The organism is Neobacillus sp. NRS-1170 (assembly GCF_050468025.1).
Map to the genome: position 1 here is coordinate 1 of NZ_JBITPF010000088.1, position 57,671 is coordinate 57,671.

51 protein-coding genes, 4 tRNA genes and 1 pseudogene (1 of these 56 running past the window's edge) are annotated in these 57,671 nt (G+C 39.6%); 39 read left to right on the forward strand and 17 right to left on the reverse strand.

Annotated elements, in window-relative coordinates; genetic code table 11:
* Nucleotides 1–57 precede the first annotated feature (57 nt).
* The 4 genes from ACIFOT_RS29160 (at nucleotide 58) to ACIFOT_RS29175 (ending at nucleotide 390) form a co-directional block, all read left to right on the forward strand.
* Nucleotides 58–133 (forward strand) — tRNA-His (locus ACIFOT_RS29160).
* 15 nt (nucleotides 134–148) lie between these two features.
* Nucleotides 149–223, forward strand: a tRNA-Gln gene (locus ACIFOT_RS29165).
* A 16-nt stretch (nucleotides 224–239) separates the two neighbouring features.
* Nucleotides 240–313: transfer RNA gene (locus ACIFOT_RS29170), tRNA-Gly, on the forward strand.
* A 3-nt stretch (nucleotides 314–316) separates the two neighbouring features.
* Nucleotides 317–390: transfer RNA gene (locus ACIFOT_RS29175), tRNA-Ile, on the forward strand.
* Between the two features lie 206 nt (nucleotides 391–596).
* On the opposite strand, the gene ACIFOT_RS29180 is transcribed toward ACIFOT_RS29175, so the two are convergent.
* The gene (locus tag ACIFOT_RS29180; RefSeq protein ID WP_430071514.1) at nucleotides 597–1,226 is read right to left on the reverse strand and encodes a histidine phosphatase family protein; all 630 of its coding nucleotides are present in this window, start codon (nucleotides 1,224–1,226) and stop codon (nucleotides 597–599) included.
* Between the two features lie 208 nt (nucleotides 1,227–1,434).
* Here ACIFOT_RS29180 and ACIFOT_RS29185 point away from each other — a divergent pair, with 208 nt between their 5' ends.
* Nucleotides 1,435–1,902, forward strand: a complete 468-nt coding sequence (locus ACIFOT_RS29185; RefSeq protein WP_430071697.1) for a DinB family protein — start codon at nucleotides 1,435–1,437, stop codon at nucleotides 1,900–1,902.
* A gap of 46 nt (nucleotides 1,903–1,948) precedes the next feature.
* On the opposite strand, the gene ACIFOT_RS29190 is transcribed toward ACIFOT_RS29185, so the two are convergent.
* From ACIFOT_RS29190 to ACIFOT_RS29200, 3 genes are all read right to left on the reverse strand, one after another.
* Nucleotides 1,949–3,556, reverse strand: a complete 1,608-nt coding sequence (locus ACIFOT_RS29190) for an ATP-binding protein (protein WP_430071517.1) — start codon at nucleotides 3,554–3,556, stop codon at nucleotides 1,949–1,951.
* 98 nt (nucleotides 3,557–3,654) lie between these two features.
* Entirely contained in the window at nucleotides 3,655–4,509 is an 855-nt protein-coding gene (locus ACIFOT_RS29195; RefSeq protein ID WP_430071520.1) for a hypothetical protein, read from the reverse strand.
* Nucleotides 4,510–4,654: 145 nt separating this feature from the next.
* Complete coding sequence (locus ACIFOT_RS29200) at nucleotides 4,655–5,494, reverse strand: RMD1 family protein (protein WP_430071522.1); 840 nt, start codon at nucleotides 5,492–5,494, stop codon at nucleotides 4,655–4,657.
* 246 nt (nucleotides 5,495–5,740) lie between these two features.
* On the opposite strand from ACIFOT_RS29200, the gene ACIFOT_RS29205 reads away from it, so the two are divergent.
* The 4 genes from ACIFOT_RS29205 (at nucleotide 5,741) to ACIFOT_RS29220 (ending at nucleotide 9,333) form a co-directional block, all read left to right on the forward strand.
* On the forward strand, nucleotides 5,741–6,772 hold the full coding sequence (locus ACIFOT_RS29205) for a fatty acid desaturase (RefSeq protein ID WP_430071524.1): 1,032 nt from the start codon (nucleotides 5,741–5,743) through the stop codon (nucleotides 6,770–6,772).
* 79 nt (nucleotides 6,773–6,851) lie between these two features.
* On the forward strand, nucleotides 6,852–7,388 hold the full coding sequence (locus ACIFOT_RS29210) for a response regulator (protein WP_430071527.1): 537 nt from the start codon (nucleotides 6,852–6,854) through the stop codon (nucleotides 7,386–7,388).
* A gap of 345 nt (nucleotides 7,389–7,733) precedes the next feature.
* Nucleotides 7,734–8,711 carry an efflux RND transporter periplasmic adaptor subunit gene (locus ACIFOT_RS29215; RefSeq protein WP_430071530.1) on the forward strand — a complete coding sequence of 326 codons (978 nt, stop codon included), beginning with the start codon at nucleotides 7,734–7,736 and terminating at the stop codon, nucleotides 8,709–8,711.
* A gap of 61 nt (nucleotides 8,712–8,772) precedes the next feature.
* Nucleotides 8,773–9,333 (forward strand): PepSY-associated TM helix domain-containing protein, encoded by a 561-nt coding sequence (locus ACIFOT_RS29220; RefSeq protein ID WP_430071533.1) that lies wholly within the window; start codon nucleotides 8,773–8,775, stop codon nucleotides 9,331–9,333.
* 89 nt (nucleotides 9,334–9,422) lie between these two features.
* On the opposite strand, the gene ACIFOT_RS29225 is transcribed toward ACIFOT_RS29220, so the two are convergent.
* A complete protein-coding gene (locus ACIFOT_RS29225) occupies nucleotides 9,423–10,514 on the reverse strand; it encodes a branched-chain amino acid aminotransferase (RefSeq protein ID WP_430071536.1) in 1,092 nt (363 codons plus the stop codon).
* Nucleotides 10,515–10,671: 157 nt separating this feature from the next.
* On the opposite strand from ACIFOT_RS29225, the gene ACIFOT_RS29230 reads away from it, so the two are divergent.
* On the forward strand, nucleotides 10,672–11,895 hold the full coding sequence (locus ACIFOT_RS29230; RefSeq protein WP_430071539.1) for an MFS transporter: 1,224 nt from the start codon (nucleotides 10,672–10,674) through the stop codon (nucleotides 11,893–11,895).
* 15 nt (nucleotides 11,896–11,910) lie between these two features.
* Here ACIFOT_RS29230 and ACIFOT_RS29235 read toward each other — a convergent pair whose 3' ends face one another.
* The 3 genes from ACIFOT_RS29235 to ACIFOT_RS29245 form a co-directional block, all read right to left on the reverse strand.
* A complete protein-coding gene (locus ACIFOT_RS29235) occupies nucleotides 11,911–12,837 on the reverse strand; it encodes an AraC family transcriptional regulator (RefSeq protein ID WP_430071541.1) in 927 nt (308 codons plus the stop codon).
* Between the two features lie 379 nt (nucleotides 12,838–13,216).
* Entirely contained in the window at nucleotides 13,217–14,209 is a 993-nt protein-coding gene (locus ACIFOT_RS29240) for a metal-dependent hydrolase (RefSeq protein WP_430071544.1), read from the reverse strand.
* 52 nt (nucleotides 14,210–14,261) lie between these two features.
* Nucleotides 14,262–15,404: a glycosyltransferase family 4 protein gene (locus ACIFOT_RS29245; protein ID WP_430071546.1), complete on the reverse strand. Its 1,143-nt coding sequence runs from the start codon at nucleotides 15,402–15,404 to the stop codon at nucleotides 14,262–14,264.
* A gap of 253 nt (nucleotides 15,405–15,657) precedes the next feature.
* Here ACIFOT_RS29245 and ACIFOT_RS29250 point away from each other — a divergent pair, with 253 nt between their 5' ends.
* Nucleotides 15,658–16,965 (forward strand): alkaline phosphatase, encoded by a 1,308-nt coding sequence (locus ACIFOT_RS29250; protein WP_430071549.1) that lies wholly within the window; start codon nucleotides 15,658–15,660, stop codon nucleotides 16,963–16,965.
* Between the two features lie 285 nt (nucleotides 16,966–17,250).
* Here the strand turns inward: ACIFOT_RS29250 and ACIFOT_RS29255 are convergent, their stop codons facing one another.
* From ACIFOT_RS29255 to ACIFOT_RS29285, 7 genes are all read right to left on the reverse strand, one after another.
* Complete coding sequence (locus ACIFOT_RS29255) at nucleotides 17,251–19,083, reverse strand: hypothetical protein (protein ID WP_430071552.1); 1,833 nt, start codon at nucleotides 19,081–19,083, stop codon at nucleotides 17,251–17,253.
* A 374-nt stretch (nucleotides 19,084–19,457) separates the two neighbouring features.
* The gene (locus ACIFOT_RS29260) at nucleotides 19,458–20,636 is read right to left on the reverse strand and encodes an acetylornithine transaminase (protein WP_430071555.1); all 1,179 of its coding nucleotides are present in this window, start codon (nucleotides 20,634–20,636) and stop codon (nucleotides 19,458–19,460) included.
* The gene (gene argB, locus ACIFOT_RS29265) at nucleotides 20,633–21,406 is read right to left on the reverse strand and encodes an acetylglutamate kinase (RefSeq protein WP_430071557.1); all 774 of its coding nucleotides are present in this window, start codon (nucleotides 21,404–21,406) and stop codon (nucleotides 20,633–20,635) included. Before argB ends, ACIFOT_RS29260 begins: the two co-directional genes overlap by 4 nt.
* A 17-nt stretch (nucleotides 21,407–21,423) precedes the next feature.
* Nucleotides 21,424–22,653 carry a bifunctional ornithine acetyltransferase/N-acetylglutamate synthase gene (gene argJ / locus ACIFOT_RS29270; protein ID WP_430071560.1) on the reverse strand — a complete coding sequence of 410 codons (1,230 nt, stop codon included), beginning with the start codon at nucleotides 22,651–22,653 and terminating at the stop codon, nucleotides 21,424–21,426.
* Between the two features lie 68 nt (nucleotides 22,654–22,721).
* Nucleotides 22,722–23,756 carry an N-acetyl-gamma-glutamyl-phosphate reductase gene (argC, locus tag ACIFOT_RS29275; protein WP_430071563.1) on the reverse strand — a complete coding sequence of 345 codons (1,035 nt, stop codon included), beginning with the start codon at nucleotides 23,754–23,756 and terminating at the stop codon, nucleotides 22,722–22,724.
* Between the two features lie 270 nt (nucleotides 23,757–24,026).
* A complete protein-coding gene (locus tag ACIFOT_RS29280) occupies nucleotides 24,027–26,018 on the reverse strand; it encodes a hypothetical protein (protein ID WP_430071565.1) in 1,992 nt (663 codons plus the stop codon).
* 18 nt (nucleotides 26,019–26,036) lie between these two features.
* On the reverse strand, nucleotides 26,037–27,257 hold the full coding sequence (locus ACIFOT_RS29285) for an ATP-grasp domain-containing protein (RefSeq protein WP_430071568.1): 1,221 nt from the start codon (nucleotides 27,255–27,257) through the stop codon (nucleotides 26,037–26,039).
* 208 nt (nucleotides 27,258–27,465) lie between these two features.
* Here ACIFOT_RS29285 and ACIFOT_RS29290 point away from each other — a divergent pair, with 208 nt between their 5' ends.
* The 19 genes from ACIFOT_RS29290 to ACIFOT_RS29380 all read left to right on the forward strand — a co-directional run bounded on the left by ACIFOT_RS29290 (nucleotide 27,466) and on the right by ACIFOT_RS29380 (nucleotide 46,044).
* Nucleotides 27,466–28,032, forward strand: a complete 567-nt coding sequence (locus ACIFOT_RS29290) for a GNAT family N-acetyltransferase (RefSeq protein ID WP_430071570.1) — start codon at nucleotides 27,466–27,468, stop codon at nucleotides 28,030–28,032.
* 93 nt (nucleotides 28,033–28,125) lie between these two features.
* Nucleotides 28,126–28,497 carry a hypothetical protein gene (locus ACIFOT_RS29295; protein ID WP_430071572.1) on the forward strand — a complete coding sequence of 124 codons (372 nt, stop codon included), beginning with the start codon at nucleotides 28,126–28,128 and terminating at the stop codon, nucleotides 28,495–28,497.
* A 143-nt stretch (nucleotides 28,498–28,640) separates the two neighbouring features.
* A complete protein-coding gene (locus tag ACIFOT_RS29300) occupies nucleotides 28,641–29,729 on the forward strand; it encodes an endospore germination permease (RefSeq protein WP_430071575.1) in 1,089 nt (362 codons plus the stop codon).
* Complete coding sequence (locus tag ACIFOT_RS29305) at nucleotides 29,726–31,138, forward strand: spore germination protein (RefSeq protein ID WP_430071578.1); 1,413 nt, start codon at nucleotides 29,726–29,728, stop codon at nucleotides 31,136–31,138. Before ACIFOT_RS29300 ends, ACIFOT_RS29305 begins: the two co-directional genes overlap by 4 nt.
* Nucleotides 31,139–32,293 carry a Ger(x)C family spore germination protein gene (locus ACIFOT_RS29310; protein WP_430071581.1) on the forward strand — a complete coding sequence of 385 codons (1,155 nt, stop codon included), beginning with the start codon at nucleotides 31,139–31,141 and terminating at the stop codon, nucleotides 32,291–32,293.
* A 204-nt stretch (nucleotides 32,294–32,497) separates the two neighbouring features.
* A complete protein-coding gene (locus tag ACIFOT_RS29315; protein ID WP_430071584.1) occupies nucleotides 32,498–33,322 on the forward strand; it encodes a M55 family metallopeptidase in 825 nt (274 codons plus the stop codon).
* Between the two features lie 13 nt (nucleotides 33,323–33,335).
* Nucleotides 33,336–34,268, forward strand: a complete 933-nt coding sequence (locus ACIFOT_RS29320; protein WP_430071587.1) for an ABC transporter permease — start codon at nucleotides 33,336–33,338, stop codon at nucleotides 34,266–34,268.
* Entirely contained in the window at nucleotides 34,268–35,221 is a 954-nt protein-coding gene (locus tag ACIFOT_RS29325) for an ABC transporter permease (RefSeq protein ID WP_430071590.1), read from the forward strand. The genes ACIFOT_RS29320 and ACIFOT_RS29325 overlap by 1 nt, the downstream gene beginning before the upstream one ends.
* 4 nt (nucleotides 35,222–35,225) lie before the next feature.
* Nucleotides 35,226–36,224, forward strand: a complete 999-nt coding sequence (locus ACIFOT_RS29330; RefSeq protein WP_430071593.1) for an ABC transporter ATP-binding protein — start codon at nucleotides 35,226–35,228, stop codon at nucleotides 36,222–36,224.
* A 26-nt stretch (nucleotides 36,225–36,250) separates the two neighbouring features.
* Nucleotides 36,251–37,885, forward strand: a complete 1,635-nt coding sequence (locus tag ACIFOT_RS29335; protein WP_430071596.1) for a peptide ABC transporter substrate-binding protein — start codon at nucleotides 36,251–36,253, stop codon at nucleotides 37,883–37,885.
* Between the two features lie 99 nt (nucleotides 37,886–37,984).
* The gene (locus ACIFOT_RS29340) at nucleotides 37,985–38,908 is read left to right on the forward strand and encodes a S66 peptidase family protein (RefSeq protein WP_430071599.1); all 924 of its coding nucleotides are present in this window, start codon (nucleotides 37,985–37,987) and stop codon (nucleotides 38,906–38,908) included.
* A 14-nt stretch (nucleotides 38,909–38,922) separates the two neighbouring features.
* Nucleotides 38,923–40,023, forward strand: a complete 1,101-nt coding sequence (locus ACIFOT_RS29345) for a mandelate racemase/muconate lactonizing enzyme family protein (protein ID WP_430071601.1) — start codon at nucleotides 38,923–38,925, stop codon at nucleotides 40,021–40,023.
* A complete protein-coding gene (locus ACIFOT_RS29350) occupies nucleotides 40,016–40,930 on the forward strand; it encodes an NlpC/P60 family protein (protein ID WP_430071604.1) in 915 nt (304 codons plus the stop codon). The genes ACIFOT_RS29345 and ACIFOT_RS29350 overlap by 8 nt, the downstream gene beginning before the upstream one ends.
* Before the next feature lie 2 nt (nucleotides 40,931–40,932).
* Nucleotides 40,933–41,937, forward strand: a complete 1,005-nt coding sequence (locus tag ACIFOT_RS29355) for an ABC transporter ATP-binding protein (RefSeq protein WP_430071607.1) — start codon at nucleotides 40,933–40,935, stop codon at nucleotides 41,935–41,937.
* A 3-nt stretch (nucleotides 41,938–41,940) separates the two neighbouring features.
* On the forward strand, nucleotides 41,941–42,717 hold the full coding sequence (locus ACIFOT_RS29360; protein WP_430071610.1) for a serine hydrolase: 777 nt from the start codon (nucleotides 41,941–41,943) through the stop codon (nucleotides 42,715–42,717).
* A gap of 162 nt (nucleotides 42,718–42,879) precedes the next feature.
* Nucleotides 42,880–44,166: a kynureninase gene (gene kynU / locus ACIFOT_RS29365; protein WP_430071613.1), complete on the forward strand. Its 1,287-nt coding sequence runs from the start codon at nucleotides 42,880–42,882 to the stop codon at nucleotides 44,164–44,166.
* A gap of 166 nt (nucleotides 44,167–44,332) precedes the next feature.
* Nucleotides 44,333–45,097, forward strand: coding sequence for an SDR family NAD(P)-dependent oxidoreductase (locus ACIFOT_RS29370; protein WP_430071616.1), 765 nt, complete (start codon nucleotides 44,333–44,335; stop codon nucleotides 45,095–45,097).
* Between the two features lie 24 nt (nucleotides 45,098–45,121).
* On the forward strand, nucleotides 45,122–45,427 hold the full coding sequence (locus ACIFOT_RS29375) for an ArsR/SmtB family transcription factor (protein WP_430071619.1): 306 nt from the start codon (nucleotides 45,122–45,124) through the stop codon (nucleotides 45,425–45,427).
* 50 nt (nucleotides 45,428–45,477) lie between these two features.
* Nucleotides 45,478–46,044, forward strand: a complete 567-nt coding sequence (locus tag ACIFOT_RS29380) for an MOSC domain-containing protein (RefSeq protein ID WP_430071623.1) — start codon at nucleotides 45,478–45,480, stop codon at nucleotides 46,042–46,044.
* A 96-nt stretch (nucleotides 46,045–46,140) separates the two neighbouring features.
* Here the strand turns inward: ACIFOT_RS29380 and ACIFOT_RS29385 are convergent, their stop codons facing one another.
* A complete protein-coding gene (locus ACIFOT_RS29385) occupies nucleotides 46,141–47,637 on the reverse strand; it encodes a response regulator (RefSeq protein WP_430071626.1) in 1,497 nt (498 codons plus the stop codon).
* Nucleotides 47,630–49,429 (reverse strand): cache domain-containing sensor histidine kinase, encoded by a 1,800-nt coding sequence (locus tag ACIFOT_RS29390; protein WP_430071629.1) that lies wholly within the window; start codon nucleotides 49,427–49,429, stop codon nucleotides 47,630–47,632. Before ACIFOT_RS29390 ends, ACIFOT_RS29385 begins: the two co-directional genes overlap by 8 nt.
* 205 nt (nucleotides 49,430–49,634) lie before the next feature.
* On the opposite strand from ACIFOT_RS29390, the gene ACIFOT_RS29395 reads away from it, so the two are divergent.
* From ACIFOT_RS29395 to ACIFOT_RS29435, 9 genes and pseudogenes are all read left to right on the forward strand, one after another.
* Nucleotides 49,635–50,942 carry an ABC transporter substrate-binding protein gene (locus ACIFOT_RS29395; RefSeq protein ID WP_430071633.1) on the forward strand — a complete coding sequence of 436 codons (1,308 nt, stop codon included), beginning with the start codon at nucleotides 49,635–49,637 and terminating at the stop codon, nucleotides 50,940–50,942.
* 60 nt (nucleotides 50,943–51,002) lie between these two features.
* Complete coding sequence (locus ACIFOT_RS29400) at nucleotides 51,003–51,893, forward strand: carbohydrate ABC transporter permease (protein WP_430071637.1); 891 nt, start codon at nucleotides 51,003–51,005, stop codon at nucleotides 51,891–51,893.
* Nucleotides 51,894–51,920: 27 nt separating this feature from the next.
* A complete protein-coding gene (locus ACIFOT_RS29405) occupies nucleotides 51,921–52,742 on the forward strand; it encodes a carbohydrate ABC transporter permease (RefSeq protein WP_430071641.1) in 822 nt (273 codons plus the stop codon).
* 67 nt (nucleotides 52,743–52,809) lie between these two features.
* Nucleotides 52,810–53,643 (forward strand): amidohydrolase family protein, encoded by an 834-nt coding sequence (locus tag ACIFOT_RS29410; RefSeq protein WP_430071643.1) that lies wholly within the window; start codon nucleotides 52,810–52,812, stop codon nucleotides 53,641–53,643.
* Between the two features lie 69 nt (nucleotides 53,644–53,712).
* On the forward strand, nucleotides 53,713–54,036 hold the full coding sequence (locus tag ACIFOT_RS29415) for a UxaA family hydrolase (RefSeq protein ID WP_430071646.1): 324 nt from the start codon (nucleotides 53,713–53,715) through the stop codon (nucleotides 54,034–54,036).
* Complete coding sequence (locus ACIFOT_RS29420; protein ID WP_430071649.1) at nucleotides 54,023–55,183, forward strand: UxaA family hydrolase; 1,161 nt, start codon at nucleotides 54,023–54,025, stop codon at nucleotides 55,181–55,183. The genes ACIFOT_RS29415 and ACIFOT_RS29420 overlap by 14 nt, the downstream gene beginning before the upstream one ends.
* A 40-nt stretch (nucleotides 55,184–55,223) precedes the next feature.
* Nucleotides 55,224–56,036 carry an SDR family NAD(P)-dependent oxidoreductase gene (locus ACIFOT_RS29425; protein WP_430071652.1) on the forward strand — a complete coding sequence of 271 codons (813 nt, stop codon included), beginning with the start codon at nucleotides 55,224–55,226 and terminating at the stop codon, nucleotides 56,034–56,036.
* Nucleotides 56,033–56,806 (forward strand): SDR family NAD(P)-dependent oxidoreductase, encoded by a 774-nt coding sequence (locus ACIFOT_RS29430; RefSeq protein WP_430071655.1) that lies wholly within the window; start codon nucleotides 56,033–56,035, stop codon nucleotides 56,804–56,806. Before ACIFOT_RS29425 ends, ACIFOT_RS29430 begins: the two co-directional genes overlap by 4 nt.
* Before the next feature lie 24 nt (nucleotides 56,807–56,830).
* Nucleotides 56,831–57,671, forward strand: a pseudogene (locus tag ACIFOT_RS29435) (fumarylacetoacetate hydrolase family protein) (it continues 46 nt past the right edge of the window).

Genomic DNA, 57,671 nt, shown 5'->3' on the forward strand with positions numbered 1-57,671 from the left:
CGTCCAGACCGCCATTTTTTTCCTAGCAGGTTTGCTGCTATTGATATATAGATTTTGGCGATTGTGGCGAAGTGGTTAACGCATCGGATTGTGGTTCCGACATTCGTGGGTTCGATTCCCATCAGTCGCCCCATTACATTCATAATATTGGGCTATAGCCAAGCGGTAAGGCATCGCACTTTGACTGCGACATGCGTTGGTTCGAATCCAGCTAGCCCAGCCATTCTTTAATACCACATGCGGGTGTAGTTTAGTGGTAAAACCTCAGCCTTCCAAGCTGATGTTGTGAGTTCGATTCTCATCACCCGCTCCATATGGGCCTATAGCTCAGCTGGTTAGAGCGCACGCCTGATAAGCGTGAGGTCGATGGTTCGAGTCCATTTAGGCCCACTATAAATACATAAAATAACCTATTAAGTAAGAGCGATTGCTAATAAAGTAATCGCTCTTTTTGTTTTACGAAGTTAAAAGCATTGTCCCGTTCGAAAAAAACCTATGACGGTCGATAAGAGCGGTTCATAAAGCCCGTCAGATCGGATTAATTGCGATGATGGTCGATAAGAGCCCTTCCTGTTTAGCCATCCCAATGGTATTTTTCAATTTGCCCCTCGCTCTCTAAAAGACGTGTCCGCAATCCGTTCCACTTGAAATTCCCCGTCCAGGTAGCTGACAACAGATACGCTGCAATTATCATGGTGAAGATATTTTTCGCTTGTGGTTAATTGCATTAAATAATTTCCAATGGTTACGCCGTGAGAAAATACAAGAATATTTCCGCCTTCAAGCTCATGATTTTTAAGAATTTCATCAATCGCTAAACAAGTCCGTGAATAGAGTTGGGAATAGGACTCCCCCTCAGGAGCCGCCAGATTAAAATCAGTAAGACTAAATAAAGTCTCAAGTATATTCCCATATCGAGCGGTAATTTCCGATCTCAATAATGATTCAAGGACACCAAAGTTCATTTCTTTAAGGCGTGCATCGGTCGATAGCGGTATTTTTCGGTCTCCTATTGCATGATTGGCTGTATCAATCACACGCTGACTCTCACTGCAATAGGCTGCTTTGAATTCAACATCCGCTAATCCTCTTCCTACTGCCTGGGCCTGGGCGATTCCTTTTTCAGTAAGCGGGGAATCAGCAAATCCCTGCAATCGCCGTTCCACATTAAATTGCGTTTCTCCATGACGGACAAAATATAGGGTTACTTTTTGGGATTTAGTCACACAGGTCACCTGCTTTTTTAGATTTAATAGAATTCTACCACGAAATATGGTGGTGTCAGGTACCTTTTTGAAGGATATTCCAGTTTTAAGCGGAATTAAAGTAACTATCTGAAATATTGAGGTGAAATTCGTGAAGGTAGATGCAGCAACATTATATATAATCGACCAAAAAGATGGCTTAGGCCTGGAGTTTAGCAAATTAGTTTCGATGATGAATTATACGAGAGAAACAACGATTCAAGCCGTAAAGGATTTAACAATAGAGGAACTGGACTTTCTTTATGATGAGGAAGCTAATTCTATCGGGATGCTGTTGGCTCATTTGGCCGCTGTAGAAAAAACTTATCAGATAGTGACCTTTGAAAATCGGGATCTAACCGAGGAGGAGTTTAGCCGCTTACAAGCCGGGCTGGATTTAGGGAGCCTTGGGCAGGAATGCTTTAAAGGGAAAACAATCGACGATTATCTTCAGGAACTGTCCGATGTTAGAAATACAACCATTGAAAAATTTAAAACACTTCCTGATGAATGGCTATATAAGCAAACTCCTTTTTGGTATGACTGCCCAGCCAACAATTTTTTCAAATGGTTTCATGTTTTCGAGGACGAATTAAGTCACAGAGGCCAAATTCGCATTATCAAAAAAATGTTCAATAAACGTAAAAATAATATTTAATAAAGGGGGCCATCTTTGAATAGATGGTCCCCTAAAAAATTTCAGGTTAGTAATGGATTGGTAGTTCAATAACAAATTCTGTGCCCAGATCATCACTGCTGGCTTGCATCGTTCCTTTATGGTTTTCCACAATCTTTTGTGACACGGGTAAGCCCAAACCGGTTCCAAAATCTTTAGTAGAAAAGAACGGTTCGAAAATATGGGTCAAGATGGAAGGAGGAATTCCTTTCCCGTTATCACTAAAAATAAATTGGACATGTTCAGGAACTACTCTGGTGGAGAGTTTAATTTTTAAAGGAGTATCACTTTTGGCCTGTACGGAGTTTTGAATTAAATTAATGAAAACCTGCAATAATTCCTCACGATTACATAGGATGGTAAGATTTTTAGCATCCGGAGGAATCTCAATATCCAATTCAACACTGTATAATAACGATTCACTTTTGAGAAATTTCAAAAGGTAATCACCTAAAAAATGCTGAACTTGAATGAGTTCCAGCTCTTTAATCGAAGGCTTCGTGATACTCAAGAAATCTGTAATAATTTTATTTGCCCGATCAATTTCTGGGATTAGCAAATTAGAAAATAACTGAGAGGTACTTTCGTCAACCTCTTTTTCAAGGAATTGCAGGTAGCCTCTGACGGTGGTTAGCGGATTCCGTATTTCATGGGCGATACCAGCGGCAATTCGTCCAGCAAGTGCTAGCTTTTCAGCTTCCTTCATTTTTTCTTCAAATAAATACCTGTCCGTGATGTCTCGAAATTGACCAAATCCCCCAATTAATCTTTCTTCCTCATAGATTGGATGCGCGTCAAATAAACAAACGATGTCATCACCATTTTCGTTTGTAAATGTAAGGACTTCGTTTTCATATTTTTCACCATACACAATAACCCGTCGAAAATATTCTCCAATCAAAACAGAATCATATATACTTTTTCCAATCACTGCACTGCTTCTTTTGTTAAAAATTTGCAGAGCAAAATCATTAAACTCTGTTGTAGTTCCTTTTTCATTTGTTATGATGATGCCATTTCTAGTTCTGCTTAACATAATTTGGTTTAAGATATTAAGCTTTCTATTTTGTTTTCTGAGCAGCAATTCTCTTTCAATAGAATCAACTACCTGAGATAACATCGTTAGTAATAAAGGATTCTGATAAGCAATCGGCATCATGATGCTTACACTGCCTAATAAATGATCTTCATCGGTGTAATGAAACGGTGCACCATAACAAGCTATTTCATATAGAAACTTATGATAATGGTCTTCACCTATTAAGGATATAGGGTGCCTTTGTTGTAATACTAAGCTAATGACATTTGTCCCCGTATCTTCCTGTGTAAAAAGGCTTCCTATCTTAATACCAAATTCTTCGACAGTAGATTTGATGGTTTCGTCACCAGCCATATGTAACAAGTAGCCGTTTGAATCAGACACACTGATTAAAATAGGAGTTCCTATTAATGAATCTAAAAGTTTAGTTGAAAAATAACTTACAACTTCCAAAATCTCACTATAGGCTTTCGTTTTCATAAAAAGCTCTTCTTTTGTCAAAAATCTTTTTGGACTTGCTAGTTCGTTAGGGTCCATTCCGAGTTCTTTACAGAATCTCTTAGATTGAGTTATATAGTATGGTTCTGTTTCGCACATCTTCTGTCACTCCAAAGTAGTCAAGAATACTATATTCCTATTTTAAATACTAATCTTATAATGTTCTATAGGTTTTAACAAAAAACTTCCAATAATAATTAATTGGAATCAGGATTCGTGTTCAAAGCAAGGTACTTTCTCCCTCTTTGCGGATAGATTCCCTCTGTTTGGAACCAGCTCCAAACCAATTCCCCGGATTTTTTGCCTATCATACCACTCATAATAATACCTGTTTCAATTAATTTGCTTGGCAGGCCTTTTATGTAATAAGTACGATTAGTTTCTAATTCAGTTAAGACAACGGTCTCCTCGATCCTGCTGGTCACTTCAAATAGACTATCAAGTTGATCAGTACATTGGTTAAATTTCTGATGCACCTGCTCAATATCTTGATCGCGATTCCAATCAGTTTGATGAATTAGAGGGAAGTCGTTTAAAAAGAGGGAATTTAACAGCTTCTCGCAGATTTTAAGTTCAGAGCTGGCCGCTTGGGCAAATTTTTCGACTAATGAATACCAAGAAGTACCTGTTCGACGGTCAAGCCACCTGACAAATTTCTTTAATTGGAATAGGAAGGTTTCAACTTCTTTTTCGTTTGGGGTAATTTTCATGGAATGTGGAAAAAAGGTGAAGATCAATTCTTCCCAAAACGCGGACTGACATTGCTGCCATGAGGGCGGGCAGTTGTCTTCTAAGCAATTGGCCATAAATTTCGAAATGACACGGAGGAATTCGTTGCGGTTTTGGTCGGAGGGTTTTTCACATTTGTAGGCAATTAAATCCTTTCCGTAATATAGCAGAAGACCTCGGTGCCGCATGTCAAATTCAGAACTTATTGCTAAATTCATTAAAAATTCCTGTCGTTCCTTTGGATTTGCAAATTCATGTTTAAATGCTTTTACCTGCAAAATATTGCTACTAAAAAAATCTTTGGTTGTGCCGCTTTTTTTCATAAAATCAATCAACCTGCTTTCTAAATTTTTTTTAAAAAAACAAGAGAGGCTTAAGTGGGGAACTCATGAAGTGACACTCGTATTATATCGTTAATTAGAAATAGTAAGTGTTAGATTAATTGAATTTTTTGTGAATTAAATAAATTCATTTTGGAAGCCATCCCGCAATTTCAAAAATAGTTAGGAGAATCTCAATGACAATGAGAATTACGACAATCCATTCAACAAAAAGGCCGCGGATGGAATGGGAGATGGTAGAAAAACCATCCATGATGTTATACAGAATTTCAGTTTTGCTTTTTAAGATTTTATAGCGGTCGTTCAATTCAAAGAAATCACCCATTCTGTCATAAAATTCGCTGGCACTGTTGCTGGTCCAGGTAATATCGGGTTTATCGAGAATCATGATATAGGCAAGGGTATTATACTCATGACGGACGATTTTTGCTGTTGTTCTTGCCAATTCCTTGTTCCCGATTCGCAGCCTGCCTTTTTCCAATCTATCAATCATTGTCTCAAGCTTATCATGAATTTTTCCGAGCTGTTCTTCGGTTTTCTCAAGAGCCACCGATTTTGCAAGCACAGTGGAAATCACTTCAGGGTAAAACTCTTCATATTCAGGTACCACCACATATTCATCGGTTAATTCGATGTTTTCGGTTTCTTGGATGTGAAGACTGTAATCGTCTGTATATTTATCAGCATGTACGATTTCAAAATCTGACTCGAAGGAATGGATGTAAGTAAATAAATCTTTCATTTCACTTGCGTCAGTGTGATTAATGAAGACAATGCTGCCAAAAGAAAAAACGAGCACCATTTGCGATTCATCCACATTTTTTGTGAGTATGGATTTTAGAATATCGCCTTTTAAAATTAGGGGCTCTTCCCAGGTGAATTTTTTCGGAATGCCGCAATGAATGGCGATTTTGTTCAAATCAATTTCATTCGTGATTGCAAAGGCTTTAAAGGTAATTTCCGTCACTTATATCACTCTCTTCATTGAATTGGTCTTATTTCGAGTTTATTCCAGTTCTTTAAAAACATACTAAGCCATACTTAGTGTTTTTAATCGTTATGATTACTAAACACAAAATGAAAAATTATCTCCGATTTTTCTACTGAATATGACATTTATCATGTCCCGTACATGACACCTGCTACTAACAAGTCCATCTCCCTTCCGATATACTTTGATATAACGACACATAAAGAAGGGAATTCCAATCATATGACCTTACAAGACACTAAAAATTTAAGAAAGCAAGTTGCTCCCTTTGAAAATTCAACAACAAGAGAAAGTGTTTGGCAGATTATTAATACGGTCGCACCGTTTATGATCTTATGGTACCTTGCCTATATCAGCCTGTCTGTTTCTTATTGGTTAGCATTAGTACCATGTATAATAGCTGCAGGATTTCTGACAAGAATTTTCATTATTTTCCATGATTGCACCCATTATTCCTTTTTTAAAAGCCGCCGTGCCAATAGAATATTGGGGACTGCGATGGGGGTATTAACGTTATTCCCGTTTGGTAAATGGGGCCACGAGCATTCCGTTCATCATGCAACAAGCGGTAATTTGGATAAGCGCGGTACAGGTGATATCTGGACCCTTACAGTGGATGAATATTTAGCAGCGCCACTTAAACTTCGTTTAGCCTATCGTTTTTATCGCAATCCTATTGTTATGTTTGTATTAGGACCGATTTATGTTTTCCTTCTTAAAAATAGATTTAACCGAAAAGGTGCAAAAAAGAAGGAACGCTTGAACACCTATTTGACGAATATACTGATTGCAGTTGTAATAGGATTGCTAATCTGGGCGATCGGCTGGCAAGCATTCCTTTTAGTTGAAGGTTCCATTTTCATGATTTCAGGTGCAGCAGGGATTTGGCTGTTCTACGTACAGCATACATTTGAAGATTCTTATTTCGAGGAAGATAAAGATTGGGAGTATGTAAAGGCAGCTGTGGAAGGAAGTTCATTCTATAAGCTTCCAAAAGTATTACAATGGCTTACAGGAAATATTGGATTTCACCATGTTCACCATTTAAGCCCAAGGGTGCCGAACTATAAACTGGAAGAGGCGCACAACAACACGCTTCCATTACAAAATGTACCAACGATTTCTCTTGCAACCAGTTTAAAGTCACTCCGATTCCGTTTATGGGATGAGGAAGCAAAGAATTTTGTAAGCTTTAAAGATGTTCGAACTATAGCGAAAAAAAGTATTTCTATTCAAGCTAAACCTGAACTATAACTACACCATTTTGGCTGACTCCCCTGCATTTATGGGGAGTTTCTGCATAATGGCTCTGCCCGAATAGGAGAGATTGTATATGATTCGAATTGTCATTGCCGAAGACCAGGAACTGCTGTTAGGAGCAATAGGTTCCCTGCTGAATATGGAAGATGATATGCAAGTGGTCGGGCAGGCCGGAAATGGAGAAGAGGCCGTTGCACTTGTGCATCAATTACAGCCGGATGTTTGTATCATGGATATAGAAATGCCTAAAATGAGCGGGCTAGAAGCAGCGGAAGCGTTAAAGTCATTAGGATGTAAAGTCATTATTTTAACAACCTTTGCAAGGGCTGGCTATTTTGAACGGGCTTTAAAGGCGGATGTAAAGGGGTACTTATTGAAGGATGGTCCAAGTGAGGAGTTAGCCTGCTCGATTCGCAGCATCATGGCTGGAAATACAATCTACAGCCCCGAACTAATGGACGTAGGTTCTATTGAAACGGAACAGGAAATAGAATTGCTGGAAAAGCCCGTTGCAGAACCAATCTTAACTAACAAGCCGCGGGCCAAATTAGGAATGGTCAGACATTATTTTTCAACAATCTGGGATAAAATGAAGCTGCCAACTGGATAGCAAAGATTATATATGAGCGAACAGTGCCTGTCACTGTTCGCTTTTTTTGGTTGACTGTGTTAATGGACACTGTTGATTTTTTAACACTGTTGATTGGAGCGGAAGGCGCGAAGACTCCTGCGGGAGTACGGGGCAGGGGAGACCCCGCAGGCGCCAAAGCGCCGAGGAGGCTCCCCGGCACGCCCGCGGAAAGCGAAGCGCCTGGAGCGCAAATCAACAACCAAGTTTAACAGAGCCTTTTTGTTAAGTATAAGTTAAGGTTGGCACACGATAATAGGTCTATCAAATAAAAAGCTTCCATGGAGAATGTTCGCAACACTATCGTGGGTGAAAGGAGCAGGATAAGTGAAAAAGTGGATTTGGATTATAGTAAGTGTTTTGGTAATTGGATTTGTAGGGTATCAGTGGTTTCATTCAAAATCAAGCAGCAATGAAGTGACGACACAAACAAGGACCGCGGTTGTCCAAAAAGGAAAGCTAGAAGTGAAAATCAGCGGCTCAGGTACGGTGGAGCCAGTTACAAGCGAGGATATAAAATCAGCAATTGATAATAACGAAATAGATGAAGTGCTGGTTACAGCCGGTGAGGAAGTGAAAGAGGGAGATGAACTGATTACCTTCACAGATGACAGTGATCCTATCACGGCTCCAGCTGATGGTGTGGTAACAACTGTTTCAGTAGCTGCAGGTGAGCGTGTCACAAACGGACAGGCAGTGGCGCATTTGACCAACTACAAAAATTTACAAACTGTTGTCCAAGTTGATGAATTGGACATACCGAAAATTAAAAAGGATCAAACAGTCAGCTTAACGGTGAGCGCCTATCCTGATAAAACCTATACAGGGAAAGTGACTGCGGTAGCAGAGGAAGGTACCTCTGCAAACGGGTCATCTACTTTTGATGTAACGATTCATATTGATCAGCCATACAATCTAAAGGTTGGCATGAGTACTGAAGCAAGCATTCTAACGAATAGCAAAGAAAATGCACTTTATGTCCCAGTCGATGCCGTTCACACAAATAATAATGAAAAATATGTCCTTATTGCTTCAGCCGGCACAAACACTGATAACGCTGCTGGCACGAACGTTCAAATGACCGTGAAAACAGGGATTGCTACAGATGAATATGTGGAAATAACGGATGGAGTAAGCGAAGGTGATAATATTCTCTTACCGCAGGTTTCTACCAGCAGTTCCTCTAATAACCAAGGAGGGATGATGCAAGGTATGGGCGGCATGGGTGGAATGACCGGAGGTGGAATGCCTCCAAATGGCGGCGGAATGGGTGCACCAAGCGGAAATGGAAAGAGCAGTAATTAATAATCGCACCTATAAATTAATGGCTGTGTTAAAAACCATTGTCGATTTTTAACACTGTTGATTGGAGCGCAAATCAACAACTAAGTTTAACCGAGCCAAATTAATTAAAACGAGGAGTATGATGATGAAAAAAACGAGAAAAGCACATTTATGGATTGGGTTAATTTGTTCTATATTTATTTTCATGGAGTCTATCACAGGTTTGTTAATGAATGAGCCGTGGCTTATCGGACAATCACAGACGGAAAGAATGGGGAATTTCCAGCCAGGCCAATTGCCAGGAACAAGCTCAGATTCAAGCCAAGCACCTGGACAACCACAAGGTCAGACGAGCGGACAAAACCAGACTAATAACCAGACTCAAGCCCAACCTGGGGCTAGCACAAACGGCCAGTTTCCAGGTCAAGGCGGTCTCCGAGGAGAAAAGTCCCAAGGTTCCTTCATGAGTATTATTAGAGGGCTTCATGAAGGAAGAATTGGAACAACCAATATTAAATGGTTAATCGACCTAACCGCAATTGCGATGATTTTCTTAACAGGGTCAGGAATTTACCTATCTTTAAAAGTACTTGGTGTTAATAAAAAAAGGAAAAAGGGAAGAATCGAAAACGAAGTTGCCTAGGGTGCCGAGTACCCCGACGCACAAAAAATATAGAGGCATCTTCTGTAAAACGGAAGGTGCCTCTAACTTTTTTCCAGTTCATATTAAGACTAGTATTGATTAACCTCGACCGGGCTGACTTTAACAGTCCAGTTAAATGGATCTTCTTTTTTTCCAAGTTGTATTCCGGTAATTTCATCATAGATGTCCTGGGATAACTGGCCGATTTGATGATCATTGATGACGATGGTATGACCATTCCAGTTTAATTCGCCTACGGGAGAAATAACGGCTGCCGTTCCTGCACCAAAGACTTCTTCCAATTCACCGCGCTTATGGGCGTCATAAACCTCTTCAATTGAAATTTTCGCTTCGCGGACTGGCACATTCCAATATTTTAGCAGTTGAATTACTGAATCGCGGGTTACACCAGGTAATATGCTGCCATTTAATTTGGGTGTTACCACCTCGCCATTGATCTTGAAGAATATATTCATACTGCCAACTTCTTCAACATACTTATTCTCTTTCGCATCCAGCCAAAGAATTTGGGCATAACCATTTGCATCGGCCTTTTCCTGTGCTTTCAGGCTGGCGGCATAATTTCCTGCGGTCTTTACATGGCCGACTCCACCGATGACGGCCCGGACGTACTGCTCTTCGACAGATATTTTCACAGGGCTTAATTGGTCGCCATAATAGGCTCCAGATGGCGAGAGAATGACGAGCAATTGATACTGGCGGGCAGGGCGGACTCCAAGATAGGCCTCGGTTGCGACAACAAACGGGCGAATGTAAAGGGATTGTCCTTCACCTTCAGGAATCCAATCTTTTTCTGTGAAAATTAATTGTTTAATCGCCTTTAATAAAAAATCTTCATCAATTTGGGGGATGCATAACCGATCACAGGATTCATTCAAACGGCGCATGTTTTTTTCTGGACGGAAGAGCTGGATGGTTCCATCTGCTGTTTTATAAGCCTTCAATCCTTCAAAGATGGCTTGTCCATAGTGAAAAACCATGGCTGCTGGATCAAGTGTTAATGGAGCGTAAGGGATGATTCGCGGATCATGCCAGCCGAGATCGGCATGATAATCCATAACAAACATGTAATCGCTGTAATACTTCCCAAAACCAAGTGCAGCGGAATCTGGCTTTACCTTTAATTCTTCTCTTTGAAAAAATGCAATTTCTTGTTTCATGAACACACCTCTATCCATTCTCTTGTTTACAATTTTTATTATACACCAATGGAATTTAAACCGTGTCCGAGACACCCTAAAGCAAAATCATTTTCGCAAATTTGGAACAGATTTCATTTTCCATCCCCTTTATAATTGCCTCAGGGGGGAAAAGAAAATGAGTTTATTTTTCAAAAAAGATCCGTACAAAGTTTATATTTTTACATGTTTCTTATCACAATTATTTTTTACTTTTATCTTTACCATGAATTTGTTATATCAAGTAGAAATCGTAAAGCTCGACCCGCTGCAGTTAGTTTTAGTTGGAACAGTTTTGGAGGCAGCGGTTTTCCTGTTTGAAATTCCGACGGGTATTGTTTCAGATTTGAAGAGTCGGAAGCTTTCGATTTTAATCGGTTATTTCTTAATCGGAATTGGTTTCATCTTAGAAGGTATGTTTCCGTATTTTATCGCGGTGATAGCTTCGCAAATTGTTTGGGGAATCGGATATACCTTTACAAGTGGTGCCCAGCAGGCTTGGATTGCTGATGAAATAGGGAAAGAGCGTGCCTCAGACGCATTTATAAAAGGGGCGAACGCCGGTAATCTTGGTAAAATGATCGCGATTCCTCTCAGCATGTTAACAGGGTACTTTATGATTAATCTGCCTATCGTCCTGGGCGGCTTTGGAATGATTGGCCTTTCCGTTTTATTATACTTCTTAATGAAAGAGGAACATTTTAAGCCAGTGGAGCACGTAGAAAGAGTTTCCTCATGGAAGACGATCAAGGATAATATGAACCAAATCATAGCGTTTTCGAAAAGAAGTTCCCTAATGAGAATCCTTTTTCTCATTGCTTTGTTTTTTGGATTTTATAGCGAAGGCTTCGACCGGTTATGGATCCCTCATATTTTGAAGGGGATGGAACTAAGAGATTTAGCAGAAGGAAGGTTGGTATTTCTTGTAGGCGGAATTCAGTTTATCGTCGTTATCTTTTCGTTTGCAGCCCTTCATTTTATAAGTAAGAGCTCAATCTCTCAAAAACTTACATCGATTTATGCTGCCCTATTTACAGGAAGCGTCCTGATCATCACCTCCTTAGTGGGGTTTGCTTTATCAAGTTATCTAATTGTTTTTTTAATCTTTTATATCATCATCCAGGTGGCTAGGTATGTGATGCACCCACTCGAGGATATTTGGTTAAATCAAATGATCCCGGATTCCTCGACACGAGCGACTTTCTTTTCCGTAAAAGGGCAGGTAGATGCCATTGGCCAAATTAGCGGCGGTCCGGTTATTGGTCTGATTGCAGTGAACTTTACGATTAAAATAGCTATTCTAACATGTGCATTCCTATTGACTCCGGTCCTAGTTTTATATCGAAAAATCTTGAAAAAATAAGAGAGTGATGCTCGTTCACTCTCTTTCTTTAATAGGGATATGGATTTCCATATATATTTTTTCATAATCCCAGTAATGGCAATGTTCATCATAATATTCAAAGTCAAAAGCTGCTTCATCCACTTCATAGGCTGAATGCGGAAGCCAATCCTCCAAAATATACTGCCATGTCCCTTTAATGGCAGGAACAAACTGGTCCACACCAACAAGAGGGGTCTTAAAGATGGCATACGTTGCTGCCGGAATTTCTAGATGGGTAAGATCGTCCGAAGGTGAAACACCTGCATCCAAATCAACTGCAAATAAGTAGGTGAAGCGATCCTCCTGTTCGGGACTGCTCAAATTAATACAATATTCCCCATGTTTTTTGGGAGCTAATACTTGGTAAAGCATTCTTTCAGTGGAACCATCTGTCAGCCCCTTCTGATCCCAAAAGGCCGGTAGATCTCTAGTATACGAAACGTTTTCGATAATACTTTCAAAGGTTTTGCCAGCAACAGAAAAGGCTGCTTTGACAATAATCTTCGGCTGCATCACAATGCCGCCAATATTTTTTTGTTGAAGACTCATCAAGTCTAATTTTTGCGGCAGCGATCTTGGGCAATGCAGTTTATATAAGCTTGGCGGGCTGCCAAAACATTTCTTAAAGGCTTTGGTAAAACCAGAATGGGTTTCAAATCCATAATCCATGGCAATTTGAATGATTTTTTTGCCATGGACCAATTCATGCAAGGCATACTGGAGTTTTCTTTTTAAAACATAATCCATGACGCTATAGCCAATGTGCTTTTGAAAAATTCGATAGAAATGGAAGGGAGAGTAACCAGCCATTTCCGCTAGTTTTATAGGATTAATTTCATCTTTAATATGCTCTTCAATATAATCAATGACTCGCTGTAGTATTGTTAATGGTTGAATAAGAATCACCTCATGATTCATCATTAACGATACCAGTCCATTTGTAAATATTTAAAAAAGCTGTCCCAGACAAAAGTCTCAGGAGCAGCTTTTTAAATACCTAATTCATTATGTTGGCGCATGGAAATCTACTCTTCCTCCTCATAAGCTTCCGTGGTCGTATCCCTGCACTCCCAGCATTCAGCCCTATTCCTCTCCATAATCGACAATTCCATTCCACAAGAAATGCAATACTCCATAACTCATTTGCCCCTTTCCAGTGAAATTGTTTTTTAACATATGTGATATATATTCAATGAGGTGAAATAATATTTCTCCCTATGCTTGTCAAATGAACATTCATCACCAATCAGTAATAAATCAAAATAGACATCTTCAGAATCTAAAGATGTCCATTTCGATTTTACTTAATAGATGAAGTGGAATTCGTTAAGCTTCGTAACACTTTTTTGTATTGCTTTAACGTGTTTATCTTACCGATATAGCTATTCTTACTTTTGAAGTCAGAGGAAATAAACATGATTGCAAGGTTAGGAAAAAATTTTTTTGTTCGAAAACGGAGATCATTCCAAAAGACTAAATATCCGTTCTTTTTAACAACAACAAATGGATATGCGAATGTTGTACCGGAGAGAAAGTCCGAAACAGACTGGTTATTTGTACTATCTGAAACCAATACTGGAAAATCGATTTTTTTGGAAAGAGTATGTTCAATGGCAAGGTTATTATCTGAATATACACCAAATAAGAAATCCGCATCTGTTTCGATGATAATATTCCATTTAAATGGGGCTATACAGGGAATTAACTTGATACGGACTGCCCTAATAAAGTGTTCCTGTAAATGTTTTTTTGCTGCTGATGTTGAAAAAGTTCTTAGCGCCAGGTATAAAAGTATAAATACATATATGATTAAAAAGGTTATTCCTGATTGATAAATTAAAAGTAAACAAAACCCTAGAATATGGAGCAATAGAATAGAGGGGTCCATTAAAGGGAGCGCATCAAGGGCAATCCATTTTTGGGAAAATGGCATCAAGATTTGCGTTCCGTGCACATTGAATAAATCAAACAGCACATGTAAAATAACCGCCAAAAAAGTCCATAAAAATAAATGGAGAAATCCTGGTCCACCAAAGAATGGATAGAGTAAGCCTGACACCATGATGCCCCATAAAGGAAGAGCAGGAAGTGAATGTGACAGGCCTCTATGATTTCTGAAATAGCTTCCCTTTCCCTTCAATCGATAAAGAATGTCAAAATCAGGTGCATTGGAACCAATAACTGCACCTAAAACGACTGCTTGTGTTAAGAGATGATTTTCAGCAACTACAGGGTCTATTTGAGCCAGAGCCCCAATACCTAAGCCCATCACAATATGAGAAAACGTATCCACTCGATCTCACTCCTTTAGTTTGTTGATTGTTTATACCTTCTCGAAGTAATAATCAAGCGTATTTTGGTATCTTAGGTTCCTCAACAACGCTCCTATAATGCCAAAGTAATGCGGAAAAGATCTTATCCCAGCTTTGTGTCAGTGCATAATTTCTTCCCTCTATCCCTAATTGACTTCGAAGGTTATCATTTTCTAATAGCTTCAAAATGGCATTAACAAACTCCGCTTCATTGCCCGTTTCACACAAATAGCCTGTTACCCCTGACTTAATAATATTTTTTACACCACCGGAATTGGCGGTTATAGCGGGTGTACCACTTGCAAGTGCTTCAATCACGACATTTCCAAAGGTTTCAGTAGGAGAAGGGAATACAAATAAGTCTGATGCCGAGTAGATTTCCGCTAATCGTTCTCCTGTTAAATATCCTGTAAATGTCATGTTAGAAGGTGCATCTTTTTGAAGTTCTTCCCTTAGTGGACCGTCTCCAACAACGTACCATTGAATTCGTTCATGCATCCCCAAAGGCAGAGCTTTAGCAACAGTTAGAAGTGTTTTCACATCTTTTTCTGGTGCTAACCGGCCTACATAGGTAAGAAGGTACTTTTTTGAAATCCCCAATTGCTCACGAATTGTCTGCTTTTCGTAATAGGGGTGAAAAAGTTGGCAATCGACTCCGCCCGGACAAATTTCTAAATTAGTAAATCCATGACGTTTGAGTTCAGTAAACGTTTCATTAGATGGGACAAATAATTTTCTGAAGGGTTTATGGAACCATTTCATGTATTTCCAAAGGAGTTTTGAAAGAATTTGAAGGTCATAAAATTGCAAGTAATAATCAAAGTCCGTGTGGTAGGAACCGACAAGTGGAATATTGAGTTTTTTGGCAAGGTGGACACCGCAAAGTCCCATGTTAAAAGGTGTAGCAACATGGATGATATCTGGTGAAAAATCTTCTAATTCAGTTTTGATGCGAAAGAGGTTGGGAAATGCGAGCCGGCACTCCGGATATAAGAAAAAAGAGAAGCTTTTAAAGCGTGAAATATGAGCAGAAATATATTCGTTTGAACGAGAATCCGGTGCAAAGACTTTGTATGTAATGTTTTGCTCATCTAAGTAGTTGGTAAAATGTTTCAGCGTCCGCGCAACCCCATTGATGTCCGGATGGAAGGTATCAGTGAAAATAGCAATTCTCATATACATATTCCCCTTTTACTCCAAATGATAAATTCCCCTTTATTGTATTTGATAAATGTAGTTATTCTTCTTGAGATACTGTTAATTTCTTGTAAAGATTTGGTTTATTAATAAAAATAACCTCATTGTTAAGAATCTTTTGATTTTTCGTAAAAGTATTGTATTACGTATTTGTTTTACCTTTTTTTATGTTATAAAAGGAGTGTCATCCGTAGTAAAGGAAAGTTAAATTCATACCTGAAAGGTGTTGATTATGATGTTAAATTCCACCGTTCAGCAGCATGATTCTCGATTAAATCCATTTAGTCCTTTTGTGAAATACATCGGGACCCGAAAAGTAAAAAATGTAATCTTCCTCATCGGCGATGGAATGGGTTTTTCCTATACCACCGGCCTTCGTTATTTTAATCATGATTCTCAACAAGGACTAATGAAACCGACAATATTTGACCAATTCTTTGTCGGCACCCAATCAACCTATTCATTAGATACTGAAAGTAATATTACGGATTCCGCAGCCGCTGGTACAGCATTATCAACTGGATATAAAACCATTAACGGGGCTCTTGGTTTAAACATTAATAAACAAACCGTTCCAACCGTTTTGGAATATGCTAAATTTCGTGGAAAATCTACTGGTCTTGTAGGAACAAGCCAGATCAATCACGCAACATTGGCAGCCTTTGCCTCGCATATTGAATCGAGAGATCGATATGACCAAATTGCCGATGACTATCTGGACGAACGAATAGAAGGCAAACAGAAAATTGATGTGATGCTCGGAGGAGGAACTTCATATTTCGTCCGAAAAGATCGAAATTTAGTAGAAGAGTTTGTAAAAAATCAATTTGGATATGTGACAAATATACAAGAGCTTTTAGCCAATAAAACCCAGCAGGTGTTGGGCTTGTTTGCTCCGATTGAGCTGCCTAAACAGATTGATCGAAAATCCTCTGTTCCATCTCTTGCCCAAATGACAAAAGCTGCCCTTCAGCGCTTACAGCAAAATCAAAATGGTTTTTTTCTTTTAGTAGAAGGAAGTCAAATTGATTGGGCGGGTCATGACAATGATATCGTGGGGGCAATGAGCGAGGTAAAAGACTTTGAGGCGGCTTTTAAAGAGGCGGTCAAGTTTGCCTTAAATCGTGATGATACGATTGTCATTGCGACAGCTGATCACTCAACCGGAGGGATGAGCATCGATCGTAATGATAATTATAGGTGGAATCCTAGTGTAATAAAATCGATTACCTCCACCCCCTCCGTTATTGCTGCACGATTGCATGAAACAAAAGATGTGGAGACTTTAAAGCATCATATGCACTTTACAATACATGAAGCGGACTTGAAAACCATTCAGACAACGTTGGAATTGCAAGTTGAAGATACAAAGCAGGCACTTATTAACATCATCAATCATTATTCCAGCACGGGCTGGACAACGAAAGGGCATACGGGAGAGGATGTTCCCATTTATGCATATGGTCTAAATAGACATTTGTTTAGCGGCAGAATGGAAAATAGTGAAATTGCAAAGATTCTTATTCAGATTATTGATTAATAGAAAGCTATAAGAGGAGATGGATTGAAATGAATTTTATTCACCATCCTTTTAAGGAGAAGAAACTGTCACCTGAGCCTTCGGTCCACTTAACAAGTCATATCACAAATAGTTATTTTATCTGTAAGTATACGGTGTACCCTAGACGGGTAGACCGTTCTTATCATTTCGGATTTATTTTGACTTACAGGGTATTTTGCAACAAAAAACAAGCCTGAACGGCGCTTCTGAAACAGAAATAGGCATCTTCTCTATCAGAAGATGCTCGATTATTATTAAAATCCATCAATCCTGCTTTGGAAAATGAAAAGCATATAAGCAGTGCAGGAAGTCATCAAATGAAAGAGATGACTCACCTTCATATTCACCATTACCGGTAACGCTTGTTCTAATGGAGTTCCCCCACACTTGAAGACTGTCATTATTCGGGTTGTAAAAATAAACGCGAATACAGCCCTCTGAGTCTGGCTCCACTCTTTGAATAAGTATTGCATGGGCTCCAAGCGCTTGACCAGAATGGTTGTAAATAGTTATTCCGGCTGGCTGAGGGAGGCCTTCATTGACGTTTGGATTGTTTGACGGGTGATAGTGTTGGCGGAATTTGGATTTAAACTCTAAGTCACTGAATGCATCTGAAAACTCTGTCCATATTCCTTTTAAATGAAAAGAGGGATTGATCCATTTATGGGGATCACTCTCGCGTCCTTTGGCGGAATTTAACATTTCAAAATAGATAGAATCAAGATGTGGAATTAAGAGTAACGATACAGTATCAATATTGTCCTGATCACTCAGATAAATATGCGGGAGTGTATCAGAAGAAATGATTCTTCCTTCAAAATTAATGGTGATTTCCCCTTTTTCCAGAAATTCATTAAACATTGAGAGCAGCATGACAGGCTCTTTTTGTGACCAATAGCTGAGGGCTCTAGTCGATTGACATGTCGGGTTAAACCCTTGGCCAATCCCCAGCGGCTGCCCTAAAATGCTTATCACTTCCGAAACTAGGAGGGAACGAAGTCTATCTACATCTGTTATTTTATGAACGGCTGTAAGCGTGTTTTTAATCTTATCATGAAGAGGCACTTGTAAAAGCCTTTCGATTTCACTGATGAATTCTCTCGTAAATATATCTCTCTGTAGAAGGCGTAATAAACCATAAATGCTCCTTCTTGTTTTGATTGTAATGGCAGAGTGGATGAGAGAAGAAATAATAGGCAGATTCAAACGCAGGTTTTCCTTGGAAGTGTCGTCCACACACAGTATACTCTGAAGCAAATCTGTTTTTTCCTTATTTATATAGGTTAAAAATAACGCGTGGAACGGGGAAACAAGCCCAGATTGTTTCATAGAAGCCCGCAGCTGGCTGGCTTCCCGGATTAGTAATAAATCATTACTGGCTCTCAGTTTATTTTCATAATTTTTAATAGTTGATGCTGCCGCCATATCCGCGGGAGAATATACGGCATTTTCGTAATGAGATAGGCTTGAATCTGCTCTATCAATAGAGCCGGCTAATCTTTTTGCGCTGTCAATCAATTTCAGGATTTTGTTTGTAACAATGGGTCTTTGGACGGCAAGATTATCGATTTCCTGATAAAGGCTTTGAAAAACAAGCGGCGAAAAACAGTGGTCTGAGATAAATCTTAATATTTCTGACGCTTGTTTATCCTTGTGAAGCTGGATGACTCGATTTTCTTCGGTCTCCTTCATTATCAGCAGATCCAAGTTTAAAGCCATAACCTTCGATAAAAATTCAGTTGCTTCATGCGCCGACATTTCCGGATGCACATATTCACCTCTGGCAATGGCGAGAATTCTAAGTTCGCTTAATGCCTCGGCTGCTGAAGCATCACCACCGGCATGGAGGGTGCCTCTAACAAGAACGGGGTTGAGCTTGCGGACATTCTCCCATGGCTTTCCGGCAAACAGCCCAGCTTCATCAAAGAGATGCGCATATTTATACATCATGGCTATTCCATTCGGTTCTGTGAGAAGGGCAGCAGCTTCTCTAAGAACGGCTTGTTGAAATAAACTCTTATTTAGGGTAGAAGTTTGCGATAGCTGCTTAAGAGCTTTTTGAAAAGAATTCTCTGAAGTAAACAGAAAAAGTCCCATATGTCCATTTCCTTTCCAGAAAATTTCCTTTACAGTATCGTATTGGCTATAATGAAAGAGAATTACTTATTAGTTGAAAAAATGCAGCGATCGACAAAGAAGAGATGGTGATTCAGCTAAAGTTACCAGGTGAACTGAGGAAAGTTAAATTGCAAGGAGAGATGGTTGTTTAATATTATGAATATTCTTTAAATTAAAGTTTTTATTAGATTAATTTAACACATAATATTTGATATTTCAAATATTAAATCTTCTTTTTTTGTTTGACACAGCCCTTAGGAGATGGGCAGGGGGGCGATAAGAAAACCCCCGTGCATTAATGCAAAAAAAGGACCACGAAATGATATTTCGTGTCATATGAATTTTAGGGCTTATTAATATTTTACTAACCTTTCATCTTCATTATGGGTGAATGTTTCTTTTTCAAGAATTTCTTTAATCATGTTAACTCCATTTTCCAATTGTGCTTTTGATACAGTCAGCGGTGGTAATAACCGAATGACCTTCTCGCCGGCTGGCAATGCGATAAGCCCTATATTTTGAAGCTTGGCTAAAAGTGTCGTTACGGGTATTGTGCATTCGATTCCGGCCATCAACCCAAGTCCTCTTATCTCCAGGATCGTGCTTAAGTGTTTTAAATTATGCAGCTGCTTAAAGAAAAACTCACTTTTATCAACTACCTCATCTAAAAATTCCTTTTTAAATATAGTCTCCATCGTAGCAATAGCTGCTGCTATCGAGACAGGGTTTCCGCCGAAGGTCGAGCCGTGGCTTCCCGTACCAAAATATGGTGCAAGTTTTTCCTTCCCAATTACAGCGCCGATCGGAAATCCGCTTCCTAATCCTTTCGCTGATGTAATGAGATCTGGGTCTAGGTCAAAGTGCTGGAAGGCGAACGGTTTCCCTGTTCGGCCAATTCCTGTTTGGATTTCATCAATGATTAATAGTGCACCGTACTGTTTACAAAGTTCTTGGACAACCAGTAAAAATTCCTTATTCCCAACATGGATGCCGCCTTCACCCTGTATGACCTCAATCATAACTGCGGCAGCATCATTTCCGATTTCTTTTTTTATGGCTTCGATATCATTGTATGGAACATATACAAATGTTTCGAGCATGGGCCCAAAACCGTGCTTTATTTTATCTTGGCCGGTTGCTGACATTGCTGCAAAGGTGCGTCCGTGAAAGGAATCTTTAAAGGTGATGATTTTCGTTTTTCCTGTAGCTTTACGTGCCAGCTTAATCGCTGCTTCGTTTGCTTCGGCCCCGCTATTGGCAAAGAAAACCCGATCCAGCCCGGAAGCTTCAGCAAGCATTTTTGCGGCTGTCTCTTGGGTGCTGTCTTGGAATAGATTCGAAACGTGCCAATATTGATTGAGCTGTTTAAGTACGGCTTCTTCAACATTTTTGGGGCGGTGTCCAAGATTACAGACCCCTATCCCTGAAGTGAAATCAAGATAACTTTTTCCATTTTTATCTATCATCATACTGCCGCCGGTAATTTCAGGTTCAATCTCCCAGCGTGAATAGGTAGGGAATAAGTGACTCATTTTGTAATCGGCTCCTTTTGAAAAATTCTCGTACCGTTCCATTTTCCATTTTCAAAAAATGCTTTTTTACCGGAAACAATCATGACGCTTTCAATGCCGGTTTCTACAGCATTAAGCGCTGATTGAACTTTCGGAATCATCCCGCCGCAAATTTCACCTTTTGTAATATAGGTGTTGACCTCTTCTTTCGAAAGGCTGCTCGCTAAAGAACCCTCAATGAATACTCCATCCACATTGGTAACAAATAGGCATTGTTCTGCATGAAGGGCCTTTGCCACCTCTGCTGCCGCATAATCTGCATTAATGTTTAGTTTTTGGCCGTCCTCCGTAATGCCGATTGGGGTAACGACTGGAATGTAGCTTCCATTCATGGCTAGATGAAAGATTTGTATATTCACTTTTATGATTTCGCCAACATACCCAAGCTCTTCTCGGTTTATATAATCAGCTTGTAAACAATATCCATCGCTTCCATGGATGCCGATTGCATTGAAGTTGTACTGTTGGAGCATTTCCACCAGCTTTCTGTTCGTATGGCCTGATAGTACAATTTCAGCAATTTTTAGTGTCTGCTCATCCGTTTTACGCAGCCCATTTAAAAATTGCGGTTCTACCTTGAATAATTCGAGCATTTCATTAATATCTGGACCTCCGCCATGGACGAAGACCAGTTTAAACCCGAGGTTCTGCAATTCGGAAAGACTTGTGAAAAAAGAGGATGTCAACTCGTCCAACACACTGCCGCCGCATTTGATAACAATATATCTCATCCCTAATTCACCAATCCTTACGTCCGATAGCTTGCATTGATTTTGACATAGTCATAGGATAGGTCACAGCCCCAGGCTTTGCCGGTACCTTTCCCCACATGCAGATCGACCAAAATCTTAATAAATGGCTGATTCAAATAATCGCGAGCTTCGTCCTCTGAAAACACACATGGTACACTGTTTTCCAGCATCTGGATCCGGCCGATGGCAATATCGACTGTATAAGGGTTAATCGCCGCTTTTGTCTGTCCAATTGCGCCAATGATGCGTCCCCAGTTGGCATCCGCTCCAAATATGGCTGTTTTGACTAAATTTGACCCAACAATTTGTTTGGCAACAAATCTTGCTTCCTCAGGATCCCTTGCCCCTAATACCTCAACCTCCACTAACTTTGTAGCTCCTTCACCATCCGTGGCAATTTGCTTGGCTAAATTTTCACAAGCCTTTGTTAAAAGCTCAACAAATGTCTCCCATTCAGGATGCTCAGGAGTTAACGGATCATTCTCTGCCAGCCCATTCGCCATTACGAGAACCATATCGTTAGTAGAGGTATCTCCGTCCACGGTAATTTGGTTAAATGTATAGTTGGTTACCTGTTTTAAGGCTGTCGATAAATGACCAGGCGAGATAGCGGCATCGGTCGTTAAGAAACCAAGCATGGTAGCCATATTTGGATGAATCATGCCCGATCCTTTGGCCGCTCCGCCAATTGTAATGGTTTTACCATCAATGGTGCTTGAGTAACCGCAGCTTTTCCTCACGATATCGGTTGTGAGAATAGCAGTTTGAAAGTCTAATGCATCACTGCTTTCAGTACCTGGTGATAATAATTGAATGCCGTTTTCGATTTTATCCATATCCAAGAACTGACCAATGACACCTGTCGAAGCAACTGCCACATACGTTTCTTTCAGGTTGAACTGTTCAGATGTTAAGGAGCGCATTTTTAATGCATCCTTGTAACCTCTTACTCCAGTACAAGCATTGGCACAGGCACTGTTAACAACAATAGCCTGTAAGAGACCTTCATTCTCAATGCTTTCTCGAGTTACTATTAAAGGAGCGGCTTGGAATTGATTTGTGGTATAAACTGCTGCAGCTGAAGCCGGAATTTCACTAATAATAACCCCTAAGTCCTTTTTAGCAAAACGAAGGCCGGCATGGACTCCTGCTGCTGTAAAGCCTTGTGGTGACAATATATTTCCATTCTCAATTTCAACGATTTTATCCTGTAACAGTGTTTGCATTCCAAATCCTCCATTTTGTATGAGTTGAAGTTAAAGGTTATGCTTTTACATTAAAAATTCCGGGCTCCTTAAGGATACACGGGTACAAACTCTAATCCCGTTTTTTCATTTAATCCATTCATTAAATTGGCATTTTGAACCGCCTGTCCGGCAGCACCTTTCATAAGATTATCGATGACAGAAACGATCGTTAATCTTCCAGTTCTTTCGTCAACTTGCAACCCAATATCACAAAAATTCGATCCTGCTACTTCCTTAACGGATGGGAAATTGCCTTTTGGCCTGATCCTTACAAACCGACTCAATAAATACTGTTCCTTATATAATTCAATGAGTCTATCAGTATGCAAATTTTCTTTAAGCTGGACATAGATTGTAGCCATGATCCCTCTTGTGATTGGCAGCAAATGGGTGTTGAAAGTAATTGGTGCAACTTCTGCATCCCAAAGATTCAACTGCTGTTGGATTTCAGGAATATGCTGGTGCTCGTTTACTTTATAAATTCGAAAATTTTCATTGATTTCCGAGAATAATAGACTTTTAGTTACAGATCTTCCCGCTCCAGAGGCGCCGGATTTTGCATCGATGATGATCATATCAGGGGTAATCAGTCTCTCTTTTACCACTGATGCAAGACCCAAAAGCGTGGCTGTTGGATAACAGCCAGGATTCGCGATTAATTTGGCATCCATTATTTTTTCTTTATTCCATTCGCTCAACCCATAAACGGCTTTTTCTAATAAACGGCTTTCAACAGGTTCGTGTTTATACCACTTTCTATACACTTCGCCATCAGTAAGCCGGAGGTCCCCGGATAAGTCGATAATTTGAATTCCTGTTTCCGCGAAGGCTGGAACAAGCTTACTGGATACACCTGAAGGAGCGGCAATAAAAACGATATCCGAATGCTTCGCTATTTCTTCCGTATCGATATGCTCAAGTTTTAAGTTTGTAATTCCACTCATATGTGGAAACTCTTGGTCTAATGGAATCTCATCTCTTGTCGTATGCACGGATTGAATACGAAAGACAGGGTGGTGATGTAAAATGCGAAAGAGTTCACCGCCGCCATATCCAGTAGTGCCGATTATAGATACATTCATTACGATCCTCCCCGAACTGGTCAATCACTGTTCTAAAAAATGGCTGCCTTTTTGATTCGCTGATAAAATCGAAAAATTCGCTGATAAAGTAGACAGATTCGCTGATAAAGTGGTCGAATTCGCTGATAAACTTAAGAAATCCGCTAATAAATCATATTTAAATAAGTAAATCGAGTAATTTGGCAAATAAGTATGACTCTATCGGATTATGAAAGTAACTAGAACGACTAATCCTAACGAAAAATGCTTAAATTTAAAGGGATGATATAATCATACCCACTGATAATTTTTGCCCCAGCTTTCTCTTGCCAGTGCTTCCACTTCTTCAACAAGACTGTGTTCAACCATATAGGTGTCACCCTGTTCGAAAGGGTTATAGTGGTAGGCGTACATTCTCGATACAAATTCGTGAAACGGAAGGGATGCTTCTCCTTCAAGTTCGCCAAATCCTGAAACACTTGCAATAATGCCCTGCCCCCAATTCTGGCCGCTGTCATTGTTAGGATTGTAAAAATAGATTCGAACATTTCCCTGCTGGTCTTTTTTAATTCTTTGAATAGATACAGCATGCAGGCCGAGCAGTTCCCCATGGACGTTTGTGATGAGAATGCCAACAGGATTCGGATAAATCATCTCATAGCCTTCATTATAATCAGGATGGTGGGTGGCATAGAATAACTTAACAAAAGCAGAGTAGTTTGTTACATAGAGTGTCAATTGATCAATCGCATTAATAAAGCCCTTTGGAATCCATGCACCATAGAATTCCGGGTTTACCCACTTATGTCCGTCCTCGCCGCGAAGCAGTGTTTTTTTCATCATTTCGTTATAGATTTTATCCAGGTGTGGTACGAGAACCATAGATATTGGATCCAAATCCTGCCCGATTTCCCCCGCTACCCCTCCAATAAGGAGGCTTGAGTGAATGGTTTCTCCTTCAAATGTCATATCTATATCATTGTCACGGGCTGCCCGAGCAATATATTCCAACAGTTGACCGATTCCATGCTGACTCCAGAGGGAAATGGCTCTAGCTGACTGGCAAGTTGGATTGTTCCCTTGCCCGACACCAAGAGGCTGACCAAGAATACTCATAACTCCAGCAATAAGAAGACCGTTTAGGCTGATCGCGCTTTGTTCATCCTTAAACTTTGTAAGTGCTTCGCGTACTTGTGCATGAATAGGGAGATCAAACAGACGGCGAATGGCAGGAAGTACATGTTCCTGTGTGAGCACCCCTCGGTTTAGCATTCTTGAAAGGCCATATACAGCTTGACGTGTTTCAGGATAAATCGAAATCTGGATGATGTCATGGATCAGTTGTTGATTGGCGTTGAAACTCGCAATCCCTGTTTCTGATAGATCAAGGGCTGCCTGGACTTTATCAGGACTCTTCCGGTTAAGAAACCGAAGAAGAACGGGGTGATAGGGTGATACTAGACCTATTTCTTTCATCGATTTTGCGAAAATATTCACTTCTGACTCGAGCTCATCTTCATTGGCATTTTCTAGTCTGAGTCTATATTCTCTTTGATTGGCCGCATCCTTACATAAAGGGGTTGGAGCATTTGCGGCATCTATATATTTTTCAACTGCTTCTCTCGTTTTTTCATCAATACCACTTTTAATTAATTGTTTAGAAAGGCTGATCATGCTTAATATGCGACCTGTCATAATAGGACGCTGGACAGACAGGCGTTCTAATTCCTGTACAATTTGATAACCGATTGCTCGAAAAGAAAGCTGTTCACCCAAGTACTGGAATAAGCCTTGAGCCCGAATCGTATGATCTTCTAAAATACGGCCTTCTTCTGTTTCTGGTGTGAACAAAAGATCGAGATTCAAAGCCATGACTTCATTTAAAAAGGCATTGGCTTCTTCTTTGCTCAGGCCCTCATGGATGTAATTTCCTTTCGCAATGGCCAGCATTCTCATTTCACTTAACAATTCGATAATGGAATTGACGCCCTGCTTAGACCTCAATGAACCGCCAACGAGTGGAGGCTGCATTTTAGTTGGATCCTCCCATTGACCTCCAAGGAAGACACCAGCCTTATCAAAACGATGAGCATTTTCAAAAAGTATATTCATTCCATCGTAGGAGTAAGAAAGTTCGATCGCTAATTGGTACACGTCTGTTTGATAGAGGCTTTTTGCGAATGGTTTCGCCTGATCAAGCCTGTATAAAGCATCTTCAAATTTACCCTTTAAAGCTACTGTTTGTTTACCCATTCTTTTTTTCTTTTTCGTCACAGTACTCATCCTTATATTCGCCCCTTCTTATTGGTAGAAATTATATTTTTCATAATCTTGCAAAATGGATCTCATTTCGTCAGCATCTTCTCCAAAAAAGAAAATGGTTCCATAATGATTACCAAATCCTACCCGTTCTGCCACTTTGGATGTAACAGGAATGAACATATTATGGTTTACAAAAAAAGGATGGTTTTTGAGATTATTAGGTATATTCAGCTTTTCAACGATTTTTACATTAGGATAGACCATGAGATTACCAGAATACCCTTTTGCGGATACCACTTCCTCAGGGAAAAATGCCGCAATTTCTTCTTCGGTTGTATCTGGGTCACAACAAAGCACCTGGCCTTGATAAGGGCTGAACCCGTATGCATTTTCAATATGTTCAAAAATATGGCCGCCGGGAATACGGTTCGCTACCTCGCCAAAACTCAGGATCCCATCTTGAGTAATGAAAAACTCAGGATGAATAATGCCATGTTTGACTTCAAAGGCATCCACAAGCTTCTCAATCGCTTCCTTGATTTGGGGTCTCCATTTTTCAAGTGAAGGAGAAGCTGGTACGAAGTTGGAATGTCCTAACTTTACATATTCAGTAATATTTAGGAACCTTACCTTTCCATTATGGATAAAGGCCTCGCAAGAGAACTCCTGACCTTCCAGGTGGCTTTCCATTAGTAGAGGAAATTCTGAATCGTCAATTTGGTCAATCTCCTCTATTCTTCTAATCATGTAATGTCCTACTGTGCCGGCTTTATCAAAGGGTTTAACGTGAATAGGGGCATAGTCGTCTTCATCTATATTGCAAAGTGCTTCATTAATTCTTTTTAGGAAATAACGGATATCTTCCTTGTTGTTTGCTTCTTCAAAGACTCCCACACGGATTCCAGCAAGTTGTGCTTTACGCTTCATCAAGCCTTTATCCCGGAGCAGCAGAGATTTATGGAAAATGCGCGGGTTATTCCAGAGCCTTGCATTTATGGCACCAGCCCACTCAACTGTTTCTTCGTAAATCGGTACTGCTACTGTTGTATTAAGATCCTTTAATTTTTCATAGAGTTCATCCGCCCGTTCCTCTAAGTGGCGGAATACCCATGGGACAAACCGAATGCCATGGGAGTCAGCAAAACTTTGAAATTCAGGTGGACCAACGACCAAAAATGGTCGATTCATTTTGTCAATTGCTTCAATTGCCTGCAGGCTCCAGCCCAGTAATGCCGTTAATTTATCCTTGTTCTGTTTCATCTGAATTAACTCTCCCCATTTTTGAAATATATAAAAGATCCTAACAGCCCTATAGTAGCAAAATTTAATATTGTAATTTTCGGATTTACAAAAATAGTACAAACACTTCAAGCTTGCTTAACAAAAGATTTACACTGGGTAACTAAAATGGAGGAGACATCAGAATTGATGATTTTATCTTCAAATATTCGGGCAAAGGGGTATTAGGATGAGAGACTGGTATACTAGATTGACTGATTATTTTCCAGAAAAAGAAATGAAATCTAAAAAGCACTTTGAAATCCTTTTCCAAGAAAAACCAGGAATCTACCAAGTAGAGGAAAGCCAGGACCATGTATTAGTTTACTTTGAAAAGGCTGATTATATCTTCGTAGATTATATACTAGTGGCTCGAAATACCAGAGGAACTGGGAGAGGAAGTGTGATTATTGACCAATTGAAGCAAAAAGGAAAAGCAATCATCCTAGAGGTTGAACCAGTTACTCTTATAGATCCCGACTCGGAAAAACGAATAAGATTTTATGAAAAGAATGATTTCCTGAAGATGGAATCGATTAGTTATGAAAGAATCCATATGGTCACGAATGAGTTGAATACCATGGACATTTTTTGCTGGTTTCCAGTACCTAGAACAGAACAATGGGTGTATGACCAAATGAAAGAAATTTATACGGAAGTCCATGCTTTTAAAGCAAGGGAAATGTATGGGCGGAATCCCCAATCTGATTCTGAGGTCCTTTGGCTGAGAGAATTAACGAAAGTTATGATTGGTTAATGAATTTGATAAGTGCTTTAAAATGAATATAATTGAAACCAAAACCGTTCTTGTTCGTATAAATAGGATAAAGATTTTAAGGAGAGTTGAATATTGTTTCTAGCAGAACTACATCAGGAGGAAAAAGAGGCTTTTCTTGAACTGGCTCACCTGATTGCCACAATCGATGGAAATGTATCTATATATGAATTTTCTATTCTCAACAAATACAAAAACGAGACAGGACTTGAAGATTATCAAGTAAAGGCCCTCGCAATGGAGGATATTCTCAAGAAATTCAAAACGGAACGCGCACGAAATATCGTGTTAGCGGAGCTCTTTAAACTAATCTATTCAGATGGAGTGTTTCAAAACGAAGAAAGCGAAACCATCAACTTAATTAAGGCGCATTTCGGCTTTAATTCCAGTGAATTTGGAAGTTTCAAGGATTGGGTTGGAAAAATTAAGGAATTATCAAATTCATAGTAGAGCCTTTTACAATATAACCTTTGTTTATGCCTTTAATAGGGCTGAACAAAGGTTTTTTTGCGTGCTCAAGGGGAATGTTAATGAACACGAATAGTTTAAACAATTAAAAAGAATAATATGGAAAAAAAGGAAATGTGAAAATGCAGAATAAGTTAAGATATATTTCGATTGTCTACATGCTGTTACTTTCTGTAGGGCTTTTTGCACACGTTGAAATTATTCCCTTTTTGTTATCGACAGCCAAAAGAGATTCTTGGGTCAGTATCCTTTTAACGTTTTTCGTTCTTCCTTTAGTGATTTACCTAATATACAAGATTGTCTCGTTCTTAAACAAAAGGTCCATCATCCAGCTCTTAAAGGATGGCGGGAGTGGATTCAGTTATTACATTCTCCTTTTTCCAATAACTTTATATATGTTAATCGATGCTTTTGTTACGGCAAAAGAAATGATTTATTGGTCGCAATTGAGCTATATGCAAGGGTTTAACAGTTTTACGCTTGCAGTTGTTCTGCTTATTTTCTGTTTATTTTGTACTGAATCTGGATTGTTTTCCATTGGACTGTTAAGCAGTATTCTTTGTCCAATCGTTCTTTTTTTAGGTTTTTTTATTTCCTTTGCAAACTTGAAGAAAAAACATTATGAACTGTTATTTCCATTGTTCACGGATGGATTTTTACCCATCTCAAAGGGTATCTTGTATACTTCCTTACCTATTTTAGAGTTATTTATCATTATTTTCTTAACACCTGTTTTACAAAAAGCGGTTACTAGAAAGCAACTATTCATGGTTGGCGTGATCATTATAGGTTTAATGTTGGGACCTACGATTGGAGCGATTGTCGAGTTTGGACCAGAAATGGCCTCTCAGTATCGGTACCCTGCTTATGAAGAATGGCGTTTAATTTCGATTGGAAGATATTTTTCCCATGCTGATTTTTTTGCGATTTTTCAATGGCTTTCAGGAGGAGTTATCAGAATTAGTCTTTTTCTCTTCATCACAAGCCAAATACTTACAAAAGGAATAGAGAATGCAAAAGTGGTAAGAATTATTTACGCCATCCTTTTTACGGCTTGTATTTATCCATTTGACCAAAGCCCTTTTTCGACTATTGTCTATGGATATATCCGGCCTTTATCTTTCTTCTTATTAGTCATACAAATTTCAATGATATGGATCTATATTGTGAAGAATAAACAGAAATGGTTAGGAGGAGGGGTTAAATCATGAATGAACATTATTTTTCTATTGAAAATCTGCAAAAGCTTTTTAATCATTCATCTGATATAGAAATTAAAGCCGATCAAAATCATGCCGATCCAACCATCTTTGTTTATTGTATACCCTTAACGGATGCAAGTTTGGTTCAATCTGTCATTTTGCCTTCCAGTGAACATTCCAACTCCATTTATCAATCTCTCCAGATGGAGATTCTGGAAAGAGAGGAAACTACTTTTGAAAAAATCGAGGAGGCCATTTTCTCGGGGAAACTAATGGTTATTCCTTCAGGAGAAAAGATTTATTTTTATAATATTAGTAAATTTCCCAGCAGACAGCCGGATGAATCTGTTGCCGAAGTTTCGATTCGAGGGCCAAAGGATGGGTTTGTTGAGGATATTACGACCAATCTTGGTTTAATTCGTAAAAGGCTGCGTACTTCCTCATTGGTTATTGAAGATTATACGATTGGTAAAAGAACCAATACAAGGGTTTCACTTCTTTATATTAAAGATATCATTAATGAACATATATTGAGTGATATAAAAGGCCGGCTTGCTGCTTTAAACGTCGATATATTAACAAGCACTTCGATGTTGATAGAATATTTAATGGAAAATAAATTTACCCTCATTCCAACAATAGACTATTCAGGCAGGGCTGATTTCGTCGCAGAATCAATCAATCAAGGGAGGTTTGCCATTGTTGTTGATGGTGCTCCAACTGTATTAATTGCACCCTCGAATCTTTCATTCCTGTTTAAAACACCTGAAGATGATAATACCAGTTTTTATTTTGCGTCAGTGGAACGAACCTTGCGCATTATAGGGCTTTTTACTACAACTTTTCTGTCGGGCTTTTATACGGCGTTGATTACACATAATGTAGGGCAATTACCACTTCCACTTATTGCCACCATCACGAATTCCAGACTAGGCCTGCCGTTTTCACCATTGATCGAAGTCCTGCTCATGCTTGTCATGTTTGAGTTATTTAAAGAAGGCGGAGCCCGTCTTCCGAAGGGAATCGGACAAACCGTTGCCGTTCTTGGCGGCTTGATTATTGGTGACGCGGCTATTAGGGGTGGGATTACTTCTCCAACCATGCTCGTTGTCATCGGTGTGACAGCTATTTCCAGCTTTACACTTGTTAATCAGTCAATATCAGGTAATGTCTTTTTCATTAGATTATTTGTTTTGATCTTTAGTTACAGTATGGGGATTTATGGGTTTTTCATAAGTTTTATGTTCGTTTTGCTCTATTTAATAAGGTTGAAGTCTTTTGGGGTTCCAGTATTAGGGGAAATCTCTTCGTCAGAAGGAAAAGATATCATGTTCACTTTTTTCAGAATCCCATTTTCCTTTATGAAAAAACGAAATGCCTCTTTACATATTAAAGATGGTACAAGAACAGGTGAATAGATGAAGAAATTTTTAATCATTACCTTAGCCATGTTGCTTCTCACAGGTTGTTCTAAGATTAATGAAATCCAATTCCAGGCCTATGCAGTGGGGATAGGAATAGATTATAAAGATGATGTATATCACGTTGTTATGCAGTTCTTAGACTTCTCGAACGTTGCTAAAACCGAGCAAGGTAAAAGTGATAAGCCCAGTCCAATCTGGTTAGGAGTTGGAAAAGGCAAAACGATCGAAGATGCAATTATTGAAATCTACCATGCTATTCAGATTCCAGTAAATTATGACCAGATAAGTTTATTTGTTTTTGGAAAATCTTTATTGGAACATAGACTGGGAAAATCCATAAAGGCATTAGATACCAATTTCAATATTCGCCAAACGGGAATGGTCTATGGTACCGAAAAGCCAATAGAAGAAATTTTTACTTCGCAGGTTCCTTTTAATTATGCTTTCTCTAATGCCCGGATCAATCAGCCTGAATACATGCAGCAGCAAGAATCGACGGTTCCTGCCATTTCCCTGCAAGACCTGATTTATCAATTTAATGAAAAAACAAAAACGATCCTGCTGCCAAGCATCACGGTTAATGACGAAAGTATAAAACAGAATCTGGAGAAATTACCTGTGACTACTTTTTCTGGTGTGTATCTCATGAAAGATAAAAAAATGAAGGGTTTTTTAACAAATAAGGAACTTGAGGGTTTTATCCGCGTGAACAATAAAGCGGTACGATCGCCTGTAACTATTAGTGAAAAGAAAAATGGGAAACTGGAACATGTTACACTAGAATTATTAAATCCAAAGTTCAGAAGAATCATGAATAAAGACCAAAATGAGGTACAGGTTGGATTGGATATAAAGATTTCTGCTATAGTCAGAGAATCCAACCATATGATTCTTGCTCCAAGAATTAAAAGGCAGATTAAAGAGAAAATTAGAGATCATGTATATGAAGCCTATGTAAATAGCCATAAAATCGGAGGAGATATCTATCAATTCGAGGACTATATGTATCGATTTATGCACGATGACTGGATAAGGTATCAAAAAAGCGGAAAATTCCCCATCTTGGATAAAACAGACATCCATGTAAAAGTACAACCGCTTAAAAGTATAAATAAAATAAACGCCGGGATCCATCTTCCCTTAAAATAGGAGATTGATGCCATAAATAAGGAAAATGAAGACGTCAAACCTGATAGACGTCTTTTTATTTGTCTGTTTTCGTAAAATCAATCTTCGATCAATTCCAAGCGAAAAATAGTACTTTAATACCATATTTTTAATATGTTTGTAATATTTAGTAAATTTAAATTATAATAGTATTAAAATAATATTTTAATAGAAAGGGGTATTTCTGTGAAATTATATGTTTCCGTGGATATGGAAGGAATCACTGGCATGGTTGACCATACTCAAGTTGATTCTGGCAAGCATAACTATGAGCGCAGCCGGATTATTATGACGGATGAAGCAAACCATGTCATTACAGCTGCTTTTGATTCAGGATGTGAGGAAGTAGTCGTAAATGACAGCCATTCAAAAATGAATAATCTATTAATTGAGAGGCTCCACCCTGAGACACAACTGATAACTGGCGATGTGAAACCATTTTCAATGGTCCAAGGGTTAGATAAAACCTTTACGGGGGCGGCCTTTGTTGGCTACCATGCCCGTGCAGCCTTAAAAGGGGTCATGTCCCATTCCATGATCTTTGGGGTCCGCAATATGTACATCAATGATGTAGCAGTAGGCGAATTAGGATTCAATGCCTATGTCGCAGGATATTACGATGTTCCTCTTCTAATGGTAGCAGGTGATGACCGTGCAGCCTTTGAGGCAGAGCAACTGATTCCGGGTGTGACAACGGCAGTTGTAAAGGAATCTATTTCAAGGTCTGCTGTCAAATCGTTAACGCCGGCAAAAGCAGGGCAGCTGCTTCGCGAAAAAACAGCGATCGCACTTAACGATAGAGGTAAAGTGAAACCGCTTACACCATCGGATAGGCCGCTACTAGCGATTGAATTTACCAATTATGGGGAAGCGGAATGGGCAAATTTAATGCCAGGCACAGAAATCATCCCAGAAACGACGATTGTACGTTTCCAAGCGAAAGACATATTAGAAGCATACCAAGCAATGCTGGTAATGACGGAATTGGCGATGAGAACAACATTCTGTTAGGAAGTGGACAAGCATGAATACATATTTCATTAAACGTATTGCCGCGATGCTTATTACGTTATGGCTTATCATTACAGCAACCTTTTTCTTAATGCATTCAGTACCAGGATCACCATTTAATGAGGAAAGAACAACCAATGAAGCCGTACAAAAGAACCTCGAAGCCTATTATCATCTAGATCAGCCTCTCTTAGTCCAATATGGAAATTACCTAACAGCACTTGTCAAATTAGACCTCGGACCTTCCATAAAAAAATCATCCCAGACTGTTAACGACATGCTGGGGAGAGGATTTCCAGTATCATTTGAGCTTGGATTTTATACACTTTTAGTCGCAATTTTTTCAGGCATATTACTTGGTGTATTAGCTGCCCTTCGCCATAACGGCATCATCGACTATGTGGCAATGAGCATTGCGGTCCTGGGAATTTCAATCCCGAACTTTGTCATGGCTACATTTTTGATTGAGGAGTTGGCTGTAAGATTTCCGATATTCCCAGTCGCTACATGGACTAGCCCGAAACATATGGTATTGCCGATTTTGGCACTGGCAACAGGACCAATGGCGATTATCGCCCGCCTAACGCGCACAAGTATGCTCGAAGTATTAACCCAAGATTACATTAAAACGGCGAAAGCAAAAGGCCTATCCCCAGTGAAAATTGTTTTTAAACATGCCTTAAGAAATGCTCTATTACCAGTTGTGACGGTTTTAGGTTCATTAGCTGCCAGTATCTTAACCGGTACGTTTGTGATCGAAAAAATATTCGCGATTCCCGGGATGGGAAAATACTTTGTTGACAGTATCAATACACGTGATTATCCAGTAATTATGGGAACCACTGTCTTTTATAGTGCCATTTTAATTCTTATGCTGTTAATCGTCGATCTCGCCTATGGGGTATTAGATCCACGAATTAAACTCCATAAAAAGGAGGCGAAGTAATGGAGCTGCGGAAACAGGAAAACAGAAATATTTCGCCAGATGTTCCTGATGAATGGTTTGTGCTAAAAGCACGAAGTCAAACAGAAGCAGAAGCTGTCATAAGACCGAGCTTGTCGTACTGGAAGGATTCCTGGCTCAGGCTGGTAAAAAATAAGCTGGCGATGGCAGGTTTGGTATTCTTGGCCTTTCTAACCTTATTGGCTATTTTCGGACCAATCATTTCACCCCATTCGGTGGAAAAACAATCGTTAACACTGCAGAATTTACCTCCATCTAGTAAATATTGGTTTGGTACCGATGATTTAGGTCGCGATGTCTTTACCAGAACCTGTTATGGTGCGCGAATCTCATTATTTGTTGGGTTGATGGCGGCCCTGATTGACTTTGTTATTGGAGTTGTCTATGGCGGTTTTTCCGGGTATAAAGGCGGCCGAATCGATAACTTAATGATGCGATTTGTGGAAATCCTCTATGGACTTCCGTATTTACTCGTTGTTATTTTAGTCATGGTCGTAATTGGACCGGGATTGACAACTATTATTCTTGCATTATCGATAACCGGCTGGGTCGGGATGGCGAGAATTGTCCGCGGACAGGTCCTGCAAATAAAAAACTATGAATTTGTTTTAGCATCGAAAACGTTTGGCACGAAAACAGCACGTATTATCCGGAAAAATTTGCTGCCGAATACGATGGGTCCGATCATTGTTCAAATGACACTAACAATTCCGTCTGCTATTTTTGCAGAAGCATTTTTAAGCTTCATCGGCCTCGGCATCCAAGCACCGCATGCAAGCTGGGGAGTAATGGCGAATGACGGTTTATCTACTATTCTCTCAGGCTACTGGTGGCGTTTGTTCTTTCCAACCTTGTTCATTTCATTAACGATGTTTGCGTTTAATGTTTTAGGTGATGGATTACAGGATGCCCTTGATCCAAAGTTGAGGAGGTAACATCATGGAGAAAATTCTTCAGGTTAAGGATCTACAAGTATCCTTTTCAACCTATGGCGGCGAAGTAAAGGCTGTCCGAGGTGTCAGTTTTGACCTGCATAAAGGTGAAACGTTAGCCATTGTTGGTGAATCGGGCTGTGGGAAAAGCGTCTCTTCTCAAAGTATCATGAGGCTCATTCCTAGTCCTCCCGGCAGAATAACGGGCGGAGAAGTCCTTTTCAAAGGCACGGATTTAATTAAGTTAAAAGAGCCAGAGTTGCGGAAACTTCGTGGTTCTAATATTTCGATGATTTTTCAAGATCCAATGACCGCTTTAAATCCAACGCTTACGATTGGTGAGCAAATTATGGAAGGAATTATCCAACATGAAAAGATATCACGGGACGAGGCGAAGAAAGCAGCCATCGAGATGCTGACTCTCGTGGGAATTCCAAGTCCGGAGCAGCGGTTAAAACAATATCCACATCAGTTTAGCGGCGGAATGCGGCAGCGAATTGTCATTGCCATGGCGCTTGTTTGCCAGCCTGATGTATTAATTGCCGATGAACCAACCACCGCGCTGGATGTGACAATACAAGCTCAAATCTTGGAGTTATTTCGGGATATCCAAAAGAAAACAGGGGTATCGATTATTCTGATTACCCACGATTTGGGGGTAGTTGCACAGGTGGCGGACCGAGTCGCAGTGATGTATGCAGGAAAAATCGTGGAAATAGGGACAAGGCGGGAAATCTTTTACCAATCACAGCATCCATATACAGTGGGATTACTTCAATCTGTACCACGGCTGGACATGGAAAAGGGAGAACTCGTTCCAATACCAGGAACACCGCCTGACTTATTTTCCCCACCTGTTGGATGTGCCTTTTCGGCACGCTGTCCCTATGCGATGGAAGTCTGTGATAAAGCCTACCCGTTTAAAACCCAGCTGAGCAGCCATCATCAAGTAGATTGCTGGCTCCAGGACGAACGGGCTAAAAAAATGGTTTTAACATTTGTTTAACTATAAAAATACTGAGGGGGAAAGTCATGAAAAAGTTTATGACAATGTTGGTAACTTGTTTGCTAGTTTTTGCTTTAGCAGCTTGTACAGCCAACAAAGATGCTGGAAGTGAGCCGACAAAAGATGATGGCAAAGGAAAGACGAAGGAAAAAGTAGAAAAAGTGGTTAATTGGAACAATGGTCAAGAACCAACTTCCTTTGACCCGCCAATTGGCTTTGATGCCGTATCTTGGAATGCCTTGAACAACCTTATGGAAGGGTTAACTCGTTTAGATCAATCCCATCAGCCAAAAGCTGCCACAGCAAAAAACTGGGATGTCTCAGAGGATGGGAAAGTTTATACCTTCCATATTCGTGAGGATGCAAAATGGTCAAATGGTGACGATCTGACTGCTGGTGATTTCGTATATGCTTGGAAACGCCTGTTAGATCCAAAAACAGGATCTTCCGCTGCATTCTTAGGCTATTTCATCGAAGGCGGCGAAGCCTTCAACACTGGAAAAGGCACAGCCGATGGTGTGAAAGTAAAAGCGGTCGACAATAAGACGTTTGAAGTAACACTAACAAGCCCGCAGGCATATTTCTTAAGCGTGATTGCGAATCCTGCGTTCTTCCCAATCAATGAAAAAGTAGCAACAGCCAATCCAAAATGGTTTGCGGAAGCAAGTTCATTTGTAGGAAATGGTCCTTTCAACCTAACTGAGTGGAACCACGATTCTGATTTCACAATGACAAAGAATGATAAATATTGGGATGCAAAAAATGTTAAACTGGATAAAATTCATTGGGCTATGGTGGATGATGAAAATACGGAATATCAAATGTACACGACTGGTGAACTAGATTCATCCGATGTTCCTTCTGAATTAGCTGATAAGTTATTTAAAGATGGCGACGTAAAGGTTGAAGACCAAGCGGGTGAGTATTTCTATCGCTTTAATTTAACAAAAGAACCATTCCAAAACGAGAACATTCGTAAGGCATTCGCACTCGCGGTTAACCAGGAGCAAATGGTGGACTTAGTTACCAAAAATAAAGAAAAACCTGCTTACGGTTTTGTTTCCTATGGATTTAAAGATGCAGCTGGTGAGGACTTCCGTAAGAAAAGCGGTGACCTCATTAAAACTGATGTTGCCAAGGCAAAAGAATTGTTGAAAAAAGGTATGGAAGAAGAGCATTACACAAAACTTCCGGAAGTCACTCTTACGTATAGCACAAGTGATGAGCACAAGAAAATCGCAGAAGCCCTGCAGCAAATGTTTAAAGAAAACCTGGGTGTTGACGTGAAGCTTGCCAATATGGAAAGCAGCGTTTTTGCGACAGACCAAAAAGCATTAAAGTTCCAGTTGTCACGCAGCTCATTCCTTGCTGACTATGCAGACCCTATCAACTTCCTGGAAAACTTTATTACCGGCTCTCCAATGAACCGTACAGGCTGGAGCAATGCAGAGTTTGATAAATTAATTAAAGACGCAAAAAATGAAAAAGATGAAAAGAAACGTTTTGAGATGATGTATCAGGCTGAAAAAGTATTATTTGATGCAGCACCAATCGTTCCAATTCACTTCTATAACCAAGTTTATTTACAAAATAAGGATGTTACCGGCGTCGTTCGCCACCCAGTTGGATATTTAGAATTCAAATGGGCAGATAAGAAATAAATCGCCAAAGGTAGTTTTAATAAAAAGGGATGTTCGATTGAACATCCCTTTTACCCTAGAAACATAGATTTATAGATAGTGTCGAAAAGGGGTTTTTTAATGAATGCTGTAAAGCCAAATCGGCTAAAAAAGGGAGATGCAGTTGGAGTTATTGCTCCAGCAAGCCCGCCGAATCAAGAAAATCTAGTACGTGGAATCACTTTTTTGGAGGATTTAGGACTGAAAGTCAAGGTTGGAAAACATGTCTCCCGTATTAATGGTTATTTAGCCGGTTCTGATCAAGAAAGACTAGAAGATTTCCATGAAATGTTCGCTGACTCAGATGTTAAAGCTATTATTTGCGCATGCGGCGGTTTTGGAACAGGAAGAATTGCCGAGCAAATTGACTATGAATTAATTAAAAGGAATCCAAAAATATTTTGGGGTTATAGCGATATTACTTTTTTACATACGGCAATTCGGCAACAAGCGGAGCAGGTGACCTTTCATGGGCCGATGCTTGCTTCAGATATAGGGAAAGAGGATACACACCAAATGTCTAAAAAAGGTTTTATGCAATTATTTGAGCCTTCCTCTTTCGTCTATACGGAACAGATTTCTCCATTAGAAGTTTTAGTAGATGGTGAGGCAAGAGGAGAAATCGTTGGTGGGAATTTGTCGCTTCTAGTCAGTACTCTTGGTACAGACTACGAAATTGATACGAAGGATAAGCTGCTGCTTATTGAGGATGTGAATGAAGAACCCCGGTCCGTTGACCGAATGCTTAATCAGCTTTATATGGCTGGCAAACTTAAGGATGCAAGCGGCATACTTTTAGGAGATTTTTGTGATTGTACACCACAAAGGAATCTTACCTTATCGTTAGAAGAAGTCATTGCCCATTATGTTCAGCTCGCAGAAAGGCCGACGATGAAGGGATTCATGATGGGGCATTGCAACCCGCATATCGCAATTCCCTTGGGTGTACAGGCATCCATGAATACGTATGAAAAAAAACTAATTGTCGATAGCGGCATCTTGTAAAGGATGGATAACCCATGATTATTGAGCAAATTGAAACATTCCGAGTTGCTGTTCCGTTAATTAAACCATTTAAAACGGCCCTTCGAACAGTGACGACAGCTGAATCCATTTTTGTGAAAATAACCTGCGATAATGGGATCGTTGGCTGGGGTGAAGCGCCGCCTACCATTGTTATTACGGGTGATAGCATCTTGAGTATTGAATCGGCAATCCATCATGTAATCAAGCCATTTTTACAGAAGAAAAACTTGCTTCAGTATGAGGTGATTTTTCAGGGGCTTAAGACACTTTTGGTTGGAAATCCGAGTCCGAAGGCTGCTGTAGATATGGCAATTTATGATTGTCTATCCCAATATTGCAAACTGCCGCTTTATCAATTTCTCGGCGGTCATAAAAAGGAAATGGAAACAGATTTCACCGTTAGCGTGAACGGACCAGAGGAAATGGGTGAGGATGCGGTTTCCTATATTCAAAAAGGCTTCAATGTCCTGAAGGTAAAGGTGGGGAAGGACGATATCGCTGCCGATATAGAACGGATCCTGGAGATTAGAAGGCGGGTAGGAAAAGATATTAAGATCCGTTTGGATGCGAATCAGGGATGGACAGCGAAGGATGCTATCCGGGCCATTCGCAAAATGGAAGACAATGATTTGCGGATTGAGCTTGTTGAACAGCCGGTTAAAGCAGATGATATTGAAGGTTTGAAGCAAGTAACGGATGCTGTCGACACACTCATTATGGCCGATGAAAGTGTGTTTACCCCGAAGCAGGCCTTCCAAGTATTAAAAACAAGAAGTGCTGACTTAATAAATATTAAGCTGATGAAGGCTGGCGGAATCTATCAGGCCCAAATCATCAACCAACTTGCTGAAACATGCGGTGTCGAGTGTATGGTCGGCAGTATGATTGAAACCCGTCTTGGAATCACCGCGGCAGCTCACTTTGCCGCAAGTAAGCAAAATATTAACCGTTTTGATTTTGATGCACCGTTGATGCTTGCAAAGGAAATCGTGGAAGGCGGAGTCCAATATAAAAATAGATTAATAACAATGCCGGAGTCTCCGGGACTTGGAATTAAGTGCATTGACATTGAGGGAGGTGTCTTAATTGGCTAAATGGATTGTAAATGTTCCGGTCGCAACCGTATGGACGTCCTTTGATTCACCACGGGAAATCGATAAAGATGCAGTATCCAACTTTGGAAGGATTGAATCGTGGTTAGAGGGATTGACATATGAAACTAGGCTTGAATTATGTATCGAAAACCTTGTTCAAACTCAAGTTTTATATGGTGAAGAAGTTATAGTTTTAGAGGAAGATGGTGATTGGGCACATGTGATTATTCCTAGCCAATCCACCAAAAAGGAAGACCTCGGCTATCCAGGCTGGGTTCCTAAAGCCCAATTAGTGGAGGCTGCTGATGACTGGAATTTAACAGATGGCCCGGTCGCTGTTGTTACCAGCCAAGAGGCAAAGTTGTTTAAAGAGAATGATCCTTTTAGTATAGAACTCTCCTATCTAACGACACTGCCTTTCATAAATGAACAGAATGGCAAAGTGTACGTCAAAACCCCAGATGGGACTGCTGTGCTAGATACAGAGAATGTCGTTGTCTCCGAATCACCTGCAAGGGGAAATGGACAGGCGATTGTATCCGCAGGCGAGCAGTTTCTTGGTCTGCCTTATTTGTGGGGGGGAATGAGCAGTTTTGGCTATGATTGCTCAGGATTCAGTTACACGATGTGCAAGGCAAATGGGTATGTAATCCCCCGTGATGCCAGTGACCAAGCAGCAGCAGGAGAAAAAGTTGAATTAACAGATATCGAACCAGGTGATTTATTATTTTTTGCCTATGAAGAAGGAAAGGGAAGAATCCACCATGTTGGCATTTATTATGGAGAAGGAAAATTGCTTCATTCCCCAAAGACAGGAAAAACGGTAGAAATTATAGCATTAGAAGGAACGATATACGAGCGGGAACTATGTGCAGCAAGACGCTACTGGGTTAAGACGGAGGCATAACTATGGAAAAGTTATTACAAGTAAACAATTTAAAAAAACATTTTCACTTAGGAAAAGATCAAGTTTTAAAAGCGGTTGATGGTGTAACCTTTCATATTAACAAAGGGGAGACATTCGGAATTGTTGGTGAGTCCGGATGCGGGAAGTCTACGGCTGGCAGAACGATTATCGGGCTTTATGATGTAACGGAAGGTGAGGTTGTTTTTAAAGGGAAAAATATCCACAAGTTCACATCAAAAGAACGATTTGGCTTTCATCGGCAAATGCAAATGATTTTCCAAGACCCATATGCTTCGTTAAATCCAAGGTCAACGGTGAGTGAAATCATATCTGAGCCGATGGAAGTTCATGGCTTGTATCCAAATAAACAAGAAAGGTTAAATCGTGTCTATCAATTATTAGAAGATGTTGGTTTAAATCGAGAACATGCCAATCGGTATCCACATGAATTTAGCGGCGGTCAGCGCCAACGGATTGGAATCGCTAGGGCCTTATCCCTTGACCCTGATTTTATCATTGCTGATGAGCCGATTTCTGCTTTGGATGTATCCGTTCAGGCACAGGTTGTTAATTTGCTGATCAAACTCCAAAAGGAAAAGGGATTAACCTATCTATTTATTGCCCATGACCTCTCGATGGTAAAGCAAATCAGTGACCGTATTGGTGTCATGTACTTAGGGCAATTAGTGGAATTAACGACAAGCAGTGAGCTATATAAGAAGCCGCTGCATCCTTATACTCAGGCATTGCTCTCGGCCATCCCAATTCCTGACCCTGATATTGAGGACAAACGTGAACGGATCATATTAAAAGGGGAACTGCCAAGCCCGATTAATCCTCCAAGCGGATGTGTATTTAGAACCCGGTGCCCAATGGCCATGGATGTTTGTGCCAAGGAGAAACCAGTGTGGCAGGAAGTTGAGGATAGCCATTATATTGCCTGTCATCTTTATGATAAAAACAAAGCCGGTGATCATGATTATTCTCAGGTTGCTGTCACGAGGTAACTAATGGAACAATTAAAGGCAAAAATCGAAGAAGAAATCCGCAGCTCGAACGGCAGAATCGGTCTGGCTGTCGAAATTGAGGGCGAGAGTATTTATGTAAATAGTGAAGAAGTATTCCAATCCGCAAGTTTGATTAAGTTACCAATTTTTATAGAGGCATTCCGGCAGAGTGAGATGGGAAAACTAAACGAGAATGAATTGGTTTCCATTACAAATCATGCAGGTGGGTCAGGCGTATTGCAGGCATTTTCCCGTGATGCGCTCTTGACAATTAAAGATCTCATGACGTTAATGATTACGGTCTCGGATAATACAGCTACCAACCTGCTCATAGATAAATTGGGAATGGAAACCATTCATCGATCCTTTGAAAAAATGGGATTGCAGCATACCGCCCTTAATAGGAAAATGATGGATTTTGAGGAGATTGAGCAAGGACTTGATAACTACACAAGCCCTTTGGATATGATGACATGTTTGAGGATAGTCAAGGAAGGCGACTTTTTAGCAAAGCAAAGCCGTGAGGCGGCATTAAGAATACTAAGTTATCAGCAATTTCAAGATAGACTTCCAGGCATGATGGAACTCGATAAGGTTAAAGTGGCAAATAAAACAGGCAGTCTTCCTCACATTGAACATGATTGTGCTGTGGTAACGAATAATGGGAAAACAGCCTATGCAGCGGTCTTAATGGATCAGCTAGATGATGTATTTGTAGGAAAGCAGAAAATCAGTAGAATTGGTAAGCATATATTTGATTATTTAGTGGAAAAGTCATAGAAGAAAAGGAAAGTTAGTAATAATTGGCAGGGAATCCTTTGAAGGATTCTCTTTTTTTTGCGTTTAAGAAGCGGAGGACAGACCATTCTTTAAAAAATTGACATCATGTCATATTCTTTGGTATGATTTTGTAAACGATTACAAGTAGGGGAAGGGTTGATTATGATGGCGTATGATTTTTTACCAACTTTGGAGTTTGCTAAACAATTAGATAAAGAGGATACACTTTCACGATTTCGAGAAGAGTTCTATTTAAAACCTGATTCCATTTATATGGATGGAAATTCTTTAGGTCTTCTTTCGAAAAGAGCAGAAAAGGCTCTCTTAGAATCGTTAAACGATTGGAAACATTATGGAATCGATGGCTGGACACAGGGGAACCATCCATGGTTCTTTATGGCGGAGGAATTGGGCAAGAAGCTTGCGCCGTTAGTAGGAGCTTCTGCTGAGGAAGTGATTGTAACAGGTTCCACAACCGTCAACCTGCACCAGCTTGTGTCAACATTTTATCAGCCGGACGGAAACCGTACGAAAATACTGGCAGATGAACTAACTTTCCCATCTGACATTTATGCTCTTCAAAGCCAGCTGCGTACTCATGGATATAATCCGGATACACATCTCATCCGTGTAAAAAGCCGCGATGGCCGCTTTTTAGAAGAGGATGATATTATCGAAGCGATGACCGATGACGTGGCTTTAATTGTCCTGCCAACCGTCCTTTACCGCAGCGGGCAAATATTGGACATCAAACGATTAACGGAAGAAGCCCATAAGAAAGGTATTTTAATTGGGTTTGATGCCTGCCACTCGGCTGGGGCCATTCCACATTATTTCAGTGAATGGGATGTTGACTTTGCCTTTTGGTGCAACTATAAACATTTAAACGGCGGGCCTGGCAGTGTTGGCGGTTTATATGTCAATCGTAAGCATTTTGGTAAGATGCCTGGCCTCGCTGGCTGGTTTAGTTCGAATAAAGAGAATCAATTCGACATGGAGCATACCTTAACACCTGCTCATTCAGCAGGAGCCTTTCAAATTGGGACGCCCCATGTCCTTAGCATCGCTCCTTTGATTGGTTCTTTAGAAATCTTTACAGAAGCGGGTATTGAAAATATTCGCGAGAAGTCTCTTAAAATCAATCAATATTTAGTAGAGTTAATTGACACTGAGCTGGCTGAAATGGGATTTTTCGTTGGATCACCAAGAGAAGATGTGCGCCGCGGCGGGCATGTGAGCCTGGAGCATAATGAAGCTGCACGAATTTGTAAATCATTAAAGGAAAACGGGATCATTCCTGATTTCCGGGCACCTAACATCATTCGCCTTGCACCTGTCGCGCTTTATACTTCCTATGAGGAAGTTTGGAAAGTCGTTCAAATTCTTAAAAAAATCATGACTGAAAAACAATATGAAAAATTTAAAAATGAACGTGAAGTAGTAGCTTAAGTATATTAATTTAGTGGGTGCCCAAATAATTAGGGCACCCATTTGTGTGTCAACGATATCAGTTGATAAATATAGTTGACGAATTTTGTAATTTAAATTACCATATGTTTAAATGATTAAACATTTAAACGTATAAACATTTTCCGATATTGGAGGACCATAAACGATGAAGAAGACAGCATTAATTACAGGAGCAACAAGCGGTTTAGGATATGAATTCGTCAAACTGTTAGCTAACGATGGATACAATTTAGTTCTAGTGGCTAGAGACGAAGAGAAACTAAAGGAAATCAAACAATCCTATTCGCAATTAGAAGTAACTGTCATCCCGAAGGACTTGAGTGTCATTGGGGCCGCAAAAGAAGTATTTAATGAAATCGAAGATCGTGGAATTGACATTGATGTTCTAGTAAATAATGCTGGTTTCGGGTTAATGGGTTCATTTGATGAACTGGATATCCAAAAACAGCTAAATATGATTCAATTAAATATAACCGCTCTAACGGAATTAACCTATTACTGTCTGCAAAAAATGAAACAAAGAAACGTTGGCAAAATCTTAAATGTAGCAAGTACTGCAGCATTTCAGCCAGGCCCGCAAATGGCGGTGTACTATGCTACCAAAGCATATGTGCTTTCATTTTCAGAAGCATTGGTGGAAGAGCTATCAGGCAGTGCTGTTACCGTGACAACCCTCTGCCCAGGGCCTACGAAAACCAACTTTGGAGCGGTTGCCAATGTTGAGGGTACCAAAATGTTCAGCCGGGCGATGGCATCAGATGAGGTGGCAAAGAGCGGATATAAAGCATTGATGAACGGGAAGCGCGTGGTGGTAACAGGAGGATTCAATAAGGCAGGTGCACTTGGGGCTAAATTTATGCCAAGAAGCCTGGCTGCTAAAGTTGCCAAGTATGTTGCAGAGGAAAAGTAATGATATTTGGAGGAATTTTTTAATATGGCACAGCAAGCTATTGATGTTTTCAGGTCATGTATCCCATTATTTAACGCCTTAAGTGATCCGGCAAGACAGGACATTATCCTTTTGCTGGCAGAACACGAACCATTAAGTGTAAACGAAATAGCCGAGCAATCGAGCCTATCACGCCCGGCCATTTCCCATCATTTAAAAATCATGCGTGACAATCACCTTGTTAAACTAGAACAAAAAGGGACACAGCGCTATTATTCGCTTTCTTTAGACCATAGTGTTAAACAATTGAAGCAGCTCATTGAAATCGTTGAGAGTGAGTGTATTCTTTAGCTCCCTCCGGTATTCAACCTAAAAGATAAACGGAAAGGTGAGATTTACTTTTGGAAAAAGTTTGGGCAACCGTAAATGCCATATTAATAGCAGATAATCCGGAAACATTTGTAACCAGAAGGATTAAAGAAGTAAATTTGGAATTCGGCGGGATTCGCGGGGATCGGCATTTTGGCGTAACGAGTAAGGCAGATTCAAGACAGCCGATGTACCCAAGAGGGACTGAGATTCTGAACCGCCGCCAAATAACGATTGTGTCTGAAGAAGAATTAGACAGGATTGCAGAAGAATTAAAAATCGAATCAGTGCTGCCTGAATGGTTAGGGGCTAATCTTTTGATAAAAGGATTTCCGGATCTAACGAAACTCACCATGGGCTCTCGTATCCTTTTTCCAAGTGGTGCAGGATTAATATGTATGGGAGAAAATATGCCTTGCACCTTGCCTGGAGATGAAATCCAAAAGCATTACGATAATCACGAGAAGTTGTCATTCCGTTTTGTGCGCGCAGGATATAAACGGCGGGGAATCGTTTGTGCAGTAGAAAAGCCCGGAAAAATTTATGAAAATGATGAAGTTCAGATTTTGGTGAATGATTTTACAAAACCGATGCAGTAAATAAATGCATATCCATAGTAGTTCAAAAGAATGGAAGGGGTCTTTAGGAATTTTACTAATAAATTGACCCCACCCATTATTTAATGATATTTAAAATTAGATAATTTTTGAAGGTGGGACTTTAAAATATTTTTTAAAACATCTGCTAAAATAATGCGGATCGTTGTATCCGGTCATTTCGGAGACAAATTGAATATTTTTACATCCATTCATCAACAACTTTCTGGCATTATCCATTCTAATTTTCGTTAGATATTCAATGACGGTGATTCCTGTCTCCTTTTTAAAAATTCTGCTTAAATAAGAAGGATTAGTATGTAAATGTTCTGCGATTGAATGTAATCCTACTTCGCCATCTTGATAATGACTCTCCATAAATGAAATAGCCTGAAGCGAGAGAGATTTTAATTCCAAAAGTGTTTGACGGGAGATGGAGATAGCCTCTATTAATAAAGTGCTTAAAAATGTCTTCATTTCCTCGATGTTACGAAATTGCTCTGTAAATCTTTCAAATTGATTTAATTCCGTAAAGTAGTCCTTTTTTAACTGAAAATCATGAACCCCCTTGTTAATGCTGGTAATTAGTTCTCTTGTCAAAACAAAAAACTTGGCAGACGAGATTTTGTTTCGTTGACATAAAAGAATAATTTCCTCCAATTCCTTTAGGGAAAGGTCTTCATTCCCTGACTTTACTAGAACGGAGAACTTTCCAATTTTTTCTAGAATTGCACTATGGCTATCATCCTTTTCTTGAAGGAATTGATATGTGTTTCCGGTACCTTTCGTCAGCCGGTTGTGTAATGCGAATTTTGCTTTTTGAAAAGCCTCGCCAAACATCTGCAGGCTATCCATTCTTGGTCCTATGCCAATCGAGAACGATCGTTGAAAATGGCTTTTCAATGCAAAATGCAAAGGCTTGATTTTATCGATATCATCAGCCTGTATTAAATAAGAAGAAAACAATTGGTGATTTAGCCCAAGATGATAAATTGGATTAGGGAAGTATTGTAAAACAAATTTCGCTATCTGTCCTTGCAGGTTTTCTTCTACTTCAACATCAGAAGAAATTAATAGAAAACAAGAAGGTTCTCTGGCAACATCTGAAAAAACCTCCTGATAAGCTTGAATCAACATATTTGTAACAGGCCCATTTAATAATTGGTAAGCAATATAAGATTTCATTTCTTTATGATCTAGAACGACAGATGTTAAGTTCTCTTTTTCCTTCTTATCTTTAAATTTGTGAAGCATTTCAGCCAGGTCCTCTGAACGAACAGGCTTCAATAAATAATCGAAAACCCCAAGCTGAACAGCTCTTTGTGCATATTCAAATTTATCGTATCCCGTCAGAAATACGATCTGCAGCTCCTTCTGTTCCTGATGAAGCAGGCCGGCAAGCTCTATTCCATTCATTAGCGGCATATTAATATCAATAATCACCAATTCGACTGGATTGTTGCGGATAAAATGTAATGCCTTTTCCCCGTTTTCTGCCTCACCTATAATGGAAAAGCCGAGTTCCTCCCAATTTAAGCAGCCCTTTATTCTTTCTCGAATGAATTGTTCATCATCAACTAAAAGAACTTTATACATATGCAATCTCTCCTTGTCGAATGGCAGGAATGATAATTTCAACAGATGTACCTTTTCCAGGATTGTTATGAATCTTGATGCCGAACTGTTCACCAAAGTATTGTTTGATTCGTTCGCTCGAGCTATATAGCCCAAAACCGATATTCCCTTTTTCTTCTTTTTCTTTTAATAATGATTCAATTGACTTATAAAACGTGCCTTCCCCGTGGTCATTGACAAAGATATGAATCTTATCTTTGTGTTTTTCACCGATAATTTCAATGTAAATGTGATCTTCTTCGTCCTTTAAATTATGACGGATAGCGTTTTCAATAATGGGTTGAAGAGAAAGTTTAACAATTTGATAATTAAAGATTTCAGGGTTGAAAATAAATTTATAAGCAAGTCTTTCTTTATATCTAATGCTAAGGATTTCTAAATAGCGTTTAGAAATAAGCATTTCTTCTTCCATGGAGATAATCTGATTTCCTTTACTAATAACGCCTCGATAAAAGTCAGCTAACTTATGGGTTAATTCAATTACTTCTTTTTTCTGTTCCATTTCTGCAAGTCCGCAGATATTTTCCAGTGTATTGTATAAAAAGTGGGGATTTAGCTGGGATTGTACACTAATAAGTGCGTATTTTCGTTTCTTTTCTTGTTCCTTTACCACTCTTTCCATCAGCCTTTTTGTTCTTCTCACCATTTTATTGAATTCTTTGGCCAGCACCCCTATTTCATCTCTGCTATTGATATCAAGAGAAACATCTAAATTCCCATTTTGTACCTCTTTCACAACATGATTGATTTTTTTTAAAGGCTTGGATACAAGATTAGAAATTAATAGAGTGATCAAAACGACACTAGCCATCATTATGAACCCAATAAGGAGGAATGACCTCATGAGGGGCTTGTTTACGGCTAAAATGTTTTCTATAGGAACCAGAGCGACAAGGTTCCAGTTTAATTTAGGCAGTTCTTGGGATACAACTAGATACTCTCTGTCATCAAGAAAAACGCGCTCTCCGCTTTTCTTTTGTTTTATCAATGAAAAATAGGGTTCACTTTTTATGGATTGGTAAAGGTTTGAAGGGTTATGATGGGATACAATCCTTCCGTCATGATTAACGATAAAAATATTTCCGTTCTGACCAAAATCAATAGAGTTATATTGCTTACGAATCCAGCTTTCCCTTAGATTTATTTGAATGGTCCCTAAAGGAAGTGCTGTCCTTTCGGAATTAAAGCGCTGGAAAAAGGAAACGATGTTTAATTGTTTACCATATAAAGTATAGTTACTTTGATAGACACCTTTCCATGCTGTAGCTCTTACAGAGTTTTGCTTTAGCGTAATGGGTGATTGTTTACTCAGGACAGAAATCTCTCCCGAGTCATACACCAGGCCATTGTTTGCAAAGATCATAATGGAATCAACATAATCTTTTGTTCCCTTAATTTCACTTAAGACATTTTTAACTTCTTGAAAATTTCGGTGTTCCTCCAGTGAATGACTGGGAACCGACACGGAGGTATATTGTTGAATAATAGAGTTTGTTACGACTAATTCCGACAATTCTTCTGTTTCGTTAAAAATTAACTCTAATTTATTTGAAATTTGGCTAAAATTTTGATTTGTGCTATCGATTGTTTGTTGAACTAGAATTTTAGAGGAGATTTGATAGGCAATAATCATGAAAAGTGATAAAAAACCAATTATTAAGCAAAGCAGGAAAAAGGTTATTTTAGCATTTATGGAAAAGGAAATAGGTTTACGTTTCTTTACATATGAAATGATGTTCCTGCATGCCTTCATCGTTATCACCTAAATTTTTATAGAATAAAAACTATTATTATTTTTGTATCATACTAGATAAGCAAAATATACTCTATAGAGCAAAAAATAGAAATACCAATATTCAGAATAGAAAAAATTTTGAACATGACGTAAAATTTCTCCATGTTCCATTGGATTGATTCCAACTATACTCAAGTTATATTTCAAAAGGGGGGTATAAGAATTGAGGAAAACGTTTACAATTTTCACTGCTGTCGCACTCCTATTATCCATTGTTTTGGCAGGGTGCAGTTCAAGTGACAAGACTTCTTCAAAAGAAGAAAAGAATTCAGGTAAAACGACTATTCGTATTCTTTCACGCATGGGCGGGGATGATCCGGAATCAAAAGCATTTAATGAGCTGTTAGCTAAATTCATGAAGGAAAATCCTGATATTAAGGTTATTGATGAATCCCTTAACGATGAGTCTGCCTTCAATAATAAGTTTAAAACATCCGTTGCCACTGGAAATGTCCCGGAAATTTGGGTTAACTATGGCGGACAAGCATTTAAAGAATATGCCAAGAACATTGCCATGGATTTAACTCCAGTTCTAGAAAAAGATAAACAATGGTCGGATGCGTTTCTACCATTATTCGATACTTGGAAATATGACGATCTGCCGGGAATTTATGGAGTTCCTTCGGAGTTTTATAGCATCGCATTATTTTACAATAAAGAGCTGTTTGAGAAGATTGGGGCAGAACCACCAAAGTATATTGAAGAAATTCCGGAATTGCAAAAGAAATTCTCGAAGGAAGGAATTACTCTTATTCGAATGGGTGATAAAGAAAACTTCCGCGGTGGCCATTTAATCAGTAATATCACAATGAAAAAGTTTGGATTGCAAAAAACCGAAGATCTAGTCAGCGGCAAAGCAAAATACACTGACAAAGATATGCTCGAGATATTCAAAGTTATGAAACAATGGGCTGATCTTGGTGTCTTCGGAGACAACATCGTTACGACTGATGATAATGAAGTCACTTCTGCGTTCACTAGCGGCAAAAGCGCTATGTTATTTAATGGAAGCTGGGGAATTTCATCCCTTGCTGAATCAGATATTGCTGATAAAATTGGCGTCATTCCATTCCCAGGATTCAAGGATGCTCCAGATCACCTAAATACATGGCATGGCGGCGCAGGCGGATACTCTGTATTCAAGGAATTGAAAGGCAAAAAGAAGGATGCTGCTATCAAATTACTAAAATACTTAACATCCGTTGATACATTTAAATACTACTTTGAAAAATCAGGCGGCGGTGTTTATCCTGTCAAAATGGATATGGGTTCACTAAAAGTAGATCCGGTTACACAGGAATATACGAAAGCACTTGAATCTTCGAAAGAATTCTTAATGGAAATTACGGCTTACGATCCGCGTCCGCAATTCCAAGATAAATTAAGAAACGAAATCCAAGGAATGTTTGCAGGAAACTCTCCTGAAAAGACAGCTGAAAATATTCAAAAATTCTCAAATAATCTAAAATAACGCAATGATACCGCTCTGGTTCGGGAGGGCGGTATCTCCTCAATCTTTAAAAGGGGGGTATTGAAAATTTTTAATAAAAAACAAGCAGTGACCATATCTGTCTTTTTACTGCCTTCTATTATTCTATATTCTATCTTTTTTATCGTACCGATTTTTCAAACCTTTTATCTGTCCTTTTTTTCTTGGAATGGGATCAAATCTTCGCCGTTCGTTTATACCGGCTGGGACAATTTTATCCTTTTGTTTCAAGATGAGGCCTTTTACTTATCTTTAAAAAATGTTCTCATTTTTATCCTTGGTTCCTTTATTTTAATTATGCCGTTTTCTTTTATTCTTGCTTTAATTATTACTTCGAAAATCAAAGGAAAACGCTTCTTTCGAATCAGTTATTTCATCCCCTCCATTTTGCCGCTGACAGCATTAGGGCTTTTGTGGCAGTTTCTGTTAAAAGGGAAAGGCGGATTAATCAATAATATTCTTGTCTCCATCGGCTTAGATCGGTGGGCCGTGGATTGGCTGGGAGATCCTGATATCGCTATTTTCTCCGTTGTGGCCGTCAATGCGTGGATTTTTTGCGGGTTAAATATGATTATATTTGCCAGCGGTATAGTATCAATCCCCGAAGAAATTTATGAGGCTGCGACAATCGACGGGGCCAATGGTTTTCAAAAAGTCATATACATTACGGTTCCTTTAATGAAGGAAATTTTTAAAATCTTTTCGATTTTGGCCGTGACCCAGTCCATCCGTGTATTTGCGCAAGTATATGTCATGACGGGCGGCGGGCCAAACGGAGCAACGGAAGTTCCCACTACGATGCTCTACAATCAATCCTTTGTTTATAACAACTTTGGCGGCGGTAATGCCATCGCTACATTTATTGTTGTAACTGCACTTGTTTCAACCGTTGTACTGAATCGATTATTCCAAGGAAAAGCCAGCTCTGCCTAAGCCGGACTTAGAAAGGAAGGTGTAAAAATGAAAATTGGAAAAATCAGCATCTATGGGTTTGCCATTCTTTGTTCCGTTGTTTTCTTGTATCCGCTATTCTTTAATTTGATTTCATCCTTTAAAGATAATGAAGGAATCTATAACGAAATACTGGCAATGCCTTCAAAGTGGAGATTTGAAAACTTTGCTGCCGCTTTTGAATCAGCCAAAATCCATATCTCCATTATTAATTCACTTATTTATGCTACGTTTGGAACTTTGCTGGCATTAATTTTAGGGCTGCTTGCCTCTTATCCGCTTGCGAGATTTAAATTCAAGCTGAATACTCCGCTCTATTTGTATTACACCCTCGGATTAATGATACCAGTGTTCTCGATGTTGATCCCTATTTCACGGATTGTTACAGCAGTTAATGGGTTTAATAATTACTTCGTGATGATCATTTTATATGCGGTATTTGAACTGCCATTAACCATCTTCTTAATTACAGGTTACATGAAGGATTTACCTAAAGAATTGGATGAATCCGCTATTATGGATGGATGTGGTCCGTATCGTCTTCTTTTTCAAATACTGGCGCCATTAACCATGCCTGCCATCTCGACAGCGGGAATCTTAGCATTTTTTAGTATCTACAATGATCTAGTATGGAATGTCCTTTTTATAACCGATCACGATATGTATAACATCTCAATGGGTCTCCTTACCTTTGTGGGGAAAATGGGTACCTCCGATATGGGACCAATGTTTGCAAGTATCTTTATTACCATTATACCGACGATTATCGTTTATCTATTCTTCCAAGAAAAAATTGAAAAAGGACTTGGTTCAGGATCTGTCAAAGGATAGAAGCCGTCATTTAATCGTGCTGTAGGTTTTCATGTCATGCTTATTCTATAGATAAAGGATGAATCAAATGAAAATTGACGCCCATCAACACTTTTGGGAATTGGATAAACCATTTTGTGAATGGCCAACTTCTGATTTAAAAACCATTTATCGGGATTTTCTTCCGGAACATTTTATAGAGCATCTAACACGAAATCATGTAACCAAAACAATCGTCGTACAGGCGGCTGAATCCATGGAAGAAACTGAATTTTTACTGGGTTTAGCCGATCAGAATGAGTTTATTGGCGGGGTAGTTGGCTGGATGGACCTTTCATCCGATAAATTTCCTGCTCAATTTGAGCGATTATTAAAACATCCCAAATTTGTTGGCCTAAGGCCGATGCTGCAAAATAAGCAAAATGATCAATGGATTTTAATGCCTGAGGTGCTGGAGAATATTCAGATTTTGGCAGAAAACGATTTTCCGCTTGACCTTTTAATCTATCCAAAACATTTACCGTATATTGTTGAGTTGTTTAAGAAGATTCCTACCTTACGGGCGGTTATTGATCACTGTGCAAAGCCTGCAATTAAAGATCAAGAATGGGCATCATGGGCTGATTGGATAAAGGAAGTTTCTCACTATCAAACGTTAATGTGTAAATTATCCGGATTGGTAACGGAAGCAGATCTTCAAGCATGGCAGCTGGATGAGTTCAAACCCTATATTCATCATATTATTCAGTGTTTCGGTACCGACCGGATTATGTTTGGCAGTGACTGGCCAGTATGCCTGCTGGCTGCAGAATATGATGAGGTTGTAAGGATTTTAGATGAAAACCTGCCTGAAGAAATGGCAGGAGAAGAAAAAGAGTTGTTATATGGAGGAAATGCTAAAAGATTTTATCAATTACCGTAAATGATGCGCGGCAGGCAAATGGGTTTTAATCTATTAAAAAGGTTAGAGGATTAGAGGAGGGACTGCTCTATGGCAGAACAAACCTTTCAAGAAGGACTACTCTGTATTGTGATGCATGAACGGGATAATGTTGCCACACTACTAAAAGATGTTAACAAAGGGGAAGTTATCACATACATAAAGGGAAGCGAATCGTTTCAGGTTACATTGATTCAAGACATCAAGTTTGGACATAAAGCAGCGATTGCTCCTATTCGTCCAAATGAAGTCGTCATGAAATATGGTGAAGCTATAGGGGCAGCGATTGTAGAAATCCCTATTGGAGCCCATGTACATGTTCATAATCTCGAAGGAATTAGAGGACGAGGGGATAAACAAAATGCAAGTAATTAAGGGATATCGCCGGAAAAATGGAAAAATTGGAATTAGAAATCATCTATTAATCCTGCCTACGGTCGTATGTGCCAATCAAGTCTGTTCACGGATTCAACAAAAAGCGCCTGAATCGGTTGCGATTCCTCATCAACATGGCTGCAGTCAAGTCGGTGCAGATAAGGAGCGCACGCACAAAGTGCTAGTGGGGATGGGGAAAAACCCTAATGTAGGAGCTGTATTAATCGTTAGTCTTGGCTGCGAGGTGATTAATGCAGCACAAGTAAAAGCAGAAATTGAAGCAACGGGGAAACCTGTCAGCTGGATTGATATTCAAGGTGAAGGCGGTTCAGTTAAGTCGATCCAAAAGGGGATTGATGAGGCAAACAAGCTTTTGCAAAAAATTGCTGCAGCACCAAGAGAAGATGTTCTTGTTTCAGAGTTAATTGTCGGTGTCAAATGCGGCGGTTCTGACTTTACCTCTGGCTTGTGCAGCAACCCAGCTCTAGGAAAGGCAGCGGACATCCTTCTTCATAAGGGCGGAACCATTGTAATGGGGGAGACCACTGAAATCATTGGTGCGGAACATCTTGTAGCCGCGAAGGCCGTCAATCAACAGGTAAGGGAAAAACTGTTCCAATGTGTCAAGCAGTTTGAACATGAGGTTGAACGAATGGGTGTGGATATGCGCGGTGGAAATCCAAGTTCAGGAAATATTGAAGGCGGTTTATCATCAATTGAAGAAAAGTCGCTTGGATGTATTAGTAAAGCTGGTTCAGCCCCATTACAAGACGTGATTGAATTTGCCGATGAAATTCCGGCAAGAGGATATTACTTTATGGACTCACCAGGAAACGATATTGAATGTGTTTCAGGCATGGCAGCAGCTGGTGTCCATTTAGTTTGTTTTACAACTGGACGCGGTACTCCTACGGGTAATCCGATTGTGCCAGTAATCAAAATAACAGGGAACGAAATAACGGCGAAACGTATGGCTGACAATATGGATATTGATACAAGTTCCGTTTTAAAGGGAAAGCAGACACTTGATGAGTCCGGGCAAGAAATCTATGAAGCGATTATCGAAGTTGCGAACGGTCAAGAAACAAAAGCAGAGATTTTAGGTCATCAAGAATTTAGTATTAGCAGAATAGGGATCAGCTTGTAATATAGAACGTTACTAGATTGAAAAGGGGAGAAATGGTTTCATGAGATTAAAAAATCGTATTGCCTTAGTAACAGGTGGAAGCAGAGGGATTGGCGCGGCCATTGTCGAGAGGCTGGCTGAAGAAGGGGCAAATGTGGCGATTAACTACACCTCTCCAGGTTCAAAAGAAAAGGCTGAACAATTAAAGCAGAAAGTAATCGAAACATTCAATGTTCGTGCCATGGTCGTAAAAGCTAATGTCGGCATCAAACAAGAGGTCGATCAAATGATTGCCGGGGTTGAAAACACACTCGGTGCTGTCGAGATCCTTGTGAATAATGCTGGTGTAGCCCCATTCGAGCCATTTCTAAAATTAACGGAAGAAACCTGGGATCAAACCTATCAAACGAATGTAAAATCTATTTTTCTAACGACACAGCGAGTAGCTAAAAAAATGATTGAAAAAAGGTTCGGTAAAATTATCAATATTACATCAACCGCCAGCCTCCTAGTGACAAGTCCTGTCATTCCGCACTATATTTCATCAAAAGCTGCAGCCAGCCATTTAACGAAAGCACTGGCGATTGAATTAGGGAAATTCAATATTAATGTAAACGCCGTAGGTCCAAGTACAGTCGCAACGGATATGTGCCATGATTATCTCGAAGATTCAGAAATTTTAGAAAAGGAAATTCAAGCCAACCCAATGAAACGGCTTGGCAACGAAAAACAAATAGGTGATGCGGTGGTGTTTTTAGCATCTGAAGAAGCCATGCAGGTCAACGGACATTTGTTAATGGTCGATGGAGGCCTTACAGTAAAGGCAGCCCAACCGGAAGACCATTTGGAACAAGAAAGGAACCTGATTATATGAGATTACAAGGCAAAGTAGCATTAATTACAGGTGCAGGAAGCGGGATTGGCAGAGCCGCTGCTCTCCTTTTTGCGCAAGAAGGCGCCCATGTTATCGTCAATGATGTGAACAAGGAAAATGGTGAAAATACGGTTAAGGAAATTAAAGAGAAGCGAGGAAATGCTTCATTTTATTATGCCGATGTCACGATACCGGAATCGGTACAAGCGATGGCAGCATGGACCATCGAGGAATTCAAAAAGATTGATATTTTATTTAATAATGTCGGAATCAGTAATGTTGGCCGGGTAGACGAAGTAGCGCCTGAAGTTTGGGATCAAGTGATGAGTGTGAATGTCAAAGGAATCTACCTCCCAAGCAAGTATATCGTCCCTTATATGATGGAACAAATGGACGGATGCATTATTAACATGTCCTCATGTGCCGCGGAAATGGGGTTAATGAAACGTGCGCTGTATTCAGCGACCAAGGGGGCGATTCTTTCTTTGACAAAGGCGATGCAAGTGGACTATGCACCGTACAATATACGGGTCAACGCTTTACTGCCAGGAACGATCTTCACTCCATTTGTTGAAAATTATTTAAGAACCTCCTATAACGACCCAGAAGAAGCGATTGAAAAAATTAAGACAAGACAGCTAAGCGGCGAATTAGGAAAACCTGAAGATGTTGCGAGTGCAGCCTTATTTTTAGCATCGGAAGAAGCTAGATTTATGATGGGCTCACCTGTATATATTGATGGCGGCGTTGTATTCGGAAAGAATGCTTAAAAAGAGTAAGAAAGGGAATGACATATGAAACTATTAACAATAGAAGAGAATGGAATACAAAAACTAGGTATTCAAACGGAGAATGGCATCATGGATATCGCTGCTACTGCCGAAAAAGCAAATGTTGATATTGAAGCAGATGTGATGTCTGTCATTTCAAATAGTGAACAAGAACGATCTAAGCTTCAGGATTTTATCACCCGTGCTTTAGAAGAAGAAAAAGCAGTGTTTGCTGATCCTGAAAAACTAACGTGGGGGCCATGTGTCACAAGGCCGCACAAGATCATTTGCGTTGGATTGAACTATCGCAGGCATGCAGATGAAACAAATGCTCCGTATCCAGTAGTCCCAATCTTGTTTAATAAGTTTGATAACACATTAACGGGACATAAAAGTGAAATTCCTGTTCCAAAAGTAACCGAAAAACTAGATTATGAGGTTGAATTAGGCATTGTGATGGGTAAAAAAGCCAAAAATGTAGCAGAAGATAAGGCGCTTGATTATGTTTTTGGCTACTGTACAGTCAATGATCTTTCAGCACGCGATTTACAAATGAAAACACACCAATGGTTATTGGGGAAAACCTGTGATAAATTCAGTCCGATCGGTCCTTATCTCGTTACCTCTGATGAAGTGGGAGATCCTAATAATCTAGCATTAAAAACTTATGTAAATGGAGAGCTGCGCCAGGATTCGAACACGTCGGATATGATCTTTTCCTGCCGTGAAATTGTTAGTTATATATCCCGGCATATGACTTTGGAACCTGGAGATATTATTTTAACGGGCACACCAGAGTCGTTTTAGGGTACCCGGAAGAGAAGCAAATATATATTCAACCTGGGGACGAGGTAACGGTGGAAAT

Excerpts from the sequence above, each read along its gene's own strand:
- ACIFOT_RS29185 (WP_430071697.1), top strand. The coding sequence starts at position 1,435 with ATGATGAATTATACGAGAGAAACAACGATTCAAGCCGTAAAGGATTTA.
- ACIFOT_RS29190 (WP_430071517.1), bottom strand. The coding sequence starts at position 3,556 with ATGTGCGAAACAGAACCATACTATATAACTCAATCTAAGAGATTCTGT.
- ACIFOT_RS29195 (WP_430071520.1), bottom strand. The coding sequence starts at position 4,509 with ATGAAAAAAAGCGGCACAACCAAAGATTTTTTTAGTAGCAATATTTTG.
- ACIFOT_RS29205 (WP_430071524.1), top strand. The coding sequence starts at position 5,741 with ATGACCTTACAAGACACTAAAAATTTAAGAAAGCAAGTTGCTCCCTTT.
- ACIFOT_RS29210 (WP_430071527.1), top strand. The coding sequence starts at position 6,852 with ATGATTCGAATTGTCATTGCCGAAGACCAGGAACTGCTGTTAGGAGCA.
- ACIFOT_RS29225 (WP_430071536.1), bottom strand. The coding sequence starts at position 10,514 with ATGAAACAAGAAATTGCATTTTTTCAAAGAGAAGAATTAAAGGTAAAG.
- ACIFOT_RS29230 (WP_430071539.1), top strand. The coding sequence starts at position 10,672 with ATGAGTTTATTTTTCAAAAAAGATCCGTACAAAGTTTATATTTTTACA.
- ACIFOT_RS29235 (WP_430071541.1), bottom strand. The coding sequence starts at position 12,837 with ATGATGAATCATGAGGTGATTCTTATTCAACCATTAACAATACTACAG.
- ACIFOT_RS29245 (WP_430071546.1), bottom strand. The coding sequence starts at position 15,404 with ATGAGAATTGCTATTTTCACTGATACCTTCCATCCGGACATCAATGGG.
- ACIFOT_RS29250 (WP_430071549.1), top strand. The coding sequence starts at position 15,658 with ATGATGTTAAATTCCACCGTTCAGCAGCATGATTCTCGATTAAATCCA.
- ACIFOT_RS29255 (WP_430071552.1), bottom strand. The coding sequence starts at position 19,083 with ATGGGACTTTTTCTGTTTACTTCAGAGAATTCTTTTCAAAAAGCTCTT.
- ACIFOT_RS29260 (WP_430071555.1), bottom strand. The coding sequence starts at position 20,636 with ATGAGTCACTTATTCCCTACCTATTCACGCTGGGAGATTGAACCTGAA.
- argB (WP_430071557.1), bottom strand. The coding sequence starts at position 21,406 with ATGAGATATATTGTTATCAAATGCGGCGGCAGTGTGTTGGACGAGTTG.
- argJ (WP_430071560.1), bottom strand. The coding sequence starts at position 22,653 with ATGCAAACACTGTTACAGGATAAAATCGTTGAAATTGAGAATGGAAAT.
- argC (WP_430071563.1), bottom strand. The coding sequence starts at position 23,756 with ATGAATGTATCTATAATCGGCACTACTGGATATGGCGGCGGTGAACTC.
- ACIFOT_RS29280 (WP_430071565.1), bottom strand. The coding sequence starts at position 26,018 with ATGAGTACTGTGACGAAAAAGAAAAAAAGAATGGGTAAACAAACAGTA.
- ACIFOT_RS29285 (WP_430071568.1), bottom strand. The coding sequence starts at position 27,257 with ATGAAACAGAACAAGGATAAATTAACGGCATTACTGGGCTGGAGCCTG.
- ACIFOT_RS29290 (WP_430071570.1), top strand. The coding sequence starts at position 27,466 with ATGAGAGACTGGTATACTAGATTGACTGATTATTTTCCAGAAAAAGAA.
- ACIFOT_RS29300 (WP_430071575.1), top strand. The coding sequence starts at position 28,641 with ATGCAGAATAAGTTAAGATATATTTCGATTGTCTACATGCTGTTACTT.
- ACIFOT_RS29305 (WP_430071578.1), top strand. The coding sequence starts at position 29,726 with ATGAATGAACATTATTTTTCTATTGAAAATCTGCAAAAGCTTTTTAAT.
- ACIFOT_RS29310 (WP_430071581.1), top strand. The coding sequence starts at position 31,139 with ATGAAGAAATTTTTAATCATTACCTTAGCCATGTTGCTTCTCACAGGT.
- ACIFOT_RS29320 (WP_430071587.1), top strand. The coding sequence starts at position 33,336 with ATGAATACATATTTCATTAAACGTATTGCCGCGATGCTTATTACGTTA.
- ACIFOT_RS29325 (WP_430071590.1), top strand. The coding sequence starts at position 34,268 with ATGGAGCTGCGGAAACAGGAAAACAGAAATATTTCGCCAGATGTTCCT.
- ACIFOT_RS29330 (WP_430071593.1), top strand. The coding sequence starts at position 35,226 with ATGGAGAAAATTCTTCAGGTTAAGGATCTACAAGTATCCTTTTCAACC.
- ACIFOT_RS29335 (WP_430071596.1), top strand. The coding sequence starts at position 36,251 with ATGAAAAAGTTTATGACAATGTTGGTAACTTGTTTGCTAGTTTTTGCT.
- ACIFOT_RS29340 (WP_430071599.1), top strand. The coding sequence starts at position 37,985 with ATGAATGCTGTAAAGCCAAATCGGCTAAAAAAGGGAGATGCAGTTGGA.
- ACIFOT_RS29345 (WP_430071601.1), top strand. The coding sequence starts at position 38,923 with ATGATTATTGAGCAAATTGAAACATTCCGAGTTGCTGTTCCGTTAATT.
- ACIFOT_RS29355 (WP_430071607.1), top strand. The coding sequence starts at position 40,933 with ATGGAAAAGTTATTACAAGTAAACAATTTAAAAAAACATTTTCACTTA.
- ACIFOT_RS29360 (WP_430071610.1), top strand. The coding sequence starts at position 41,941 with ATGGAACAATTAAAGGCAAAAATCGAAGAAGAAATCCGCAGCTCGAAC.
- kynU (WP_430071613.1), top strand. The coding sequence starts at position 42,880 with ATGATGGCGTATGATTTTTTACCAACTTTGGAGTTTGCTAAACAATTA.
- ACIFOT_RS29370 (WP_430071616.1), top strand. The coding sequence starts at position 44,333 with ATGAAGAAGACAGCATTAATTACAGGAGCAACAAGCGGTTTAGGATAT.
- ACIFOT_RS29375 (WP_430071619.1), top strand. The coding sequence starts at position 45,122 with ATGGCACAGCAAGCTATTGATGTTTTCAGGTCATGTATCCCATTATTT.
- ACIFOT_RS29385 (WP_430071626.1), bottom strand. The coding sequence starts at position 47,637 with ATGTATAAAGTTCTTTTAGTTGATGATGAACAATTCATTCGAGAAAGA.
- ACIFOT_RS29390 (WP_430071629.1), bottom strand. The coding sequence starts at position 49,429 with ATGAAGGCATGCAGGAACATCATTTCATATGTAAAGAAACGTAAACCT.
- ACIFOT_RS29405 (WP_430071641.1), top strand. The coding sequence starts at position 51,921 with ATGAAAATTGGAAAAATCAGCATCTATGGGTTTGCCATTCTTTGTTCC.
- ACIFOT_RS29410 (WP_430071643.1), top strand. The coding sequence starts at position 52,810 with ATGAAAATTGACGCCCATCAACACTTTTGGGAATTGGATAAACCATTT.
- ACIFOT_RS29415 (WP_430071646.1), top strand. The coding sequence starts at position 53,713 with ATGGCAGAACAAACCTTTCAAGAAGGACTACTCTGTATTGTGATGCAT.
- ACIFOT_RS29420 (WP_430071649.1), top strand. The coding sequence starts at position 54,023 with ATGCAAGTAATTAAGGGATATCGCCGGAAAAATGGAAAAATTGGAATT.
- ACIFOT_RS29425 (WP_430071652.1), top strand. The coding sequence starts at position 55,224 with ATGAGATTAAAAAATCGTATTGCCTTAGTAACAGGTGGAAGCAGAGGG.
- ACIFOT_RS29430 (WP_430071655.1), top strand. The coding sequence starts at position 56,033 with ATGAGATTACAAGGCAAAGTAGCATTAATTACAGGTGCAGGAAGCGGG.